Origin of the sequence: Vibrio sp. V15_P4S5T153, assembly GCF_963874485.1 — a bacterium.
GTDB lineage: Bacteria > Pseudomonadota > Gammaproteobacteria > Enterobacterales > Vibrionaceae > Vibrio > Vibrio anguillarum.
On the sequence record NZ_CAWNHR010000020.1, the window covers coordinates 230,686 to 288,356 of the forward strand.

General features: G+C 45.0%; 44 protein-coding genes and 2 tRNA genes (2 of these 46 only partly in view). 25 read left to right on the forward strand and 21 right to left on the reverse strand.

Translation table 11 applies throughout. The features are described from left to right. Nucleotides 1-148: the 3' portion of an ABC transporter permease gene (locus AACT42_RS22265; protein WP_094133028.1), read on the forward strand. The gene continues 1,478 nt to the left of window position 1, outside the view; the window shows 148 of its 1,626 coding nt (coding positions 1,479-1,626); its start codon lies beyond the left edge, outside the window; it ends in the stop codon at nt 146-148. Then, nucleotides 148-1,176: an ABC transporter ATP-binding protein gene (locus AACT42_RS22270; protein WP_047690073.1), complete on the forward strand. Its 1,029-nt coding sequence runs from the start codon at nt 148-150 to the stop codon at nt 1,174-1,176. The genes AACT42_RS22265 and AACT42_RS22270 overlap by 1 nt, the downstream gene beginning before the upstream one ends. A gap of 106 nt (nt 1,177-1,282) precedes the next feature. Here AACT42_RS22270 and AACT42_RS22275 read toward each other — a convergent pair whose 3' ends face one another. The 14 genes from AACT42_RS22275 to hemL form a co-directional block, all read right to left on the reverse strand. Next, nucleotides 1,283-2,695, reverse strand: a complete 1,413-nt coding sequence (locus AACT42_RS22275) for a phosphoglucomutase/phosphomannomutase family protein (RefSeq protein WP_013857648.1) — start codon at nt 2,693-2,695, stop codon at nt 1,283-1,285. 62 nt (nt 2,696-2,757) lie between these two features. Then, nucleotides 2,758-5,163 (reverse strand): GH36-type glycosyl hydrolase domain-containing protein, encoded by a 2,406-nt coding sequence (locus tag AACT42_RS22280; RefSeq protein ID WP_094133026.1) that lies wholly within the window; start codon nt 5,161-5,163, stop codon nt 2,758-2,760. A 93-nt stretch (nt 5,164-5,256) separates the two neighbouring features. After that, complete coding sequence (locus AACT42_RS22285; protein WP_094133024.1) at nt 5,257-7,170, reverse strand: beta-N-acetylhexosaminidase; 1,914 nt, start codon at nt 7,168-7,170, stop codon at nt 5,257-5,259. Nucleotides 7,171-7,179: 9 nt separating this feature from the next. Then, the gene (locus tag AACT42_RS22290; protein ID WP_064624438.1) at nt 7,180-8,055 is read right to left on the reverse strand and encodes an N-acetylglucosamine kinase; all 876 of its coding nucleotides are present in this window, start codon (nt 8,053-8,055) and stop codon (nt 7,180-7,182) included. Next, nucleotides 8,052-9,779 carry a glycoside hydrolase family 9 protein gene (locus AACT42_RS22295; protein ID WP_094133022.1) on the reverse strand — a complete coding sequence of 576 codons (1,728 nt, stop codon included), beginning with the start codon at nt 9,777-9,779 and terminating at the stop codon, nt 8,052-8,054. Before AACT42_RS22295 ends, AACT42_RS22290 begins: the two co-directional genes overlap by 4 nt. A 149-nt stretch (nt 9,780-9,928) precedes the next feature. Next, nucleotides 9,929-10,921 (reverse strand): ABC transporter ATP-binding protein, encoded by a 993-nt coding sequence (locus AACT42_RS22300; protein WP_013857643.1) that lies wholly within the window; start codon nt 10,919-10,921, stop codon nt 9,929-9,931. A gap of 37 nt (nt 10,922-10,958) precedes the next feature. Beyond that, on the reverse strand, nt 10,959-11,942 hold the full coding sequence (locus AACT42_RS22305) for an ABC transporter ATP-binding protein (RefSeq protein ID WP_013857642.1): 984 nt from the start codon (nt 11,940-11,942) through the stop codon (nt 10,959-10,961). 2 nt (nt 11,943-11,944) lie between these two features. Further along, entirely contained in the window at nt 11,945-12,970 is a 1,026-nt protein-coding gene (locus AACT42_RS22310; protein WP_013857641.1) for an ABC transporter permease, read from the reverse strand. Between the two features lie 2 nt (nt 12,971-12,972). Continuing rightward, complete coding sequence (locus tag AACT42_RS22315) at nt 12,973-13,959, reverse strand: ABC transporter permease (protein ID WP_013857640.1); 987 nt, start codon at nt 13,957-13,959, stop codon at nt 12,973-12,975. 166 nt (nt 13,960-14,125) lie between these two features. Then, nucleotides 14,126-15,796 (reverse strand): ABC transporter substrate-binding protein, encoded by a 1,671-nt coding sequence (locus AACT42_RS22320; protein ID WP_013857639.1) that lies wholly within the window; start codon nt 15,794-15,796, stop codon nt 14,126-14,128. Between the two features lie 744 nt (nt 15,797-16,540). Then, a complete protein-coding gene (locus tag AACT42_RS22325) occupies nt 16,541-19,933 on the reverse strand; it encodes a response regulator (protein WP_026028236.1) in 3,393 nt (1,130 codons plus the stop codon). A 199-nt stretch (nt 19,934-20,132) separates the two neighbouring features. Beyond that, the gene (gene rsmC / locus AACT42_RS22330) at nt 20,133-21,176 is read right to left on the reverse strand and encodes a 16S rRNA (guanine(1207)-N(2))-methyltransferase RsmC (RefSeq protein ID WP_094133702.1); all 1,044 of its coding nucleotides are present in this window, start codon (nt 21,174-21,176) and stop codon (nt 20,133-20,135) included. An 83-nt stretch (nt 21,177-21,259) separates the two neighbouring features. After that, nucleotides 21,260-22,345 carry an AI-2E family transporter gene (locus AACT42_RS22335; RefSeq protein ID WP_094133701.1) on the reverse strand — a complete coding sequence of 362 codons (1,086 nt, stop codon included), beginning with the start codon at nt 22,343-22,345 and terminating at the stop codon, nt 21,260-21,262. A gap of 277 nt (nt 22,346-22,622) precedes the next feature. Beyond that, nucleotides 22,623-23,918: a glutamate-1-semialdehyde 2,1-aminomutase gene (gene hemL, locus AACT42_RS22340; protein WP_026027519.1), complete on the reverse strand. Its 1,296-nt coding sequence runs from the start codon at nt 23,916-23,918 to the stop codon at nt 22,623-22,625. A 322-nt stretch (nt 23,919-24,240) separates the two neighbouring features. On the opposite strand from hemL, the gene erpA reads away from it, so the two are divergent. From erpA to AACT42_RS22355, 3 genes are all read left to right on the forward strand, one after another. Next, on the forward strand, nt 24,241-24,582 hold the full coding sequence (erpA, locus tag AACT42_RS22345; RefSeq protein ID WP_026027518.1) for an iron-sulfur cluster insertion protein ErpA: 342 nt from the start codon (nt 24,241-24,243) through the stop codon (nt 24,580-24,582). Nucleotides 24,583-24,708: 126 nt separating this feature from the next. Then, nucleotides 24,709-25,815: an efflux RND transporter periplasmic adaptor subunit gene (locus AACT42_RS22350; protein WP_094133700.1), complete on the forward strand. Its 1,107-nt coding sequence runs from the start codon at nt 24,709-24,711 to the stop codon at nt 25,813-25,815. Between the two features lie 8 nt (nt 25,816-25,823). Next, nucleotides 25,824-28,922, forward strand: a complete 3,099-nt coding sequence (locus tag AACT42_RS22355; RefSeq protein ID WP_094133699.1) for an efflux RND transporter permease subunit — start codon at nt 25,824-25,826, stop codon at nt 28,920-28,922. Between the two features lie 51 nt (nt 28,923-28,973). Here the strand turns inward: AACT42_RS22355 and AACT42_RS22360 are convergent, their stop codons facing one another. After that, nucleotides 28,974-30,266 (reverse strand): peptidoglycan DD-metalloendopeptidase family protein, encoded by a 1,293-nt coding sequence (locus AACT42_RS22360; protein WP_017048386.1) that lies wholly within the window; start codon nt 30,264-30,266, stop codon nt 28,974-28,976. 129 nt (nt 30,267-30,395) lie between these two features. Between AACT42_RS22360 and tyrS the strand changes: the two genes are divergently transcribed. Next, on the forward strand, nt 30,396-31,583 hold the full coding sequence (tyrS, locus tag AACT42_RS22365) for a tyrosine--tRNA ligase (protein WP_094133698.1): 1,188 nt from the start codon (nt 30,396-30,398) through the stop codon (nt 31,581-31,583). Between the two features lie 470 nt (nt 31,584-32,053). Then, nucleotides 32,054-32,899, forward strand: coding sequence for a magnesium transporter (locus AACT42_RS22370; protein WP_026027515.1), 846 nt, complete (start codon nt 32,054-32,056; stop codon nt 32,897-32,899). On the opposite strand, the gene dacB is transcribed toward AACT42_RS22370, so the two are convergent. Next, a complete protein-coding gene (gene dacB, locus AACT42_RS22375; RefSeq protein ID WP_094133697.1) occupies nt 32,878-34,320 on the reverse strand; it encodes a serine-type D-Ala-D-Ala carboxypeptidase in 1,443 nt (480 codons plus the stop codon). The genes AACT42_RS22370 and dacB overlap by 22 nt on opposite strands. A 99-nt stretch (nt 34,321-34,419) precedes the next feature. After that, nucleotides 34,420-35,385, reverse strand: coding sequence for a porin OmpU (gene ompU, locus AACT42_RS22380; RefSeq protein WP_094133696.1), 966 nt, complete (start codon nt 35,383-35,385; stop codon nt 34,420-34,422). 553 nt (nt 35,386-35,938) lie between these two features. Here ompU and greA point away from each other — a divergent pair. Continuing rightward, nucleotides 35,939-36,412 (forward strand): transcription elongation factor GreA, encoded by a 474-nt coding sequence (gene greA, locus AACT42_RS22385; RefSeq protein WP_013857625.1) that lies wholly within the window; start codon nt 35,939-35,941, stop codon nt 36,410-36,412. An 88-nt stretch (nt 36,413-36,500) separates the two neighbouring features. Here the strand turns inward: greA and yhbY are convergent, their stop codons facing one another. Beyond that, entirely contained in the window at nt 36,501-36,797 is a 297-nt protein-coding gene (yhbY, locus tag AACT42_RS22390) for a ribosome assembly RNA-binding protein YhbY (RefSeq protein WP_010318529.1), read from the reverse strand. A gap of 119 nt (nt 36,798-36,916) precedes the next feature. Here yhbY and rlmE point away from each other — a divergent pair, with 119 nt between their 5' ends. The 17 genes from rlmE (at nt 36,917) to AACT42_RS22475 (ending at nt 54,894) form a co-directional block, all read left to right on the forward strand. Further along, entirely contained in the window at nt 36,917-37,546 is a 630-nt protein-coding gene (gene rlmE, locus AACT42_RS22395) for a 23S rRNA (uridine(2552)-2'-O)-methyltransferase RlmE (protein ID WP_047690104.1), read from the forward strand. Nucleotides 37,547-37,644: 98 nt separating this feature from the next. Continuing rightward, nucleotides 37,645-39,594, forward strand: coding sequence for an ATP-dependent zinc metalloprotease FtsH (gene ftsH / locus AACT42_RS22400; protein ID WP_017049783.1), 1,950 nt, complete (start codon nt 37,645-37,647; stop codon nt 39,592-39,594). A 58-nt stretch (nt 39,595-39,652) separates the two neighbouring features. Beyond that, nucleotides 39,653-40,483 carry a dihydropteroate synthase gene (gene folP / locus AACT42_RS22405; RefSeq protein ID WP_094132026.1) on the forward strand — a complete coding sequence of 277 codons (831 nt, stop codon included), beginning with the start codon at nt 39,653-39,655 and terminating at the stop codon, nt 40,481-40,483. 22 nt (nt 40,484-40,505) lie between these two features. Further along, on the forward strand, nt 40,506-41,846 hold the full coding sequence (glmM, locus tag AACT42_RS22410; RefSeq protein WP_017045391.1) for a phosphoglucosamine mutase: 1,341 nt from the start codon (nt 40,506-40,508) through the stop codon (nt 41,844-41,846). Nucleotides 41,847-42,109: 263 nt separating this feature from the next. Next, the gene (secG, locus tag AACT42_RS22415; protein ID WP_010318534.1) at nt 42,110-42,445 is read left to right on the forward strand and encodes a preprotein translocase subunit SecG; all 336 of its coding nucleotides are present in this window, start codon (nt 42,110-42,112) and stop codon (nt 42,443-42,445) included. Nucleotides 42,446-42,471: 26 nt separating this feature from the next. Then, nucleotides 42,472-42,555 (forward strand) — tRNA-Leu (locus AACT42_RS22420). A gap of 54 nt (nt 42,556-42,609) precedes the next feature. Then, a tRNA-Met gene (locus AACT42_RS22425) sits at nt 42,610-42,686 on the forward strand. 210 nt (nt 42,687-42,896) lie between these two features. Beyond that, the gene (gene rimP, locus AACT42_RS22430) at nt 42,897-43,352 is read left to right on the forward strand and encodes a ribosome maturation factor RimP (protein ID WP_013857619.1); all 456 of its coding nucleotides are present in this window, start codon (nt 42,897-42,899) and stop codon (nt 43,350-43,352) included. A 36-nt stretch (nt 43,353-43,388) separates the two neighbouring features. Beyond that, a complete protein-coding gene (nusA, locus tag AACT42_RS22435) occupies nt 43,389-44,876 on the forward strand; it encodes a transcription termination factor NusA (protein WP_013857618.1) in 1,488 nt (495 codons plus the stop codon). 24 nt (nt 44,877-44,900) lie between these two features. Next, nucleotides 44,901-47,615 carry a translation initiation factor IF-2 gene (gene infB, locus AACT42_RS22440; RefSeq protein WP_047690112.1) on the forward strand — a complete coding sequence of 905 codons (2,715 nt, stop codon included), beginning with the start codon at nt 44,901-44,903 and terminating at the stop codon, nt 47,613-47,615. Between the two features lie 105 nt (nt 47,616-47,720). Next, the gene (rbfA, locus tag AACT42_RS22445; RefSeq protein ID WP_026028089.1) at nt 47,721-48,137 is read left to right on the forward strand and encodes a 30S ribosome-binding factor RbfA; all 417 of its coding nucleotides are present in this window, start codon (nt 47,721-47,723) and stop codon (nt 48,135-48,137) included. Beyond that, nucleotides 48,138-49,088 (forward strand): tRNA pseudouridine(55) synthase TruB, encoded by a 951-nt coding sequence (gene truB / locus AACT42_RS22450; protein WP_013857615.1) that lies wholly within the window; start codon nt 48,138-48,140, stop codon nt 49,086-49,088. 109 nt (nt 49,089-49,197) lie between these two features. Then, nucleotides 49,198-49,467 carry a 30S ribosomal protein S15 gene (gene rpsO / locus AACT42_RS22455; protein WP_010318921.1) on the forward strand — a complete coding sequence of 90 codons (270 nt, stop codon included), beginning with the start codon at nt 49,198-49,200 and terminating at the stop codon, nt 49,465-49,467. A gap of 316 nt (nt 49,468-49,783) precedes the next feature. Beyond that, entirely contained in the window at nt 49,784-51,910 is a 2,127-nt protein-coding gene (pnp, locus tag AACT42_RS22460) for a polyribonucleotide nucleotidyltransferase (RefSeq protein ID WP_017043251.1), read from the forward strand. Nucleotides 51,911-52,062: 152 nt separating this feature from the next. After that, nucleotides 52,063-52,983: a lipoprotein NlpI gene (gene nlpI / locus AACT42_RS22465; RefSeq protein ID WP_303396164.1), complete on the forward strand. Its 921-nt coding sequence runs from the start codon at nt 52,063-52,065 to the stop codon at nt 52,981-52,983. Nucleotides 52,984-53,102: 119 nt separating this feature from the next. Next, nucleotides 53,103-53,513: a MarR family winged helix-turn-helix transcriptional regulator gene (locus tag AACT42_RS22470; RefSeq protein WP_094132024.1), complete on the forward strand. Its 411-nt coding sequence runs from the start codon at nt 53,103-53,105 to the stop codon at nt 53,511-53,513. A 40-nt stretch (nt 53,514-53,553) separates the two neighbouring features. After that, complete coding sequence (locus tag AACT42_RS22475) at nt 53,554-54,894, forward strand: MATE family efflux transporter (RefSeq protein WP_141192820.1); 1,341 nt, start codon at nt 53,554-53,556, stop codon at nt 54,892-54,894. Between the two features lie 37 nt (nt 54,895-54,931). On the opposite strand, the gene AACT42_RS22480 is transcribed toward AACT42_RS22475, so the two are convergent. From AACT42_RS22480 to AACT42_RS22490, 3 genes are all read right to left on the reverse strand, one after another. Next, nucleotides 54,932-55,810, reverse strand: coding sequence for a U32 family peptidase (locus AACT42_RS22480; RefSeq protein WP_026028086.1), 879 nt, complete (start codon nt 55,808-55,810; stop codon nt 54,932-54,934). 16 nt (nt 55,811-55,826) lie between these two features. Then, nucleotides 55,827-56,840 carry a ubiquinone anaerobic biosynthesis protein UbiU gene (gene ubiU / locus AACT42_RS22485; protein ID WP_010318915.1) on the reverse strand — a complete coding sequence of 338 codons (1,014 nt, stop codon included), beginning with the start codon at nt 56,838-56,840 and terminating at the stop codon, nt 55,827-55,829. 101 nt (nt 56,841-56,941) lie between these two features. Further along, a protein-coding gene (locus tag AACT42_RS22490; protein WP_088728628.1) for a bifunctional diguanylate cyclase/phosphodiesterase crosses the window boundary here: on the reverse strand, nt 56,942-57,671 show its 3' portion. It continues 1,319 nt past the right edge of the window; the window shows 730 of its 2,049 coding nt (coding positions 1,320-2,049); the start codon falls outside the window, past its right edge — the gene reads right to left on this strand; it ends in the stop codon at nt 56,942-56,944.

Consider the following 57,671-nt stretch of genomic DNA (forward strand, 5'->3'; position numbering starts at 1 on the left):
GTTCAATTTCGAAACCTTGGCGACCTATGTTTATAACTACGCATCGGATGAACAATTAGAAGTGGCTGCTTTGCCTGCGATACTCTTGGTCGCGGTTGGTTTAATTCCGCTTATCGTCGTTAACCGTTCACTGGAGCAAAATCACTGATGAGTTGTGCGCTGTCTATCCATGATTTGACTTGCAAATATGAAAACCAAACGGTTTTACAATCACTGTCGCTGGAAGTCAAACAGGGAGAAATCGTCTGTTTATTAGGAGCAAGTGGTTGTGGGAAAACGACCTTATTGAAAGCTATTGCGGGTTTGCTGCCGCTTAGCTCTGGGGTGATGAGCCTTAATTGTGTAACGATTGATGATGGTCAACATTGGTTGCCACCGGAAGCGCGAAACATAGGGATGATTTTCCAAGATTATGCGCTATTTCCTCACTTAACTGTTGCGGAAAATATCGCGTTTGGATTGCGTCAACTCTCTCAAACCGAGTGTAAAGCGAAAGTCGGAGAGATGTTGGCATTAGTGCACTTAGCGGGGCTGGGGGATCGTTATCCTCATCAACTATCGGGTGGACAGCAGCAGCGAGTGGCGATTGCTCGCTCCTTGGCGTATAAACCGGATCTACTGCTGCTTGATGAGCCGTTTTCCAATATCGATACCCAAGTTCGCCATGAGTTGATCGGTGAAATTCGCAACATTTTTAAAAAGCAGGGTGTGACGGCTATTTTTGTGACCCATAGCCGCGAAGAAGCTTTTGCTTTTGCTGATAAAATGGCGGTAATGAACCACGGTGTGATTGAGCAATATGGCACCGCATCAGAGCTGTACTACCAACCGTCGAGTAAATTTGTGGCCGATTTCTTAGGTGGTGGAAGTTATTTAAGCGCCAAACGAATTTCAGAATGGCAATTTGAGACCGATTTAGGTGTGGTTGACGCCAAAGCTCAGCAACCCATTGAGCTTGAAGCCAAATGCGAATTACTACTGCGGCCACAACACATTCAAATTAGTGCGCAGCAAGAGAGCAAAGTCCGCGTGTTAGAGCAGCAATTTATGGGCGATCACTGCCGTTATGTGATTGATGCGTATGGCAGTAAGTTGCTGGCGAGTTCTTCACAGCCGTTGAGCGTTGGGCAAAATGTTGCAGTCAGCATTGATACGCAAGGTGTGTTGGCTTTTTAAAAAAAGCCCGGCATGACGCCGGGCAAGTGTTCTTCATCGATATACCTACAACCTCTTCATACTGTGCGGGTATAGCGACTCAAATTTGAGTCGAAGTGGGTAAAAGCTATAACGATAGAAAATCTTTCACCTGTTGAAGAACACGCTCTGCAGTGTCTTTATCCGCCATTTCGGCAAAAATGCGTAGCAATGGTTCAGTGCCAGAGAAACGAGCAATAACCCAGCCGCCGTTTTTAAAGTAGACTTTGGCTCCGTCTTCGTAACTGACTTTCTCAATCTCATACTCAAATTGAGGCAACTGTTTCTCAACGTAGATTTTGTTATACAACGACTCTTTTTGTGCGGCTTTAAATTTGCAGTCACCTTCTGCGGTGTAGGCGTAACCGTATTTCGCGTAAATTTCCCCCAGTAATTCGGAGAGTTTTTTACCTGTCACGCTGATCATTTCAACTAACAAACTCGATGCAAAAACCCCATCTTTACCTTTGATGTGTCCACGAATGGTTAAACCGCCGGAGCTTTCACCACCAATTAGTGAATCATCCGCTTCCATTTGTGAGCTGATGTGCTTAAAGCCAACCGGGACTTCAAAACTTTTCTCATCGTGGTCAGCGGCAATTTTATCCAGCAGGTGGGTGGTGGCGATGTTACGCACCACGGATCCTTTCCAACCCTTATATTCAAGCAGGTAGTAGTAAAGCAGGATCAGTACTTCATTAGGATGGATGAAGTTGCCTTTCTCATCAATAATACCAAGTCGGTCTGCATCGCCGTCGGTACCTATCCCAATATCGTAACCTTCTGCGGCCACTAAATGTTTGAGACGATAAAGCGTCGCTGCATTAGGGGAAGGCATTAAACCGCCAAAATCGGGGTTTTTGCCATCATTGATCACATCCACATCGCAGCGGCCATTGATCAGAACCGTCTGCAATGCATTTTTTGCGACGCCAAACATAGGGTCAATCAACACACGCAGGTTGGCTTTTTTGATCGCTTCAATATCGATAAAGTTGATGATTGAATCGACAAACTCATTCATTGGATTGATGATGACAATCGATTTATCTTGCAGCGCTTGTTCAAATTCGACATGTTTTACATCGGCAAGCGTCAGTGACGCGATTTGTTGTTCAATCTTTTGTGTGATCACCTCATCAGCGTCTCGTCCACCTTCAATGAACACTTTGATGCCGTTGTAGTCCGCAGGGTTGTGGGATGCCGTAATACACGCCGAATAGGCGCAATTCATCTCTTTAGCCTTGAACATCACAATAGGGGTAGGAACAAACTTATCGATAAAACTTACCACCACGCCATTCGCGGCTAAGACTTGCGCAAACCAACGTGCGGCTTTGTCAGAAAGAAAGCGGCGGTCGTAGCCGATAACGAACCCGTTGTTAGCCACATTTTCGTGGTTAATGATGTTGGCAAGTGATTGAGCCACTAGACAGACGTTGTCTTTGGTAAACTCTTCACCAATAAAGGCGCGCCAGCCACCTGTACCAAATTTGATCATAATAAAATCCTTGTGGGACGAATGTTGAGCCTCAGCTCCTTCGCGCTGAGGCTCAAATTGCGTTAACCGAGAATAACCACTACATCGTTGACACTGCCTTGTGCCATGACAGGAATCACGCTTTCTACTGCTTCGCCATTCACTGTGATTGTTTTCACCCCTTTACTGACGGAGTTCGGGTTTTGCACTGTGATGTTGTAAGTCGCGCCGCGCCATTGGCGAGTGACTTCAAAACCAGGCCAATTGGTAGGAATGCATGGGTCGACGACGAGGCCATCAAAACCGACACGAACACCCAAAATGAAGTTGGTGACGGCAAAGTAGGCCCAACCAGACGTACCTGTTAACCATGGATGGTTCGCACGGCCGTGATCTTGGTGATCTCGTCCCATAATGAACTGCACGTATGAGTAAGGTTCGGCAACGCGCTTTTCAATGATGTCGTTTTGGTTATAAGGGTTTAATGCGTCGTAGAACTTCATGGCTCGATCACCACGGCCAAGCTTCGTTTCTGCAACCCATGCCCAAGGGTTTGGATGTGAGAAAATAGCGCCATTTTCTTTAACACCTTGATAAACACGAGTAACGAAACCGATATCATCATTAGGGGTTGAGAAGGAAGGTGCGTTCAGATGTAAGCCGTATTCGGAGAATAGATTCTCATCAACGGCATCCATCGCTTTTTCACCACGCTCTTGCGACACTGCGCCCGATAAGACGGCGAGTGTGTTTGATTCAAGATGAACTCGACCTTCAGTTTGCTGAGCGGTTCCTATCTTGTCGCCATTTTTCGTCAGGCCACGGATATACCAGCCGCCTTCTTCATCCCAAAGGTGAGTTTCACAAGCTTCACGTACGTTCGCCGCCATTTCGGTATATTTCGCAACATCCTCTGCATTGTCACGGTATTTTGCAAGGTCGATAAACTCTTGCAGCGCCCAAAAGTGGAGGAAAGAAACCATAGATGATTCGCCACCACCTAAGTTCAAGCAGTCGTTCCAGTCAGCGCGTAAGCCTTTGCAGATACCTGTTTGCCCTACGTATTCTGCCGAGAAGTTAAGCGCCGCCTTCATGTGTTCGTAAACCGTTGCATTACCACCATCGGCGTAAGGGATCACTTCATCGAAGAAGGATGTTTCACCCGTTTCCATCACGTATTTACAGATGGTTGGAACGAGCCAGAGATGATCGTCAGAACAGGTATCTTCAATGCCGTGGATCTTATCTTCATCACTTGGCGTTGGTACAACGGTTGGCGATTTTGATGGTTTGACATCCGCTTTTTCTGGATCAAACCAGTCAGGATCAAATAGGTGTAGGCCATAGCCTGCTTTGACTTGACCACGAAGCAGATCAACCAAGCGTTTACGGGTCATCTTCGGGTTTGCGTGCGGTACTGAAATGGCATCTTGCGCCGTATCACGGTAACCAAGGCCAGTACGACCGCCCACTTCAATGAAAGAGGCAAAGCGAGACCACACCACACACGTTTCCGCTTGATAAAGCGTCCAAGTGTTGATCATGGTATCAAGGCCTTCATTCGGTGATTTTACTTGGAATTTCGCACAACGTTCATCCCAATGCGCTTTGATCCCAGCAAAAGCGGCATCGACATTAGCCAAGTCTTGGTACTTAGCACGCAAACGCGCGCCATTGCCTTTACCAATTCCCAAAATATAAGCAAAGCGAACTTCTTCACCCGGTTGGATCACAAATTGTTTGTGCAGCGAACCGCAATGGTTGTAGCAGGTTTGCGCGCTGTTCGAGCAGTGACCACGTTCTACTGCAATGGGATTGGCTTCGTCACGATACAAGCCGAGGAAGGTATCACGTTGTCCATCATAAGAATCTGGATCAAACGTCGAGGCTAAGTAGTAAAAGCCTTCGAAATCATTGGTGTTGTAGTAAAGATCGTACTCAATCACACCCGCGTGATAAGCGGTACCTGCAGAGTAAAGCGACATCTGATGGTTTTGGTTATCGGATTGAATGTGACTAAAAGAGAATTCAACAAACGAAAAAGCGCTGATAGTGCGAGTCTCAGTGGAATCGTTTTTAATGACGACATCCCAAATTTCAGCATCTTCGCCTTTCGGTACAAACAGAGTTTTAGTGGCAGTAATGCCGCTGTATTCACATTTGAATTTGGAGTAAGAGAGGCCGTGGCGGACTTCATACTTCGCTTCTTCTAAGCTTTTTGCTACGGGTTGCCAAGAAATAGACCAATAGTCGCCAGTTGCATCGTCACGTAAGTAAACATAGTGCCCCGGGCGATCAAAAGAAGCGTTCGGGCGAAATTTGGTAACACGGTTATATTCTGGTGAATTGTAAAAAGAGTAACCGCCCGCGTTATGAGAGATCACGGTGCAGAATTTTTCTGTCCCTAAGTAGTTGGTCCAAGGCGCTGGAACGTCAGGGCGTGTGATGACATATTCACGATTGTCGTTATCGAAATAGCCGTATTTCATTGTCATTTCCTTTTAAACAAACTGCGTCTTTTGCAGCCAAAAATTATGCTAGTGAAAACCAAGGAGAGGTAATGCCGACTCCAAGTGTTGTGTTTATTTCCATGGTGCTCGGTAACGGATGCCTTGCTTGTCCAACATAGGCAGATGTCCTTTGAGCCGTGACAGATAATCTTGCCAATCACGATGCACTTTATGGGTCCATCCTGCTTCGGCGAGTGCAGTTAAGCGTGGGTAAATCATGTATTCCATACGCTGTGGGTTATTGATTAATTCACACCATAAAGCGCACTGAATACCGAGAATTCGCTTACGGAGTGGATCGTTTTCGGGCACTTCGGCTAAGGGTTCATAGCGATAGGCTTTTTCTAATGGGGTGACACCAGCCCAGTCAACGCCCGGTTCTTCTGGTGCATAATCTTGAGCAATATCCAGATACGTGTACTGACCGGGTTGTAAAATCACATCAAACCCCTGTTTCGCGCAGTTCAATGCCGCCGCTTCAGAAAGCCAAGAGTAGATAACAGTATCTTTACTGACCTTATTGCCATGATGCGCTTCTTCCCAGCCGACCATGCGTTTGCCAAGCGTACGCAGTTTTTGTTCGGCATAACGTAGTAAGTGTCCTTGTAATTCTTTGGCCTCGGTATAGCCATTATCAGCCATCAGTTGTTGACATTTAGGGCTGTTAATCCAGACCCCATCGGGCACTTCGTCGGCACCAATATGGATAAAGGGGGATAGAAATAGCTCAGAGACTTCTTGCAAGACTATATCTAAGAACTCATACGTACCTTCAAGGGCGGGGGAGAGGACGTTATCGTTATAATATTGAATGCTGCGATAGTGTGATTGATCCTCTTTATCGGCCAGCAGATGAGGCAGAGATTTGATCGCGGCTCGGCAATGTCCGGGAACATCAATTTCAGGGATCACTGTGATACCACGCTCTTGAGCGTATGCGATAACCTCTTTGATCTCTTGTTGTGTATAGAAACCACCGTGGCGCTGCGTTAACAAGCTGTATTGAGGTTCGAGCACTTCATCAACCCCTCGCCATGCACCGATGTCGGTGAGTTGTGGCAGTGCTTTAATTTCGATACGCCATCCTTCGTCATCGGTCAAATGCCAATGGAACGTATTGAATTTGTAATGCGCTAATTGGTTAATAAGCCGCTTAACTGTCTCGATTCCATGAAAATGGCGCGCACAGTCGAGCATCATGCCTCGGTACTTAAAGCGTGGCGCATCACTGATTTTGACGCAGGGGACTAACCACGATTGATCTTGAACTTGAATCAACTGCAACAGGGTCGCGCTAGCATACATAAAGCCTTGATGACCACTCGCCTCTAAGCGAATGCCGGTACGATCGACGTTGAGTTGATACGCGCCCTCGTCAAAGGTCGGGTTAGTGCGGTAGATAATATCAGCGCTGCCAATGGGTTTGGGCTGAAAATCAAATATACGGTTGAGTTCCTGTTGTAACCAAGTCGCAGCTTGCTCAGCGCATGTGGATTGCAAGGTAATCTGGCTCGAAGTCGTTAAGGTGCAATGCCCTGTGCCGGATTCAATCTTGTTTGGTAATGGAATGAGGCTGAGGCTCGCGGCTTCTGTTGTGGGTATTTCACTGCGCTCACGATAAGGCGAGGCGAGAGCAATCGGAGTTACGATCACATCATGACGTTCGATCGGTTGCTCACCATTGCATTGAACAAAAGCGTGCTTTACGCCATCAGTGTAAAAATGGAAAGGGGCGGTTTTGATGCTAAATTCACAGTAAAAATGTGAGTTTGCAGCAAGCACGGTCATATCTGGCGTTAATGAGCAGAAACTGCCTATTTGCACTACGTTGCCATGGGTGATGCTGTCTGGCTGAATGAAGCGATCAATCACAAAATGTAACGACCAGTCTTTTAGGTCTTGATCGCTTAAGTTATGGAACGTTAAACCAAAACGGCAAAATTGCTTCTGTTCTGAGAGTACCGCAAAGTCAATTCGATAGCTCATAGTGATTCCTTAATACAAATTATGCTCGGCTTTGCCGGCAAACATAATCGCGCCTTCGATAGCGTCGAATTGAGGTTGAACAATCCACTGTTGTACTGGTGGAGAAAGCCAATACAAGATACGCTCTGCAATGCTACCCATGAGGCAGATCCGCTTGGCTCCTTTGTTATGAAGAGCGACAAGAAACATTTCGATGTCTGCCGCAGTTTGTTTGAGAAGCTCGATCGCCAGCGCATCACCTTGTTGCGCTAGAGAAAAAATAACGGGAGAGAACTGGCCATAGTCGCGTGGGAGTGCGGTTTTTGACCATTCGACAATCTGATCAACATCGTGGTTAAAATGTTGCATCACATGAGCGCTTAATAATGAAGGCTCGCCGATACCATCTGCAATGAGCAACACGCGCTGGATTAGGCGTAACCCCATGATGGCACCGCTGCCTTGATCGGATATGGGAAACTCACGTCCACCGACCACATGCTGCTGCCCTGCGTGTAAAAATAGGCCACAAGAGCCCGTTCCCGCGATCATAATTGCGCCATCGTCGCCATTATGAGCACCAATACAGGCACCGTAAGCATCTGTGTTGAGCGTTAGTGAAGCAAAAGGATGTGTCTGAGACATAAACGCATGCCATGCGGATTTTTGTTCTGCACCAGCCAGAGCAAGACCCACGTGCATCTGAGCAAAATTCTCTTTCGTCAGCCCGCTTTGGTGCGCCGCTTGAGTAATTGCATCAATGATTGCCTGCATGGCAAGTTCCACACCCAATAAAATATTGGCGCTACCGCTTTTCGCTTCACCTAACAGCGCGCCTTGCTCGTTGCGGATGCGTGCGCGACATGATGTGCCGCCTCCATCAATACCGACATAATAAAAAGTCATGATTGCCTCTCTAAGTCTGGTGTTGAGAAGTGGCAAAACTGGGTTGTGATGGCCAGCAGATACCAAGCACCATGAGGAATCCATTGCTCAGCCCAACGCCAGTTTTGCATCATGTCATCCTTCTGTTTCGCTGGGTTAAAAGCGATATCTTCTTCATCTTCAAAACCGCCTGTAATGCCATTACACACTCCCCCTTTGGCGTTAAAAAAGCCTAAATGGGGTAGGTAGTCTGGATTGTTGCGACCGTGCCCATCGAGCATGCACATATCGTATGGATTTAATCCGATAATCCAGTTCAATGCATTTTGTGCAAAGCGGGTTAAAGGGGCATGCAGATCTGCGTTGACGAAGGCTTGGGCGCGATAAGCCATACACGCGAGCGATCCTAAACGCGCATTTTCGCCTTGCCACCAGTAGCCGGATTCATTGTCGTGAGCGACAAAAAATGCGCAGCGTTTGTCGCCATTCACAGGTTTTACATATTGGCGTGGGTAGCCAAATGGGTTACTGACTTGATGAGTGATGGTGAGCTCAAAGCGGCAAGCATTCTCAATCACTTGAACGACCGATTGTTTGCGGTGTTCTTCTGTTTCAATCTCGAGATATTCGCACAGTGCAATCACTGGTAGCCCAGCTTCGGCGGCGTGATAATAAGGACGAGTGGCATCACTATTGGCTGCCCAATAATGAGCGATGTTAGTGTCGCTGTGTTGATAAGCGCATAACCTTTGTGCCCAAAGACGACACTCAAGTAGATAATTTGCTTGATGAGTTGAGCGATAGAGTTCAACCGATGCAAGCAGAGCGCAATAGGCATCAATGATGTTCTCTTGGCCATCGTCGAGATAGCGCGTGTTATTTTCTTTTAAATGCCAGTAACCATGCTCCGCCGCTGTTAAATAGTGTTCTGAGGTGAAATCACCGTGAACATCTAAACGTGCTGCCACCGCAAGAGCGGCAATCGCAACGCCACCTCCTTGGCGAAATCCGGCTTGATAATCGTCAGACTTGTGGCCGGATTGAGTGGCATAGGCGCAGATCTCTCGCTGCTTAATGTCTTTGCTCCATTTGTCAAAGACCGTTGTATAAAAGAACCCCTCGGGGTTTTGCATGCGGATCAGAAAATCAGCACCAAATAACGCCTCTTCCTTAAGGCGAGTGCGAGAAAATGCAGCAAAACTCGAGTGATGTTCTAGTTGTGCCAATCCCTTTAACATATTCCAAACCACCATTGGGGTTTGTTGAGGGTTTAAATAGTTGGCGTAAGAAAGGTGACTCAGATATTTACTGACGTCACCGGAAGCGTCGTACCAGCCACCGTGTACATCGGCAGTGGTTGATGTACCAAGCAGTGGTACGAGCTTATCTTGCTGGTCGAAAATGCCACCACACCGTTGTGATTTGAAGTAGTGCAATACATCAGAAAACGTTTTTTTCATCAGTATCCCTTCACCAATTTCAAAAATAGGGGAGTGGGTATTTTCAAAACGCAGGTAATACTGCCCTGAACTAGTGTATTGGGAAAAGTCGATCGTATAAAAGCTACCTAAATGCCAATGCGCGACTTTAGCTTGTGGTTCAACAACGAAAGTCGACACCGTTTGATGGCTGTTTGCACAAACAAGCAGGGCGATATCGGAAGAAACACGGAGCGTGTTACTCATTAGTATCGCCTGTTTGGGCCCTTGTGGCTCATAACCAATATGGTTAATCAGTAGCAGCATTAAACATCTCCAAGCCAGATCTTTGATTTCCCGCCAGCACTCAACCCGTCGGGGGCGTGTGCTGACTTTGTTTTATATTTTTTACCTAAGGTATTGAAGCCGATGAGGTTATGTCAGCGGCTTCAATCGCTTAAGGTGTGCGTTAGTGATTATTCAAATAAGTAACAACGAACAAAGTGGTTATCAGACAACTGAGTCACCGCTGGAAGTTGTTCACGACATTTGTCACTCGCCTGCATGCATCGACCAGCAAAAGGACAGCCTGTTGATACCGGGGTCCAAAGTGGAATTTCGCCTTTGTTCCCTTTGAGCTTCTCGTGTATCGATTTACTAGGATCGGGCACAGCGGAAACCAATAGTTGAGTATATGGGTGCTGAGGATCGTGAATGATCTCTTCGGTATCGCCCCATTCCACCATATGTCCGACGTACATGACGGCTAAGTCTTCGGCGATGTAGCGTGCGGTGGCGATGTCGTGTGTGATATAAAGCAGCGACATCTGCTTTTCAAACTTCATCTCTTCCATCAGGTTGAGAACACCCGCACGAATCGACACATCCAACATGGAGGTTGGTTCATCAGCCAGTACCACTTCGGCACCAACCGCGATATTACGCGCTAAGTTGACACGTTGGCGCTGTCCACCAGACAACTGGTGCGGATATTTCGCGGCTGTTTCTTTTGGTGGAATAAGGCCGACTTGTTCCAGTAAATCGTGAACGCGTTCTTCTAACTCTCTCTTATTACCTGACGTCACTTTTTTATGGATAAGCAGTGGACGAGCAATATGATGAAAAATGGTATGAGTTGGGTTGAGTGAGCCAAACGGATCTTGCCATACCATCTGGACGCCTTCGCGATAGTGCATCAGGTCACTGCGTGAAGTGATGTCTAAAATATCGCGCCCTTTGTATTCAATTACACCGGATGTTGGGGCGTACATTTTGGCAATCATTTTAGCGGTTGTTGATTTGCCAGAGCCTGATTCACCCACGACAGCCAAGCCGCGGCTTTTGAACATTTTGAACGATACGTCGTTTATCGCTCGCATCATAGGTTGTTTTAGGGTGTTACTGTTGATTGGAAAATCTTTAACTAGATTTTTCCCCTCAACCAGTAATTCACCGAAATTTTTGCTCATAATTGTCTCCAGAAATTTTTGTAATACAGCTTGTGCTCTACAGTTTCACTTGAGCAATTGGGTCACCGTAAAGGTGGCAACTGGAGAAGCGTCCAAGCTCTATTTGGCGCAAACTCGTTGGAATTTTGGTGCAAGCTTCATGTACGCGATCGCAACGAGCTTGGAAACGACAACCTTGAGGTATATCCAATAAGTTCAACGGGTTACCTGGTATTCCAGTTAACTTCGTTTTAGGGCCTGTCAGTGGAGGGAAAGAACTACCCAGCCCTTTGGTGTAAGGGTGGAAAGGGCTTTCCAGAATCTGTTTAGAAGGAGCCACTTCAATTAATTCACCGGAATACATGATGCCAATTCGATCGGAGAACTCGACCATCAACGACAAATCATGGGTAATGAACAAGATAGAGAAGCCAAACTCTTCTTTCAGCGCATAGATTTTTTGCAATATTTCACGCTGGACAACCACATCAAGTGCCGTAGTCGGCTCATCCATAATGATCATTTTAGGATTGAGCGCGAGAGCAATTGCAATCACCAAGCGCTGACGCATACCCCCAGAGAATTGGTGTGGGTAATCGTTTAAGCGACTTGGGTGAATATCGACAATTTCTAACAAACCTTCAGCGCGGCGTTTAGCTTGTTCACGAGTCATGTTGGTATGGCGCATGATCACGTCACAAAATTGCTCTTCCATCGTCAATACTGGGTTCAAAGCGTTCATCGCACTTTGAAACACCATCGACATTTGGCTCCAGCGAAAGGATTGCATGCGTTCATCGCTGTATTTAATGATATTTTCACCATTAAAAATCACTTCCCCGCCAGTAATAAACGCGGGCGGCTTATGCAGACGCATCAGTGAAAATGCGATAGTTGATTTACCACAGCCAGATTCACCAGCAAGGCCAAATACTTCGCCAGGTGCAATGTCAAAACTGACGTTGCTGCATGCTCGAACATCACCGGCGTCGGTAATGTAGTCAACGCATAGGTTACGGATTGAAATAAGTGGGTTTGTCATGATTATTTATCTCCGCTCCAAAGTGCATTTTGTGGTGGCAGGTCAGGCTGACGCTCTTTCTTATCTTGCTCTGCGAGTTTTTTCCAACGCTTCATTCCTTTGTGTGAACGCAGTTGTGGGTTGGCAATTTCATCGACCGCAAAGTTCAGTAAAGCCAGACCAGTAACGAGCAGAGTCAAAGCAATACAAGGCGCAAGCAGTTCCCACCAAGCGCCAATTAGCATAGAAGAGGACGTTTGAACGTTGTACAACATGATGCCCCAACTGATGGTGTTTGGATCGCCAAGACCAAGGAAGGAGATGGTCGCTTCCATCATGATGGCGTACATCACTGAACCGATGAAGCTAGCGCCAACGATGGAGATGAGGTTAGGTAGAATCTCAACGAAAATGATGCGCCATGATGATTCACCCAAGACTTCCGCCGCTCTGACAAATTCTTTTTCACGCAGTGCGAGGGTTTGTGAGCGTACGACCCTAGCGCCCCAAGCCCAGGAGGTGCAGCCAATGATGAGTGCAATGGTTAATGGGCCGGCCTCTCCAATAAATGCCGCGACCACGAATAAAAGAGGATATTGCGGTATCACCAGCATGATATTCATAGCGGCGGTTAGAATGTCATCGACCTTACCGCCAAAGTAACCGGCAGAAACACCAATCACAGTCGCAAGAAAACAGACGGTCATTCCTGCGCCAAAACCCACGGCGAGTGAGACTCGTGCGCCATACACCACTTGTGACCAAACATCGCGTCCCATACGAGAGGTGCCTAGCACATGGTCTTCACCTTTTGAGAGTAGTAAGGTGCGGCGGTCAGTCGCCAAGTTTTCAGCAATCCAGCCATTCGGATCTGCTTTAGCGGCTTTGACGACAAACGATGGGTACTCGTGTGGATTTCCGGTACGTTTATCTGGCGCATGTTTGGTGATCAGTGGCGCAGCAAGGGCGATGAATAAAAATAGGCCCAAAATAATGACACCGACCATGGCAACGGTATTGCCGCGAATGAGTTTAATGAGATCTTTCATGATTATTTACCTCCCTTGCGTAGGCGAGGGTCTAGTACGACATAAAGCATGTCCGCCAACAGGTTAAAGAACAGCATAAAGAGCGTCATAATCAGTAGCTGCCCTTGCAGAACTTGGTAATCACGAGCGTTGATCGCATTAAATAAAACGGTACCAAGGCCAGGATAGTTAAAGATAATTTCAATGATGAGCTGACCACCGATAGCCATACCCAAAGACATTGATAGAGCGGTGACACTTGGCAATAAAGCATTACGAGCGGCGTACTGGAAAACCACGCGGTTTTCGCTGAGCCCTTTCCCTTTCGCCATCGTGATGTAGTCTTCAGCGAGCAGGTTAATCATGTTGTTACGCATGTTGACGAGAAACCCACCGATTTGTACTAGAGATGCACAGACAAGAGGCAAGAAAGCGTGGTAAGCCACATCTTTAATAAATGTCCAACTTGTCCAATCTGGCATCGTACCAGCAGTGTAGGCATAACCCGTAGGGAACCATTGCAAGCCGATAGCAAAAGTAAACATAGCGATCATCGCAATAACCACTTGCGGAACGGCTTGTATAACCAACATCCCTGGGGTAATAAACGTATCGTAACGACTGCCTCGTTTCCATGCGGCAAAAATGCCCAGTAGAGAACCGATTGAGAACGAGATCACAACCGCAGTACCCGCTAGAAATAACGACCAACCAAATGCACTACCCAGTAATTCATTGACACTTAACGGATAGAACTTAATCGACGTGCCTAATTCCCAACTTAGAATGCTTTTTAAATAGGTCAAATACTGTACGGGTAACGGACCATCAACGAAACCGAGAAGCTGTTTCATCGCTTCGATTCGTTCTGGCGTTACTTGCGTTGTTGCGTTTGCGAACATCATGGTCACTGGGTCTCCAGGCATGGCTCGCGGAATAATGAAGTTCAATGTTGCTGCAACCAGCAACGCGATAAAATAAAATGACAAACGTCTTAAAAAATAACCCATAACTCACACCTTACTCACCCAGTTTTATCCTGTACCTGGTTTCAGGTCGCTCCTAGCGAAATTTAGAGCGAAAAATCCCCTAACGACGAGCGTTATACATTTGCTAGGTATTTAGGGGATTTTATTTAGCGGCGCACGAAGTACGCCGCAAGGAATGAACTTCTACTTACTTAACTGGTTTTAGGTCCAGTACGTGTAATAGACGCTCAGGGATACCAGCCCAAATGTTTGGACGACCCTTAGGATTTTCTTCGTTCCACCAGCCGCTAAAGCGTGCTGTGTTGTATTGGTACATGTAAGCACCTGACATTACAGGGATGGTCACTTGGTTTTCAGCAATGATTTTCTGAATTCCGTGAGCGATTTCTAGCTGCTCATTTTTATCCGCTGTTTTGTAGAAGCTGTCTAGCAAAGTATCTAGCTTATCGTTTTTGTAGAAGTGCATAGCAAAACGAGGCATACCTTCACCTTTCTGTAGTGCAGAGTTGTATGCACTGTTCCAGTATAGATGTGGGTCCGCACCGTGGAAGTAGTTGGTGTAAGCGACGTCATAAGTACCTTCAAGCATTGCTTGGTTATAAACCGCAAACTCTGGAGTACGAGCACGTGCTTTGATGCCTACTTCGGCAAGCTGTTCAACAGCAAGTTGTACTGTGTTGTTGAAGTCAGTCCAGCCATTTGGTGATTGAACAAGTAGCTCAAAAGATTTACCTGATGGAGTATCAACAAAACCGTCTTTGTTCACGTCTTTGAAGCCCGCTTTAGCAAGCAGTTTTTTCGCGCCTTCAACGTTGTACGTGTTGTAGCCTTTGTACTTATTGTGGATGTTTTCATCAGACCAAGCTTGGAATGCATAACCTAAGCCTGAAGCGAAGTCATTAACGGTACCGCCGCCATAGAAAGCGATATCGATAATAGTTTGACGGTCAAGAGCCATAGAGAATGCGCGACGGAAATCAACGTTGCTTAGCGCTTCATTTTTTACTGCATCTGGGTTTTTGAAGTTAACCATAAATGCTTGTGTGCCTGATGGCGGATACCAGTAGTGGTGGCTAGGGCTTGCAGCGGCATAAGTACGGTCAATATCTGGAACGAATGAAGAGGTCCAATCGAGTTCAGAGTTAACAATTTTACCTAGCAATTGGTCATTGTTTGCAATTTGAGGTACACGCAAACAGTCAACCTCAAGGTTTGCAGCATCCCAGTAATTCGGGTTACGGCATTGGATGTATAGCTGTGGAGTGAAGGTGTCGATTTCAGTAAACGGACCAGTACCTACAGGGTTCTCGTTGGTGAAAGTCGCTGGATCTTTCACATCTTTCCATACATGCTCAGCAACGATAGGAACTAACGAGATTTCATAAGGTACGTTTGAGTTAGCTTCACTTAAACGGAAACGGATTTGGTAGTCGTTCAGTTTTTCTACGCTCGTTACCCACTTGTTGATACCGCGTTGGTCGAGTTCAGGTTTATTTTTCAATAAGCCATAAGAGAACACGACATCATCCGCTGTAAATGCTTGACCATCTGACCATTTAACACCTTTACGGATATCAAAAGTAACACTCATTAGGTCATCAGACATTTTAAAGCCTTCAGCCAAACGCATAACGGGTGTATTACCATGCATTTCGTTGAAGATGACCAGTGGTTCATAGATGAAATCAGTGGTCGTACGTAGGTTTGTTGCTAGATACGGGTTAAAGTTACGTACCATTGTAGGGTAGAAATCAGGTACGATCGTTAGCTCACTGCGTGCGGCTGCTGGAGCTGAAAGGCTCGCTGCGGCGGCGATTACTGCAGCGGCTAGCGCTGTTTTTTTAATATTGGCAAGCATAGCTGTTCCTTACTATTTGCTTTCATTTCACTAATGGATATGAATGTCATCAATTGATAAACACTCTCCAAGGCCTACCTCATTGCGTGTTAACAAACCGGAGGAGTTGGTCAACATGAGTGGCCTGTAGACCTTTGGCAGGAGTAAGAAGACACCTTGGAGAGAAAATTATCAATTTGAATTCCCGTTAAAAACGTCAATTTGTAGAAAGTGATCGTTATAAACGTCAATTTACCATCTTTGGTTTGATTTTTACTCTCATTTAGGTCAGTGATCTGCCTCTCATACTCAATTCGATTAACTTATAGTTGTAAGCGCTCGCTATCTTTTTATCCCTTTATTTTTAATGTTTTTTTGTTTTTTTTGTATCATGAGATCTTGCTCACTTATAGTTTTATCGTTAATTTTTTTACTTAAATTAATTCTGCCGAATTGTTGTGATTCGGTTCGCAATCTGGATCTTTATTCATCTTCAATTGAAAATCTGCTGGTGAAATTGCCTAGAAATCAGTTTTTACTTCCAATTTTCATCATCATTTTGCCTCTTTTTTTCTATTGAGAAGTAAGGTTTGTAATATGCAGTGAATAAGGCGTACCAGAGTAATGGATGCTTGAGGTTAACATTGATTAAATTTAACTAGTCATAACTCTGGATGCATCAATGGGGTGGTTGTTCCGTTGATGGTCATGGAAATATAGTGATAAAAAAGCCTGCAGAGTGCAGGCTTAATGGTGTTGATGTACTTAGAGTGATGAGGTCAGTAGCTTTTGCAATTTATCGCGCTGCGCTTCGATGTGAGAGCGTTCAGGGCCGTGCTCCTGACAATGATCAAGAATGTAATCTAACGAATTAAGAACGGTACGCCAGCGAGGTGTTTTAGGCAGTGTCTCGATACGTAAGTACTTGTCTAGTGTCCGAGTCTGTAATGTGCTTCTATCGAGATACACTCGCCATAGCCCACTCTGCTCTGCAAAGGTAAACTTGCTTTGGTTACTGACCCGTTCCCAGTAATCTAAAGCACTGGTCATTGCTTCAACCAGTACTTCGCGCATTAAATCTTGCTTAGATTGACTCTCTCCCGATACTTTGTCGGCGATACGAGTGAACTCGCCACCGAGTTCTTTGAGCTGCTGCAGTTTTTCTTTATCGCCTTCAAATGCGTAACTGGATAGCGCTTCAATAGCGGTTTCAAGGTTATTGATGCGCGCTGCATTGATGTTTCCACCCACGTTAAAGATGTACATAGCCTGCAACCCAGAGCCATCCGGTAGTCGTAACACATCAGCAGACATATGTTGACGTGTATCTTCGACATAGATATCGATATTACCGCAGTAATGCTCTTGCTCGACGACTAAGTATTTGGGGGCGATGAGTTCTTCCGCATTTGAGCGCTTTAGTTGTTCTTGGCTACGCTTAAATAACCGAGCAGCTGCTTCATTTGCAAAGCGGATTTTATGATCGTCTCGAATGCAAATAATCGCCTCAGGAGCAGATTCAAGTTGCTCTAGTAGGCGGCCTTGGGTTTCCAATAAACTGGCCTCTACCATTGCTCTATGCTTCAGCTCTTGTTGCAGTTGGTTGTTCTCAATACGTCTTTGTTCAGCTTTGCTGGCCGTTAAATGCGCCGTAATACGTGCAGCGAGCTCTTGTTTATTAAAAGGTTTCGATAAGTAATCGTTCGCTCCCGCTGCAAAACCACGAACTCTATCGTCAGTTTGATTTAATGCCGTCAACATAATGATAGGTAGCTCGGCATGATCGTATGTTTCTCTTAACTTTTCACAGACTTGGTAGCCGCTTAATCCTGGCATCATAATGTCGAGCAGTAGAAGTTCCGGTTTTTCTTTTTCGACCGCGCTAATGACTTCATTGCCATCTTTAGCGGTGCGGACTTGATAGCCTTCTAAACGTAGGAAACTGTCTAGGACACGCAGATTGACGGGTTCATCATCTGCTATCAGTAGTACTGGGCCTTCTTTATTTTCAGGTAGTGAATGCATTTCAGGCAGTTCAATGTCTGAAATGGTCGGAGATTGGAAGTGGCCAGCTTCCATATAGCTTGTCGATTCAATTTCCGCTTTTGATGCTAATGGCAAGGTAAAGCTGAATGTCGTACCGACCATAGGTTGGCTACTGACATAAAGCGTTCCTTGCATTAATTCGATCAATTGACGGCTGATCGAAAGACCCAAGCCTGCGCCTTGTCGATAACGACTGGCATCTTGCCCTGCTTGAATCAGTGGTTCGAAGATGTGTTCAAGTTGTTCAGCAGGAATGCCTTGCCCCGTATCGACAACTTGGACACGAATCTTGTCATCAACCACATTGGCTGAAATGACAATTTTCCCTTCAGTCGTATATTTAATGGCGTTTCCTACAAGGTTATAAAGCACTTGCTCTAATCGTTGTGGATCGGCAGAGACCCAAATGCATTCATCAGGGATTTGGTTTATTACGCGAATGGGCTTTTTGTTGAGTAGATGGTTAGACAGCTCTAACACTAAGCGTGTTGCACCGGATAGATCAACAGCACACTGTTTGATATCCAAGCTGCCATAGCGCATCTTATGATAATCGAGTAAGTCATCGACCAAGTTTGTCAGCCGTTGTCCACTGCTGATGATTATGCCCAATTGATAACGATGATCGGCGGTGATAGTTCCACTTGACCCAGAGATCAGTGCTTCTGCAATACCGACCATACCGTGCAGCGGTGTTCTTAATTCATGTGATGTTGTGGCTAGGAATTCATCTTTTAGTTTGTTAGCGAGATGCAACTCATCGTTCTGTTTGCGAATTAATTGAATGTTGCTTTCGAGCTCTTTATTTTGCGCTTTAATCAGCTGCATTTTTTCTCGGATTGAACGCTGCATACGTTCAAAACTCACTGCGAGTCGACCAATCTCATCTTTACGATCGGTATTGATAACATTTTCATCTAAATCCCCAGCTGAGACTTTTTCTGCCGCCCAAGTGAGCTTCAGTAGGGGAGAGGTAATAAAATTAGAGAGATAATGTGAAGCGATGACGACTAAAATAATCGCGGTTAGCATGGCGAAAATAAATAACTTCTCAAGCTGATGAACTCGCGCATAAGCCTCTTTTTCTGGTATCTCTACAACCAAAGCCCAGTTGATATTTTTATTTGCAACAGGTGCATAGGCGGCAATGGTTTTCTCATTCAATGTATTGGTGTAAGTACCAACGGCACTCAACCCAGAAAGCGCAAGATTGATCACTTTTTGACTAGTCTCGATTTCTTGCTGCGTGTAAGAGAGTATTCGAGAATGATGATCTTGCCCGACGAGTAAAGTCCTTATTTGCGATGTCGCATTGGTGTCAGCAACGAGCTTTGTGATGCCATTGTTTGGTAGGCGGAACATGGCGTAGCTGTGCAGGTAGCCCTGTTGAATAATGGGCGCGCCAAGCCAAGCAACTGATTGCCCTTCTTGTTGTGAAAAGTCAGAAATAATGACTGGTGTATATTCTTCATTGATTTTTCGTTGTTCGCCAACTTGCTGCTCTAACTGGCGGAATGTTTTACCCAGATTGCTATCTTTGTATTTTCCGGTCAGTAAATTCGTCCCATAGTTGTCGTGCTTATAAACGGAATAAACGACATCACCATCGAGATCCACCAGTAAAATATCGTCAAAATCAGAACGTTTAAGCAGTTCTAAATACGCCCAATGATAGCGTTTGTGCAGTAGGCGATACCGTTCACTGCCTACATAGCTGCTCGATTGTGGCAATATTGACGTTTTTATCTGATCACCAGAACCAGGAATATAACGCTGCTGGGCATGCTCACGAGCTTGATCAATATCGAGACCAAGTCTTTGGAACGCATTGACTAAGCCGTAAAAGCGCCCTCCACTAGCATAAGCTAACTCTGAACGGACAAACCCCATCACTTCTGATTCTTTGGCCGTGAGGTAATCGAGAACTTGCTGTTGCTTAGTGTCTCTGACTGACAATAAGTGAGACGTGCTTTGTTCTTGAAGATCTTTAGTGTGTGATTGCAGAAAAAAAATGGCAGTCACAGTTAAAGGCGTGATGCTCAAAACGAGAAAAGCCAGCATAAGAGTATTTTGCAGGCGCTTAAATTTTTGCTTACGAGAGAACCTAAACATAGAAAAAGGCATTACTTTCCGTGAGGCTTTAACGGCATGAGGTAGTCGTTAAAGTGAATGAAAAAAACAAAGAAAACCTAAAGTGACGAAATTAACGAGTTTTTTTACTTTGACAAGTAAGTCCTGTGGAAAGCGTGGTCACTAACGCAAAATTCGTAAAAATCATCCAGTTTAATGACCAATTGAGAGTGGATTACACTTATTGTTGCGACTTTTGTAATGTTTTTTTTGCGTGGTAAATGATGAATTTGTTAGTCTTATTTAACACCTCGCAATGACCATAAGCCTGTTCAATCAGCGGGGTATATTTAAGAAAACTGTTGGCCACAATAAAAAGTTCGCCTTTTACTGTTTGATGGCTTGGTGCGTTAGCCAGTAAGGCTTCTGTCGCACTATAGCTGGTCTCTAATCCGGAGTGGAAAGGGGGGTTTGAGACGATAAATTGATAATCTTTAGCGGTATCTGAGTAGACATCAGAGGCAAATACATTCCCTGATATGTTATTTGCTATCAAGGTTGCTTTGGTTGATTCAATCGCAAGCGCGCTGATATCGCACAGTTCAATCTCGATATCTGGGTTTAATGTGGCCATTACAGTACCCAGTACACCAGCACCACAACCAAAGTCGAGAACTTTTCCTCTCAGTTTAGGTAGTGTATCGAGTAACAGTTGGCTGCCGAGGTCAAACTCGCCATGACTAAATACGCCAGGTAAACTTTTTACAATCAGTGAGTGTTGCTGATACTGCACCTGATAAGTTTTGAACCAGTCTGCAATTTGGAAGCTTGGTGGCTGCTGGGTGCATTGCCCCCAATAGAACGAACAGCGTCGAGCTGAATCATACTTTTTAACCACCCCATAAGCTGCAAACATTTTTTCAATGCTTTTTATGCCCGATCGGTTTTCACCCACGACCACAATCTCAGTCTCTTTGCCCAGTTTGGCCAACAGCATCGCAAGCAGATATTCAGCTTCCTGCTTCGCTTTGGGCCAGTAAAGCAGAATCATGTCAGCATCGGTTTTTTGCTCAAATTGAGCGCCAAAATGACATGTAATTTGCGAATAGGATTCGAGTTGGCGGTAGTAACCATAATGAGTGGTGAACACCGAAACAGAGCGACAATGATTAGCTAACTCTACAGGAAATAAATCCTCCGCTTCTCCAGCCACTAAAAGATGTTTTCCTTCGAAATAAGCAAGCTGACGCTGGGCAATTTGACTTGGTGCGGTGTAACTGGACATAGTGGGCTCTGCGCTAAAAAAGAGGGGCAGATTCTCGCACAGTCTGCCCCTTGCTTCTAGCTTGATCGTTAGTAAGTCAAAAGTTAGCTATTATCTTGTTGATTGAGAAAACCTTTAAACTCTTCCTCATAAATATTAAACAGCACCATAGTGATGGCAAAAATGAGTGGGCCGTAAATTAACCCAATCAGGCCAAACAGCTGAATACCACCGAGCAGAGAGAAGAAGATCATTAAGGTGTTCATGCCCGCGCTCCCTTGCATTAAAAAGGGCCGCAATAAATTATCAATTGAGCCAACAACGATAACGCTCCAGAGGGCCAAGAATATGCCCCATGTGCTATCTCCGGTTAGAAAGAGATAAACAGTGGCTGGAATCCATATCAGAGCAGTACCGACAACCGGAATAAACGAAGCAAACCCCATCATTGTCCCCCAAAATAACCCAGGGAAACCGGCGAGCCACATACCAAACCCGCCCGCAAAGCCTTGCGCTATTGCGGTTAAAAATGACCCCATGACAGCCGATTTGGAGACTTGCTCAATTTCGCAGAGCAACCGGTCTTCTTGACTACGCGACAACGGCAAGATGTGCCTAAGAGCGCTGATGAGCTTATCGTGATCACGGAGTAGGAAAAACAACACGAACAGCATTAAGAAGAAATCCATCAAAAAACTGGTCGCATCACCCAGCACTTTTGCGCTAATACTGACCAAGTTGGTGCCAAATGAACTGGCAAATTGCCCCACTTTTTGTGCGATTTGTTGTGGCTGAATTTCATCAAAGGGCAAATATTGATTCGCAATGGCGAGTCCTTTGACAATCCAAGGATGAGCAAAGGCGGTTTGAATGCCACCATGAGTGACCCATTGGTACATGTTCTGAGAAAATACCGACCCTTGCTGCACAATAGCAGCAAAGACAAACAGCAGTGGAATCACAATAATAAACGTCAAAATAATACACGAGAGAAACGAGGCGGTATTTTTGTATTTGGGGATTTTTCGTTCGAGCCACTCATGAATGGGAAACATCAATAACGAGATGATGAAAGCCATCACAATCGAGTTGATATAAGGTGCAATCAACAGATAACAAGCAATAGCCGCAGCGATAAGTGCCGCAATGAGCACCCAATGGCTAGAGGTGATTTTCACTTTTTCTGACACGTTGTTAATCCAACCTTGTAAAGTAATGGGGTTATAATGACTGCAAATCAGCGTGTTATCAATGAGGAACTGATGAGATGGGATGTTGTGATAATGATAAAGGGTGTCAAAACCAGCATAAAAAAAAGTTGAAGCTACCGTGGTTTGCCATCAGCATGATGGCGTTGGTCGTTTTAGTGATTTATTACTGGCAATGATAGCTTGCTTATTGAGTCTGAAATGAATAAAGGGCTGATTTACAGCCCTTTATAATTATGATGAGTCAGTCTAATGGTGCTTATTCCGCTTGAGCTGCCATCATCGCAAAACAGCGATCGGCCGCTTCTAATGTCGCTTCAATTTCTTTAGAGCCGTGCGCCAAAGAAGTAAAACTTGCTTCAAAAGCTGAAGGCGCTAAATAGACACCATGCTCGAGCATCAAATGGAAGAAGCGCTTGAAACGTTCAACATCACATTTTGCGACTTCTTCATAACAGGTGACGCGTTCTTGATCGGTAAAAAAGAAGCCGAACATGCCACCAACTTGGTTGACCAGCAAAGGAATACCGTGTTTGTCTGCGAGTTCTTTGAATCCATCAGCCAATTGCTTTGTTTTGGCTGCGAGACGTTTTTCATTGCCTTCTTCTTTTAGAAGCGTCAAGCAGGCATAACCCGCAGCCATAGCCACAGGGTTACCTGATAGCGTACCAGCTTGGTACACTGGACCCGTTGGAGCGATGTATTGCATCACATCACGGCGTCCACCAAAAGCGCCAACAGGCATACCACCGCCAATCACTTTCCCTAGCGTTGTTAAGTCTGGTTTGATGTTGTAGTAAGCCTGTGCACCACCTAGTGCAACACGAAAACCTGTCATTACTTCATCAAAGATCAGCAGAGCGCCTTCTTGGTCACAAATCTCACGTAAGCCTTCATGGAACCCTTCTACTGGTGGAATGCAGTTCATGTTGCCCGCGACTGGTTCGACGATAATGCAGGCTATTTGGTCTTTATTGGCCGCGAACAATTCACGTACAGATTCTAAATCATTAAAAGTGGCGGTCAGTGTATGTTTAGCAAAATCAGCAGGCACACCAGGAGAGCTTGGTTGGCCTAATGTTAAGGCGCCAGAGCCTGCTTTTACTAGCAAACTGTCCGCATGACCGTGATAGCAGCCTTCAAATTTTAAAATTTTATCGCGCCCAGTGAATCCACGAGCTAAACGAATGGCGCTCATCGTCGCTTCGGTACCGGAACTGACCATACGCAACTGTTCCATCGATGGAACCAGCTCAGAAACTAATTCTGCCATATCGATTTCCATCTCGGTCGGCGCACCAAAACTGAGACCGCGCTGCGCTGCGCCTATCACGGCTTCACGAATGACCGCGTGATTGTGGCCTAGTATCATTGGCCCCCAAGAGCCGACATAATCAATATAAGCTTTGCCATCAGCATCAAAAATCAACGGGCCGTCTGCGCGGTCGATAAAAATCGGCGAGCCACCAACTCCGTTAAAAGCACGTACAGGAGAGTTAACTCCACCGGGGATTGCACGTTGTGCCTTTTGATAAAGCTCTGCTGATTTGGTCATGGATTTATCCTCTTCTGCTTGTTCGGACCAGTTGGTGTCGCATTGTATACCCAAACTCACCAAAGACACTTTTTTTCACTCATTTTCTGAGCCCATTCACAGCCAAATAAGCGCCGTATAGTGTACAACTCACGCGACAGTGAGTGTTTTTTCAGTGCATAATGCCTCGATAGTTGGAGTTTTAGCTTAAGTGACGGTGAATACTTGAACGAATAGGTCAGGTATTAGATAATCATTGCATTATTAAAAAAGAATCACCTTTACAGGCATAAGTTAAGCATAATAAGTCTGACAGGTATTAACACGAGTGAGAGAGGCCATCGTGAGTGAAGTAAATGTACCATTGTCATTTTCTGATACTGCAGCACAACGCGTAAAAATGTTGATTGCTGAAGAAGAGAATCCAGCGCTAAAACTGCGCGTTTATATTACTGGTGGTGGTTGTAGCGGTTTTCAATATGGGTTTACCTTTGATGAAAATGTAAACGATGGCGATACCACAATAGTTAATAGTGGCGTGACATTAGTGGTTGACCCGATGAGCTTACAATATTTGATAGGTGGCATTGTCGATTACACAGAAGGCCTAGAAGGCTCTCGTTTTTTTGTCAATAATCCTAATGCAACAACAACATGCGGTTGTGGTGCATCATTTAGTGTTTAACTAAAAAAGGTTCGATGCACAATTAATCTACTGTAGCTAATTAAGCTTAATAGCCCTACGTATTTGGATGTTATGTAGGGCTTTGCCTTAACCTTAAGAAGGCAAGAACATAATAAAGGATTATTTATGCCTGATACCAAAATCAGCCGTTCATCTATTGGCCGCTTTTTTTCGCAACGACCTTGGCTACTCTCGACGATTTTTATCCTACTTCTCTGTTTTTGGTTAGGTTTTGGGGCATTGAAAGCGGAAGAGCCCCGGCAAACTGCCAATGACACCATTCCTCTTGCGAAAGTTATTTACCAATCTTTTGAGGCTGAATCGACCGATAAGCATATCGATCTTTACGGTCGGACCGCACCTAATCGTCAAGCTAAAATTGGTGCTGAAATCGCAGGGAAAATTACTCAAATATCGATAGCAAAAGGGCAGCCTGTCAATAAAGGACAACAGATCCTCTTAATTGATCAAGCTGATCTAGCGGCTCAATTAGAGAGTGCGCAAGCCTTGTTCAAACTCAAACAAAAAGAATTCAGTGCCGCTGAGTCGTTAAAAAATCGAGGTTTGCAAGGCGAAGTGGCCTTTGCTTCGGCGCAAGCCGCTTTAGCTGAAGCCAGCGCTGCGCAAAGTCGTGCCCAACTGGCTTTACGTAATACGTCAGTAGTGGCTCCCTTCGATGGCATTGTTCAAGACATATTGATAGAAAAAGGCGATTTTGTCGGAGTGGGTGACCCGATGATCACCTTTATTGATCTCAGTAAATTAGTGATAGAAGCGGATGTCAGCGAACGACACATCCAAAAAATCAAACAAGACCAAATTGCTCGTGTACGTTTTATCGATGGTTCTACTGTCGATGGCAAGGTTCGTTATATTTCTCGCGTCTCATCGCCTACCACCAACACGTTTGCTATCGAAGTGGAATTAGACAATCCCAATCAAACGATCCCCGCGGGTGTGAGCGCTGAAGTGGAGATGAGTTTGGAAACACAACTGGCGGTGAAAATCACGCCTGCCATGCTTGCGCTTGATGATCAAGGAAATTTAGGTGTTAAAACACTGCAGCAAGATCGTGTTCGCTTCATCCCCATTCAATTGGTAAAAGCGGAGCAAGATGGTGTGTGGCTAACTGGGCTAGGGGATACGGTGGATATTATCACCGTTGGGCAAGGTTTTGTTCGAGATGGTGATCAAGTGATTGCGGTCAAGAAACCTAACCACTCAGCGCAGTAGGGGGCGCCATGTTTTCTATTATTGATGCGGCGCTATCTCGCTCGCGCACTATGTTATCGCTGCTGATTTTTATCTTGATCGCTGGCGTGGCGACCTATTTTTCGATCCCTAAAGAATCGAGCCCTGACATTACTATTCCTATTATTTATGTCTCCGTAAGTCATCAAGGCATATCACCGAGTGATGCTGAGCGCCTTATCGTGCGCCCACTAGAGCAAGAGATGCGCTCTATTGAAGGCGTAAAAGAGATGACGTCGAATGCCTCCGAAGGCCATGCTTCGGTGGTCTTGGAATTTAACGTTGGCGTTAACCTTGATAAAGCGATGGCGGATGTGAGAGATGCGGTCAATTTGGCCGAGCCGAAGCTACCCGCAGACAGCGATGAGCCGACCGTGAATGAAGTAACATTGGCATCAGAGCAACCGGTATTATCAGTGGTGCTTTATGGCACTTTACCAGAGCGAGCTATCGTACAAATTGCAAGGCAGTTGAGAGACAAATTAGAAAGCTACCGACAAGTATTAGAAGTTGATATCGCTGGCGATCGCGAAGATATTGTTGAGATCATTGTCGATCCCCTATTGATGGAAAGTTACGGACTCGATCAAGGCGATATCTATAACTTAATCGCACTGAATAATAAAGTCGTTGCGGCGGGTTTCGTCGATACGGGCTACGGACGTTTTTCAGTAAAGGTTCCTTCAGTTTTTGAATCCTTGAAAGATGTTTTAGAGCTTCCGGTGAAGGTTGATGGTAAGCAAGTAATCACTTTTGGTGATATCGCGACCGTCAGACGGGCATTTCGAGACCCTGAAAGCTTTGCTCGTTTAGATGGCAAATCAGCGGTGGTGTTGGACGTTAAAAAGCGTGCTGGTGAAAATATCATCGAAACCGTTGAGCTGGTAAAAACGGTAATGGGAGAGGCACAAAAACGGGAAGATTGGCCAAGTAATTTGTTGGTGAAATACACGTGGGATGAGTCGAAAGACGTTGAAATCATGCTCAACGATCTACAAAACAATATTCTGTCCGCCATTATTTTAGTCGTGATCGTGATTATCGCTATTTTGGGAATGAGGACGGCGCTGCTGGTTGGTATCTCAATACCAGGCTCATTTTTGACCGGATTACTAGTCTTGTCGGTGTTTGGACTAACCGTCAATATTGTCGTGTTATTTGCATTAATCATGGCGGTTGGCATGCTGGTTGATGGAGCCATAGTGGTAACTGAGTTTGCTGATCGGCGTATGCAAGAAGGTGTGCCGCGTAAAGAAGCGTATCGAGATGCCGCAAAACGGATGGCATGGCCGATTACCGCATCAACCGCTACTACTTTAGCCGCTTTTGCCCCTCTGCTTTTTTGGCCGGATATCACGGGCGAGTTTATGAAATACTTGCCTCTCACGCTTATCGCTACACTGGCTGCTTCACTGATTATGGCACTGCTTTTCGTACCTGTGCTGGGAGGCTTAATTGGCCGACCACAATATGCTTCGGCTGCCAGTCAAGCACGGATGATTGCTTTACATGAAGGTGATTTTGCCCAAGCGACGGGCATCACCAAGCTCTATTATCACACGTTGGCCATTGCGATTCGTCACCCACTTAAAATATTGTTTAGTGCGATAGTGCTCGCGATTGTGATTGGTTTTGCTTATGCCAAAGCAGGGCTCGGTGCCGAATTCTTCCCAGAGGTGGATCCGCCTTATTTCACCGTTAAAGTTCGTTCTTATGGCGATCTTTCCATCCAAGAAAAAGACACCTTAATGCGAGAAATTGAGCAGGTGATGCTTGGTCATGAGGAATTTGAGAGCGTCTATACTCGAACGGGGGGAGAGGATGAAATTGGCCAGATTCAAATTACCCCTGTTGATTGGCAATATCGCCGCACCGTCAAAGCGATTATTGAAGAGCTTAAAAGCACTACGGATCAGTTTTCAGGGGTGGAAATCGAGTATAAATTTCCAGATGCAGGGCCACCGGTTGAGCATGATCTGGTGATTGAAATGTCGACGCGTACTCCTGAAAATCTTAATGAGGCTGCTAAAATGGTCAGAAAGTGGGCTGATAACAATCCCGCATTGACTAATGTCAGTGACACCTCAAATAAAGAAGGAATTGACTGGCGAATTGATATTCGACGTGATGATGCTTCTCGATTTTCAGCCGATGCGACATTGGTGGGTAACACAGTGCAATTTGTGACTAATGGACTAAAAATTGGTGACTACTTGCCTGATGATGCAAACGAAGAGGTCGATATTTTGGTGCGTTATCCAGAGGATAAACGAGATATTGGTCGATTTGATCAGTTACGGGTCAACACACCCGCAGGTCTGGTGCCGATAACCAATTTTGCGCAGATAAAACCGGATCACAAACAAGATACGATTAAACGGATTGATGGCCGACGGGTTATCGATATTATGGCGGATCTAAAGGAAGGGTATAATCTGGCCCTTGAATTGCCGAAAGTTACTCAAGCATTGTCGGAACTGAATTTACCTAATGGGGTGGAGTTTAAATTACGAGGACAAAATGAAGAGCAGGAACACTCCTCAGAATTTCTAAAAAATGCCTTTTTGATTGCGCTGGTGGTTATGGGGTTAATTCTGGTTACGCAATTTAATAGTTTTTACCAAGCATTCCTCATTTTAAGTGCAGTACTGTTTTCAACGGTCGGAGTATTTGCAGGTCTGCTGATTTTCCAAAAACCTTTCGGCATTATTATGTCAGGTATTGGGGTCATCGCCTTGGCCGGCATCGTGGTGAATAACAATATCGTATTGATAGATACTTATAACCAACTGATACGCAGAGGCTTGTCAAAACAAGAGGCCATCTTACGCACTGGTGTTCAGCGTTTAAGGCCCGTTTTATTGACCACAGTGACGACTATTTTAGGGTTATTGCCAATGGTACTGGAGATGAACATCGATTTGATTAACCAGAAAATTGAGTTTGGCGCTCCCAGCACGCAATGGTGGTCACAACTCGCCACGGCCGTTGCGGGAGGGCTTGCTTTTGCCACTGTCTTAACGTTAGTGCTGACGCCTTGCTTGTTGATGTTGGGGCGTAAGGAACCACCACCTACTCTCGAAGAGTAATCTGCTCAATCTTACACAATGAGGCCCACATTATTGGTGGGCCTTTTCTTATTATTTATTGGCATAGAGTAATTGGCTATAGCGTTCTAGCTTCCCAAGCCTAATTTGAGCATTGGCGATAAAGGTGGTTTTTGCTTGGCCCGTTAAGGATTTAGATTGCGGTAAAGAGACCGTTCTTGGGTTTTTGTGTACACCGTTGACCAAAAATTCATAGTGGAGATGAGGGCCAGTGACTCTTCCAGTCCCTCCTAAAGTACCAATCGTTTGTCCTTGCTTGACTCGTTGACCCGTTTTGACCATACGTCGTTGTAAGTGTAGGTATTTGGTAATGTAGGTGTTGCTGTGACGAATAAACACATAATTACCATTAAATTGGTTGTAACTTGATTTCTCAACCACACCATCGCCGGCGGCCCAAATTGGGGTACCTACTGGCGCGGCATAATCGGTTCCTCTGTGTGCGGTGACTTTTCCTGTGACGGGGTGGCGACGCACAGGATTGAAATTCGATGTCACGCGACGAAAATCGATCGGCGAGCGTAAAAAGGCCTTTTTCATGGCCCGGCCATTTTCGTCATAGTAATTGCCTGTTGCATCGTCCAATATTGCTGTGAACGTCGTACCTTGGTTGGTAAAGGCGGCGGCAATGATATTTCCGCGGCCAATTACCTCACCTTCCACCACCTTTTCTTGGAATAGCAGCTTAAATTGGTCACCTTCACGAATATCTAACGCAAAATCCACATCCCAACCAAATATACCCGCTAACTCCATGATTTGGTTTGCTGTTAAACCCGCGCTTATCCCCGCATTCCAAAAATTTGAAGTAATGATCGCTTCGGCATAGTTGTACTGGAACATCAGCTCTTTTTTATCAAACTCAGAAGTAAAGCCATCGCCCGATTTAGTGATACGAAAGGTTTCAAAGGCGCTAATAATGCGATTGAGTTGAACAAGTTCATTATTTTCATCAAAGCCAAATTGCAGCTCATCTCCTGGCTTAAGTCGTGAAAGCTGGCTGTCAATATCACGATTTGTTGCCGTGAGTTGATAGAGTAAGCGAGCCGAAAGCCCAATTCGCTGAAATAATACGGCGGCACTTTCCCCCGATTTAACTTGATAAGTTTCCCAACGCAGCATGGTGGAAGGCGAGATAGATATTCCCGGAGAGAGGGCTTCTGCGTTAATGGTTAATGGATAATGGCGACCAATTTCTAGACGATTCGGATCCTGAGCGAGATCTTCAGGGTTTGGTAGAAATAGCAGCGCGAAAACCATGAGTGCGCTTAAAAAGGCGATGAGGATTCGATGCACCCAAGGGAGACGAGCGAAAATTGAAAGCATATTTAGGTTCGTTTAGTAAATTATAAAGAAATTAGCCGGTTCGTTAGTCTAACTGGTTTCAAAAAGCATCGCTATTCAAGTAAGATGTTCAACTATTAAATTTTGCCAAATCTGTAGGAGTGAACAAGAATGGCGAGTATTGAAGCGGCTTTAGCTGAAATTAAACGCGGCGTTGAAGAGCTAATCCCAGAAGATGAATTGATCGCGAAACTGAAAGAAAACCGTCCATTGCGCATTAAATTAGGTGCTGATCCAACGGCTCCAGATATCCATCTTGGACATACGGTGATCCTCAATAAATTACGTGCATTTCAAGATTTGGGCCATGAAGTCACCTTTTTGATTGGTGATTTCACGGGTATGGTTGGTGACCCAAGCGGTAAAAATACCACGCGTCCACCGCTCACTCGTGACGATGTTTTGCGTAATGCTGAAACCTATAAGACACAAGTGTTTAAGATCCTCGATCCGGCTAAAACGAAAATTCAGTTTAACTCTGAATGGTTGTCTCTATTGGGTGCGGAAGGCATGATCCGTCTTGCATCGAACCAAACAGTGGCACGCATGCTAGAGCGCGATGATTTCAAAAAGCGCTACGCTAATGGTCAGCCTATTGCCATTCATGAATTCATGTATCCACTCCTACAGGGTTATGATTCAGTCGCAATGGAGACAGATGTTGAGCTTGGCGGTACTGACCAAAAATTCAACCTATTGATGGGCCGTGAACTACAAAAAGCACATGGTCAAAAACCACAAGTTGTCTTGATGATGCCACTGCTTGTTGGTTTGGATGGCGAGAAAAAAATGTCCAAATCAGCGCACAACTACATTGGTGTCAGTGAATCGCCAAGTGAAATGTTTGGCAAAATCATGTCGATCTCTGACACATTAATGTGGAGCTACTACGAGCTGCTTTCTTTCCGTCCATTGGAAGAAGTCGCACAGTTCAAAGCTGATGTTCAAAATGGCACGAACCCACGCGATCTCAAAATCTTACTGGCGAAAGAGATCATTGCACGTTTTCACTCTAAAGAAGAGGCGGATGCGGCTGAGCAAGAGTTCATCAACCGCTTCCAAAAAGGTGCGATGCCAGAAGAGATGCCAGAATTTGAATTTGCAGCGGGTATTGCTATCACTAACCTGCTCAAAGAGGCGGGTTTAGTGGCTTCAACGTCTGATGCGATGCGAATGATCAAGCAAGGCGGTGCCAAACAAGATGGCGAAAAAATCGACGACAGCAAAAATGTACCAGCCGCGGGGACTTATGTTTACCAAGTCGGCAAGCGTAAGTTCGCACGAGTTACTGTAAAGTAAAAATCACAGTAAAGTGAACCGTCTATTCATTAAAGCGCCTAAGGGCGCTTTTTTACTGGGCCAGCCATTAAATATCCAATCTGAATGGTGGTTTTTTGTGATTGAGTATGGTTGAAATTGAAACGCATTGGATGCAAAGATCAGAGTGTATTTCGCCAAAGGCTTTGGTACAATTTGCGCACTGCTAATTGAGCAGTACTTTCGGAGATTTTTATGAACAATACCGACCATCCCCCTAGTATGAAGGGAGAAAAATAACCGCTTTCGGTATTGGCGATCTTCGCTCCTACCTTCAGTGGTAGGGCTTATCTTTTCTGATTTACTCCTCTCGATTTTTCTCCTGCTCTCTAGTTTGAGATGAAAACTTATCTGTGAATTACATTGATGAACAATGACGTCATTGCTCATCAATATATTACATTTGGGTATCATTTCGATGGTCGTTACCTTTGCCAATCGGGAGATTCGCCATGACGGTAATGAGCAACATTTATATTGAAAATTCACCTAACTTTTCTTTGGAAGAGATTGGTGCGGCTCGTAATGCATTTTTGCAGTACGAACAGCAAAAACAGGTACATTTATTGGCAGTGATGCCTATCGAAGAGGCAGTGGCGATTTTACGTCACTGTACTATTGGTTATGTTCAGCAGCTACTCAGTGAATTAGATAAAGGGGGCTATGACATTCGCGCTCGCCATTACGCTAACCAATTGGGGTTTATTTACTCAGAAGTTGAAACGGCACAAAGCTATTTAACCACTAGCGTGATTGAACATGTGAAGCAGCGTATTGGCTGGATTATTGTATTGGCACTACTTGGTATCGTATCCGGGCTGATTATTACCCAGTACGAAGATACATTGAGCCAGCTTGTGCTCTTGGCTGTGTATATGCCTGTTATTGCCGCTGCAGGTGGGAATACTGGCTCGCAAGCTGCGACGTTAGTCGTGCGCGCGTTGGCGGTTGGTGAATTACGCAAACGTCAATGGTTGCGTGTATTATGGAAGGAGTGCCGTGTTGCGGTTTGTCTTGCGTTGGCTATCTCTGCGGTGATGGTGGCTCGCATTATGTTGTTTAGTGATGCCAACTCAACCGGAGGCTTTCCACTAGAAAACATTGCGTTTGCAATTGCGGTTGCGCTCTTTATCCAAGTCACCATTTCAACGACAATTGGCGGCTTATTACCCATTGCTGCGCGCGTTTTTAACTTAGATCCTGCGGTATTAGTTAGCCCTGTACTGGCTTCTATCGTCGATATTTCGGGTATGTGGATCTACTTTAACGTGGTGAACTATTCATTAGGACTGAGCTGACTGAACTTAACGACATCTTCAAAGAAGAGCGTCTCAAATTGAGCAATTGGGGCGGTAACACTAGTGTTATCGCCTTGATCTTGCGGATAATAATCAGTGATGAATTGAACAAATAATGTACTCGGTTTTCCTTGTTTATCTAAACCGAAGCCCGCCATGTTATGCGTTCCATAAAGCGAACCACTTTTGGCTATCAGCTGCCCTTGTATAGCTTGGCCACGCATACTACGTCGGTACTGTAAGGTACCGGATTCACCTGCTTTAGGCATGATATCAATAAGCTTAAGGGTTTGATTATTAATCCAAATGTAATTCAGCACATCCACCATATTTTGTACTGAAAGGCGGTTGTTACGTGATAAACCCGAACCATCAGCCAACTGAGCTTGTGCCAAGTTGATGCCTGTTCGAGAAAAAAGGATCTGCTTGATCGCCTCGGTGCCATTACTAAAACTGCCGGGTTGAATAAAAAAATGCTGGCCAAGTGTTTTGGTTAAACTGTCAGCAATCAAATTGTCAGACTCTTTAAGCATCATTTCTAACAACGGGTACAGTGGCATAGATTGATGTGTTGCTATCAATGAACCCTTTTCTATGCTCAGTTCATCTTGTTTTACACCCAGCTTAACCTCGCCTAGCAATTCAATACCCACTTGTTTGAGTTGCTTATAAATCATACGCGTGGCGTATAAGTTTGGGTCTTGCACGGCAAACTTTAGTGGCAGAGGTTGTGTTCGCTCGGCCAAACAGCCGTCGAGCTGGTAATGGTTCTGCTCTGAAGTGCGCAGTTCTAAATCACAGCGAGCACTCTCTTGTTCAGTCTTAGTAACACTTCTTGCGTAGCTGGTCACGTGAATGGGATAGTGCTCAGGCACATAAACCCGAGTTTTCCCGTTCGGCTGCGTATGAATAGAGGCTTGCACGCAATTACCATCCAGAGTGATTGCACTTGATGGGGCGCTATAGCATACCCCCAGAATATCCCAAGGTGATCCAACCGCGCGGTCGTAACCTGAAAAGGCTGAATTATCTAACCAAAGGTTGCCTTTTATTTGTGAGATGCCCTGTTTTTTTAGCTCGCTGAGTAGCTGCTTCATATCTTGGCTGGTTAACGTAGGGTCGCCAGAGAAGTGAATAACAATGTCATCGCCATGTTGAGTTAGCTGAGTCGTGAAGCGAAATTGTTCGCCAAGCTCTAGCGTGGCGGCAAGCGCGGTGAGCATTTTTAAAGTGCTGGCAGGAGGGAAAAGCGCTTGTATGTTATTAGTATCTTGAAAAACCTGTTCAGTGGCTAAAGAGTGAACGAATAAACCCACCCGAGTACCTTGTGGCAGTGTTTGCAAAGGCGTATACGCCAAAGTCGATAAAGGAAAGAAGAACGAGAGGATGAATAAAAAAGCACTGCGGTTTAATAAGAGCATAACACGGCATTTCAGGGCGGAGTGTGCATACAGTATAGCGAGATAAAAAAACGCCTGCTAGCAAGCAGGCGTTTTAAATCTATGACATTAAGCCAAGAATTAGAAGTCGTAACGTAGACCTAGTGCTAGTTCGTCTTCAGATGCAGCTTTACCTACTTTGTCTGAATCAAGTAGGTTGAAGTTGTAAGAGATGTACGAACGGAAGTTAGGTTTGAAGAAGTAAGTTGCATCAACTGCAAAGTTATCTTTTGAAGTTACATCACTTGTTTCAGCGTTGTTGTAAGTTGTTGTGAATACTGCTTGACCCATTGTGTAGGCTGCAGCTAGTTCATAACCAGTGTAATCAACGTTAGTGTCTTTTTCGCCGTCAGTGAATACACCTGCGAAGTAGAAATCAGAGATAGCGTAAGATGCAGCAAGCATGTACTCGTTTTGAGTATCTTGATCAGCATAACCTGCACCTAGCTTAACGCCAGTGTCGCCGATTGCATAGATAGCCGATAGAGAGTAGCCGTCTTGACCGTTATCCACATATTTATCGTTGGTAGTATCAACTGAAGCATCAGCAAAACGATAGCTTGCTTTAACGCCTAGGTTTTCGAATTGGCCTTTATAAGCCACCATGTTGTCTACGCGGTCCGCTACAGCAATTTTGTCTGCTGCAGAGTTACCGTGGTAAGCCATGATATCCGTAAAGTCAGTGATAACACCTAGCGCGCCGTCGTTTTTACCGTAAGTCACTTCACCGAAGTTACCGCCGATACCTGCATAAGTGTAACGGTTGTCTAGGTTGTTGTTAGTTTTGTTTGTACCTTGGTCGTTAGTAGTGAATTCACCTTCGTAGAAACCAACACCGTATAGGCTGTCGTTGATTGCTACTTTACCTAGGAAGTTTAGACGTACGCGTGATGCATCGTCCGCTTTGCCATCTTTAAGAGAAAGACGTGCTTCTGCGCGGCCGCCCATTTCTAGAGATGTACCGTCTTGGTTGTATAGCTCACCAGCATTTACACCAGTTACTACTGCAGCAGCTGATACTGCTAAAGCAATCAGAGTTTTGTTCATCTTATTAGTCCTAATTTACTGTCCATAAATATTTTTATTTGCGACGTCTATATCGTCCTTCGAGTGCTTTTGAACATTGAGTTGCATAGGTTGGGTTTTGTGAACCTTCACTAACGTACAACCAAACGTTACTAGCATTTCGTGTTCTACTTTTTACTCTTAAGTTCCGAAATTAGTTAGTAAAATGATATAAAACAGGTTTATGAACACCGTTTTATTTAGTGTAAATAAATATCAAGTCTTTGTTTTTTATTTGGTTTGTTGGTTTTTATCAACTGGTCTGAATAGTTTGTTTTTTATTTTTTTTTAGTGAGGTGGGTCGGTTTTTTGTGCGAAAATATTCGTGAAAATGAGCTTTGTGTCTGTTTTTTATCACTTTCCCCCAAACTCATTCACAGAAATCTGACAGGGGTCACGTGTGATTTAAGATGATTTAGTCACGAAGTTTGATTACACTGATTAGCAACTATGTTAATCCATGTACTACCTAACCTTTGTTGTGTTGGGTAGTTTTGTTTTGCCCAAATACGAATTTTGGCATTAGAGGTATAAAATGGAAAAAGTTCCAATGACAGTTCGTGGTGAACAATTGCTGCGCGAAGAGTTAGATAGGCTGCTAAAATTACGTCCACAAATTACCCAAGCTATTGCAACCGCACGTGAACTTGGCGACCTAAAAGAAAATGCGGAATATCACGCTGCTCGAGAAGAGCAAGGTATTTGTGAGGCTCAAATTCGTGATATTGAATATAAGCTATCTGTTGCTCAGGTGATCGATATCACTAAAATGGAAAATACAGGCAAAGTGATTTTTGGTTCAACAGTGACATTGATTGACAGTGATACTGATGAAGTGAAACGCTACCAGATTGTGGGTGAAGATGAAGCTGAGATTAAATCTGGGCGCATTTCTGTCAGCTCACCGATTGCCCGCGGTTTGATCGGTAAAATGGAAGGTGATGAGGTGATTATCGCCACTCCTGGTGGTGATAAAGATTTCGAAATCGATAAAGTTGAATACCTCTAATTCATTTCAACAACAATCAAAAAGGTCGCAGTGTGCGACCTTTTTTTGTCTGTATCCATCAGAGTCAGAGCGTCGATAACGCGACTGATTACTTACGAGGGATCTCGATTTTACGTTGCTCGGTTTGACGAAATAGTACGAGAATCTTACCAATGGTTTGTACTTTTTCTGCGCCAGTCTCACGCACGATAGCATCGATAATCAACTGCTTAGTTTCGCGATCTTCGGATGCTACTTTCACTTTGATCAGTTCGTGGTGGTTGAGGGCAATCTCGATTTCCGCTAGAACAGCCTCAGTGAGTCCATTCGCGCCCATCAGTACAACAGGTTTCAAACTGTGTGCTAGGCCTTTAAGGTGCTGCTTTTGTTTGGTGCTTAGGTTCATTATGCGGCCAATTTTATTTAATATAAGGGTTGAAAAAAGCTATTTTAACGCCATCTATCCCTGAAGACTATATTTTCTACCATACTTTCTTGGATGGAAACATTTCAGTTAGGAATCGAATGAGTAAACAGAAGCATTCGGCCAGCTCTAGTCGCTGGTTGAAAGAACATTTTGATGATAAATACGTGAATGAAGCCAAAAAGAGAGGTTATCGTTCGCGTGCTATTTTCAAAATAGAAGAGATTCAAAATAAAGATAAACTGCTTAGGCCAGGAATGACTGTTGTGGATTTAGGGGCGGCTCCCGGCGGGTGGTCTCAATATTCAGCGGGTATCGTCGGTGATAAAGGCCGAGTGATCGCGTGTGATATTTTGCCGATGGATCCTATTGTTGGCGTTGCTTTCTTACAAGGCGATTTTCGTGAAGAGGCCGTGCTGGACGCACTATTAGATCGTATACAGCCTGATATGGTTGATGTGGTGATGTCAGACATGGCACCTAACATCGCCGGAAATAATTCTGTTGATCAGCCAAGGGCAATGTATTTGGTTGAACTAGCTCTAGATATGTGTCGACAAGTTCTTACTCCAAATGGTAGTTTTGTGGTCAAGGTTTTTCAGGGAGAAGGCTTTGATGATTATGTCAAAGAAGTTCGAAACCTGTTTAAAGTCGTGAAAATAAGAAAACCAGACTCTTCGCGAGCTCGCTCAAGAGAAGTCTTTGTTGTAGCCACTGGTTACAAAGGTTAACGTTTTTGCTGTACAAGGCATAAGTTAACATATGGCTACAGGTTACAAACTGTAGTACCCTACCTTTAATTACAATTAGTTATCGCGAGGCTTACACCTTGAGTGATATGGCAAAAAATTTAATTCTGTGGCTAGTTATAGCTGTCGTTTTAATGTCGGTATTCCAGAGCTTTGGCCCTGGTGATAGTAACGGCAAAGCAGTGGATTACACCACGTTCGTACAGGAAGTTGGCCAAGGCCAGATTCAAGAAGCTCAATTTAACAATAGTGAAATTTCCTTTACTCGTAGAGGCGGTGGTACTCGCTATGTAACTTACATGCCCGTGTACGATCAAAAACTGCTTGATGATTTGATTAATCAAAACGTTAAAGTACAAGGTACACCACCAGAAGAGCAAAGTTTGCTCGGGACCATTTTTATCTCTTGGTTCCCAATGATCCTACTGATCGGTGTTTGGATATTCTTCATGCGTCAAATGCAAGGTGGCGGTGGCAAAGGTGCCATGTCATTTGGTAAGAGCAAAGCTCGTATGATGAGTGAAGAGCAAATCAAAACCACGTTCGGTGATGTGGCTGGTTGTGACGAAGCGAAAGAAGATGTGAAAGAGCTTGTGGATTACTTGCGTGATCCGAGTCGCTTCCAAAAACTGGGTGGGAAAATTCCAACCGGTGTTTTGATGGTTGGTCCTCCTGGTACAGGTAAAACATTACTGGCAAAAGCAATTGCTGGTGAGGCGAAAGTACCGTTCTTCACTATATCTGGTTCTGATTTCGTTGAAATGTTTGTTGGTGTTGGTGCATCTCGTGTACGTGACATGTTCGAGCAAGCGAAAAAGGCTTCACCTTGTATCATCTTTATTGATGAGATTGATGCGGTAGGTCGTCAACGTGGTGCTGGTGTCGGCGGCGGTCACGATGAGCGTGAGCAGACTTTAAACCAAATGTTGGTTGAAATGGATGGTTTTGAAGGCAATGAAGGCGTTATCGTCATTGCGGCAACTAACCGTCCAGATGTTTTAGACCCAGCATTGCTGCGTCCGGGGCGTTTTGACCGTCAAGTGGTGGTCGGTTTACCTGATGTTCGCGGTCGTGAACAGATCTTGAAAGTTCATATGCGCAAAGTACCTTTAGCTGGTGATGTTGAACCTTCATTGATTGCTCGCGGAACACCGGGTTTCTCTGGTGCCGATTTGGCGAACTTAGTGAACGAGGCGGCGTTATTCTCTGCTCGCGGTAACAAACGCAATGTTTCAATGGTTGAGTTTGAGTTAGCAAAAGACAAAATCATGATGGGTGCTGAACGTCGTTCGATGGTGATGTCTGAAGAAACTAAAGCATCGACAGCTTATCATGAAGCAGGACACGCCATTGTTGGTCGTTTGGTACCTGAACATGACCCTGTTTATAAAGTATCGATTATTCCACGTGGTCGAGCTTTAGGTGTAACGATGTACTTGCCTGAACAAGACAGAGTTAGCATGTCGAAGCTGCATCTTGAGTCTATGATTTCAAGCTTGTATGGCGGTCGTTTAGCGGAAGAGTTAATTTACGGCCCAGAAAACGTTTCAACTGGTGCATCAAACGATATCGAACGCGCGACAGCCATTGCTCGTAAAATGGTTACGCAATGGGGCTTTTCGGAAAAACTTGGCCCATTGTTGTATGCAGAAGATGAAGGTGAAGTCTTCTTAGGGCGCAGCGTGACTCAAACTAAGCATGTGTCTGAAGATACTGCTAAGTTGATTGATGACGAAGTTCGTAAAATTATTGACCGCAACTATGATCGTGCGCGTAAAATCCTTGAAGAGAACATGGATATTATGCATGCAATGAAAGATGCGTTGATGAAATACGAAACGATTGATGCAGGCCAAATTGATGACTTAATGGAGCGTAAAACCGAGATTCGCGAACCTGCAGGTTGGGCTGATCAAGCCAAAGCTCAAGCAGAGAAAGCGGAAGCGGAAAAAGCTCAAGAGCCAAAAGTAGAGCCAGCAGCAGAAGACGAAGTAGCCACTGAGTCCTCAGAAAAGAAAGATGCTGAGTAATCGTTAATATTCAAATTAAACCCCGAGCTTTCTCGGGGTTTTTGTGTTTTAGAGCAAAATGAAGATTCAAACCCCAACAAAGACACTTATCCTCGATTGTCCTCATGTCATGGGTATCTTGAACATGACTCCGGATTCATTTTCCGATGGTGGAAAATTTAACGCGCTAGATTTGGCACTAGAGCATGCCGATAAAATGATTGCCGCAGGTGTCAGCATTATTGATATTGGAGGGGAGTCAACTCGGCCGGGTGCTCCAGAAGTGACTCTCGATGACGAATTATCTCGTGTTATTCCTATTATTAAAGCTATTCGTGCAAAATATGACGTCTGGATTTCAATTGACACCAGTAAAGCTGAAGTGATGCGTCAGGCGGTTGAGGCTGGTGCTGACTTGATTAATGATGTTCGTGCACTGCAAGAGCCGGGGGCATTAGAGGTTGCGGCTAAAGCACAAGTGCCTGTCTGTATCATGCATATGCAAGGCCAGCCACGAACGATGCAAACCAGCCCACATTATCAAGATGTGTTAGCGGATGTTAAGCTCTTTCTAGAAGATCGAGTCGCAGCGTGCGAGCGCGCGGGGATCGCGCGTGCAAATATTATCCTCGACCCCGGTTTTGGATTTGGCAAAACCATTGAGCATAATTATTATCTGCTTGCACATCTAGACGCATTTCATCAGCTAGGTTTGCCGATATTGGCTGGGATGTCTCGTAAGTCAATGATTTTTAAACTACTCAATAAAAAACCAGCTGAATGTATGGTGGCGAGCGTTACCTGCGCGGCTGTAGCGGCAATGAAAGGTGCACAGATTATTCGTGTCCATGATGTGAACGAAACCATTGAAGCAATGAAAATAGTACAAACCATTATTCAAAATAGTTAACAATAATAATTAAGGAAAAATCATGTCTGACAAAAGACGTTACTTTGGTACAGATGGTGTCCGCGGTAAAGTTGGACAGTATCCTATCACTCCCGATTTCGTATTAAAACTTGGCTGGGCGGCTGGACGTGTATTGGCAAAACAAGGCACGAAAAAAGTCATTATTGGTAAAGATACGCGTATTTCAGGTTATATGCTTGAGTCGGCTCTAGAAGCGGGCTTAGCCGCTGCAGGATTAAAGGCGATTTTTACCGGACCTATGCCGACGCCAGCTGTTGCTTACCTGACTCAAACCTTTCGTGCCGAAGCGGGGATCGTTATCTCAGCGTCGCATAACCCTTATTACGATAACGGCATCAAATTCTTCTCATCCGAAGGGACTAAATTACCTGATGAAATTGAATTGGAGATCGAAGCTGAATTGGATAAACCGATTGAGTGTGTCGAGTCTGCCGAACTTGGTAAGGCTTCACGTATGGTCGACGCTGCAGGGCGGTATATCGAGTTTTGTAAAAGTACCTTTCCATCGCAATGGAATTTATCAAAGCTGAAAATCGTCGTTGACTGTGCTCATGGTGCCACCTATCACATCGCGCCTAATGTCTTTAAGGAACTTGGCGCTGAAGTGATAGCAATGGGGGTTGAGCCAGATGGTCTGAATATTAATGACGAAGTTGGAGCAACGGATGTCCGTGCGTTGCAACAGCGCGTTGTGGCAGAAAAAGCAGATTTAGGACTGGCATTTGATGGTGATGGCGATCGCTTAATTATGGTTGATGAGCTTGGCAATAAAGTGGATGGAGATCAAATTGCCTATATCATCGCCCGTGATGCCCTGAGACGTGGAGAATTAAAAGGTGGTGTTGTTGGAACGCTAATGACAAACCTTGGTATGGAAAACGGCTTAAAGCAGTTAGGTATCCCTTTTGTGCGAGCGGCGGTTGGTGACCGTTATGTGATGGAAAAATTGCTGGCAAAAGGTTGGAAAATTGGCGCAGAAAATTCAGGGCACATCATACTGCTAGACAAAGTGACTACGGGTGATGCGATTGTTGCGGCGTTGCAAGTTCTTGCTTCCGTTGTGGGCAGTGAAATGTCGCTCAATGAACTGGCTAAAGGCATGACGCTTTACCCGCAGGTTTTAGAAAACGTACGTTTTAGTGGTGATTCCAACCCATTAGAAGCCGAAGCGGTAAAAGCGGCAGTAGCTGCCGTAGAAGCGGAACTTGGTAGCCAAGGTCGAGTGCTCTTGCGTAAATCAGGTACTGAACCTTTATTGCGCGTGATGGTGGAAGGGGAAGATGCTGAGCTAGTAAAAAATTCAGCATTAAAGATAGCGCAAGCGGTTAAAGATAATTGCTAACCAGACAAATAATATGAGTTAACCTAGGATTTCATGACCGTAATTTGGCTTGAAATCTTATGGTTAGCTATACACATAGGGTGTTGTTGCCCTTTTTTTAACCGCTTGAAGCATAAACTCCATTTTTTTATAAAATACTCCTTGTCAGCATGGGATGCATTCGTTAGTATTGCGTCCGCCTTCGTTGAGGAGGTCGCTAGCCTTGTTCAAGTCAGTTGATAAGAACGGCGCTGGCTCAACTATTTGGAACATAGGTGGAAGTAATGTTTACAGTTCTACTTGTGATTTACCTGTTGGCAGCGCTTGGTATCATTGGCCTAGTGTTAATTCAACAAGGTAAAGGCGCAGATATGGGGGCCTCTTTCGGTGCTGGCGCGTCAAACACTGTGTTTGGTGCTAGTGGCTCAGGAAATTTCCTAACCCGAATGACTGCAATTTTTGCAACCGTATTCTTCATTCTTAGTTTGGCATTGGGCAATTTGTCTACGCATAAAACTGAATCACAATGGATTGACCCAACTAAAGGTCAAGTGATTGAGCAAACTACGGATACAGCGAGTGACGTTCCAGTAAAATCTGGTGACGAAATCCCGCAATAACTTATCTTAGATAAGTACAAATAATTGCCGAGATGGTGAAATTGGTAGACACACTAGCATGAGGTGCTAGCGCCTTAGGTGTGAGGGTTCGAGTCCCTCTCTCGGCACCATTATTTACAAACTTGTAAATCACTTGATAGAGCGTATAATGCTCGCAAGTCGGACGCGGGGTGGAGCAGCTTGGTAGCTCGTCGGGCTCATAACCCGAAGGTCGTCGGTTCAAATCCGGCCCCCGCAACCAATTCTTTTTGGGTTTTGGATGCAAGTTTGTGCAGTGTCAACCTCACTGCAATTGAGAATTTAGATTCTCAATCATCAGGGTCCAGCAACAAAAAACCCCGACTAATCGGGGTTTTTTGTTATCTGAGTTTCTCAAGTATGAGATTTTCAGATAGTTGCTTGGAATTTAAATTGGGCTCTGTGCCCTTTTTTTGTTTCTGGAGTGGTTTAAATGACTGGTTTAGAAAGACAACTTACTGAAATGCTTGACGCTCCAGTAGCGGCATCAGGTTATGAGTTAGTTGGATTAGAATTTATTCGTGCCGGAGAGCACTCAACATTACGCATCTATATTGATCATGAAAACGGTATTAACGTTGATGATTGCGCAGAAGTGAGCCATCAAGTGAGTGCTGTGCTCGATGTTGAAGATCCAATTTCTGTGGCTTACAACCTAGAAGTTTCTTCACCAGGTTTAGAGAGACCACTTTTTAAAGCAGCGCATTATGAACAGTTTATTGGTCACGAAGTCAGCATCGTTTTGAAAATGGGTGTCGGCAACCGTCGCAAATGGAAAGGAATTATCCATTCTATTGATGGCGAAACCGTTGCAATTAGCGTTGATGGGAAAGAAGAACTATTTGCGCTAAGCAATATTTCTAAAGCTAACCTGATCCCTAAATTTTAGTTCTCCTAGAGAAAAGAGCTTAAGAGGCTAGATTAAATGAGTAAAGAAATTTTAGCGGTAGTTGAGGCGGTTTCGAACGAGAAGGCCGTACCTCGTGAGCGTATTTTTGAGGCGCTTGAAACTGCGCTTGCCACATCAACAAAGAAGAAACATGAAATTGAAGTCGATGTACGTGTTGCTATCGACCGTAAAACGGGTGAGTTTGAAACTTTTCGCCGTTGGTTAATCGTTGAAAATGTTGAACATCCAACAAAAGAAATTTCATACGATGCAGCTAAATACGACGACGAAACAGCTGAACTTGGTCAATATATTGAAGATCAAATTGAATCAGTGACCTTTGACCGTATTACAACACAAACAGCAAAACAAGTTATCGTACAAAAAGTGCGTGAAGCTGAACGTGCGCAAATCGTCGAACAGTTTATTGATAACGAAGGTGAGTTGGTTACTGGCGTTGTTAAGAAAGTAAACCGTGATTCGGTTATTCTGGATTTAGGTAATAACGCTGAAGCGGTTATTTTACGTGATGACCAGCTACCGCGTGAAAACTTTCGCCCAGGTGACCGAGTTCGTGGTCTGCTATATGCGGTACGTCCTGAAGCGCGCGGATTCCAACTCTTCATTACTCGTTCAAAACCAGAAATGCTCGCTGAGCTATTCCGTGTAGAAGTGCCAGAAATCGGTGAAGAGCTGATTGAATTGAAAGCCGCGGCTCGTGATCCGGGTTCGCGTGCGAAAATTGCAGTCAAAACCAATGACAAACGCATTGACCCTGTGGGCGCGTGTGTCGGTATGCGTGGAGCACGTGTTCAAGCCGTATCGAGTGAACTTGGCGGTGAGCGCATTGATATCGTTCTTTGGGATGATAACCCAGCCCAATTTGTTATCAATGCAATGGCACCAGCAGATGTTGCATCGATCATCATGGATGAAGATACGCACTCAATTGATATTGCTGTTGAAGCGGATAACCTAGCGCAAGCAATCGGTCGTAATGGTCAAAACGTACGTCTCGCTTCTCAACTGACCGGTTGGGAATTGAATGTTATGACGGTTGCTGATCTACAGAAAAAACATCAAGAAGAGTCGATGGCTTCTATTGAAAACTTCATGAAGTATCTTGATATTGAGCAAGACTTCGCTGAGTTATTGGTTGAAGAAGGCTTCTCAACGCTTGAAGAAGTGGCTTATGTACCAGTTGCAGAGCTACTTGAAGTTGACGGCCTAGATGAAGATATCATCGAAGCATTGCGTACTCGCGCGAAGAATGCGTTGACCACGATTGCGCTAGCACAAGAAGAGTCTTTTGAAGGGCTAGAGCCAGCAGAAGATCTGCTCGCACTAGAAGGTTTAGAGCGTGAAATGGCCTTTAAACTCGCAGCGAAAGGCATAGTCACATTAGAAGATCTTGCTGACCAAGGTATTGATGACCTCGAAAATATTGAAGGTCTAACAGAAGAACGCGCAGGTCAACTGATCATGGCAGCGCGCAATATTTGTTGGTTTAGCGAAGAAGAATAATTCTCAGCAAGAGGAGAGAGCGGCATGACACAACTTACAGTTAAAGCACTGAGTGAAGAAATTGGTACGCCAGTTGACCGCTTGTTAGAACAACTTGCTGATGCAGGCATGAACAAAACGAGTTCTGATAACGTTTCTGATGATGAAAAGCATAAGCTACTGTCACATCTTAGAAAAGAGCACGGTGATACCACTGGTGACTCAGAGCCGACTCGTTTGACGTTGCAGCGAAAAACACGCAGCACATTGAGCGTCAATGCCGGCGGCGGCAAAAGTAAGAATGTTCAAGTTGAAGTGCGTAAAAAACGTACCTACGTTAAGCGCAGTGCAGTAGACGATGAAGCAACACGTGAAGCGGAAGAAGCCGCGCAACGTGAAGCACAAGAATTAGCAGCGCGTGAAGCACAAGCAAAAGCAGAGCGCGAAGCCGAAGAAAAAGCAAAGCGTGAAGCCGAAGAAAAAGCGAAGCGTGAGGCACAAGAGAAAGCGAAGGTTGAAGCACAAACGAATGCAACAGCTAACGCGGATGAGAAAGCAAAACGTTCTGCAGTGAAACCAGAACTTTCTGCTGAAAATAAAATGAAGCAAGAAGCAGCGCGAAAAGAAGCCGAAGAGCTTAAACGTCGTCAAGAAGCCGAAGCATTACGTAAAGCTGAAGAGGAAAGTCAGCGCCAGCTAGAAATAGCACGTGAATTGGCTGAGAAGAATAAAGAGCGTTGGTCTGCTGAAGAAGAGAAAAAGGGTAGTATGGAAGAAAATACAGATTACCATGTTACGACTTCAACGTATGCACGTGAAGCCGAAGATGAAGCAGATCGCCGTGAAGAAGGTGCTAGCCGTAAATCTACGAAAGCTAATAAGAGCAAAATCTCATCTCAGGATGATAAGCAAGAGCGCGGTACGCGCCGAGGCAAAGCTCGTAAAGGTCGTATGGCTAAACCTGCATCGATGCAACATGGTTTTGATAAAACAGCGGTTGTCGCTAAGCAAGATGTTGTGATCGGTGAAACGATTGTTCTTTCTGAACTGGCAAATAAAATGTCAGTGAAAGCAACTGAAGTTATCAAAGTGATGATGAAGATGGGCGCAATGGCAACCATCAACCAAGTGATCGACCAAGAAACCGCGCAATTAGTCGCTGAAGAAATGGGTCATAAAGTTCTCATCCGCAAAGAGAATGAACTGGAAGAAGCGATCCTTTCTGACCGTGATAACAAGTTTGAAGCAGTGCCTCGTGCGCCAGTTGTGACTATCATGGGCCACGTTGACCACGGTAAGACATCAACACTTGATTACATCCGTCGCACACACGTTGCATCAGGCGAGGCCGGTGGTATTACTCAGCACATTGGTGCTTACCACGTTGAAACACCAAACGGTATGATCACCTTCCTTGATACTCCTGGACACGCTGCGTTTACTTCAATGCGTGCTCGTGGTGCTCAAGCGACAGATATCGTTGTATTGGTTGTTGCAGCAGATGATGGCGTAATGCCACAAACGGTTGAAGCGATTCAACATGCGAAAGCGGCGAATGTGCCACTTATCGTTGCAGTAAACAAAATCGATAAAGATGGCGCGAACCCAGATGGCGTGAAAAATGAGCTTGCTCAACACAACATCATTCCTGAAGAGTGGGGCGGTGAGAACATGTTTGTTCACATCTCTGCGAAACAGGGAACCAATATTGAAGGCCTACTAGAAGCTATCCTACTTCAAGCTGAAGTTCTTGAGCTTCATGCTGTTAAAGATGGTATGGCGTCTGGTGTGGTAGTTGAGTCTCGTCTTGATAAAGGCCGTGGTCCTGTGGCAACCGTTCTGGTTCAATCAGGAACACTACGCAAAGGCGACATCGTACTGTGTGGTCAAGAATATGGCCGTGTTCGTGCGATGCGCGACGAAACTGGTAACGAAGTTACGGAAGCGGGCCCATCAATTCCTGTTGAAATTCTAGGTTTGTCTGGTGTTCCAGCTGCCGGTGATGAAGCAACAGTAGTTCGTGATGAGCGTAAAGCACGTGAAGTGGCAAATTATCGTCAAGGTAAATTCCGTGATGTGAAGCTTGCACGTCAGCAGAAATCTAAGCTCGAAAACATGTTCTCTAACATGACAGCGGGCGAAGTGGCTGAACTGAACGTGGTACTAAAAGCAGACGTTCAAGGTTCGGTTGAAGCCATTGCTGATTCACTGCGTAACCTTTCAACTGATGAAGTGAAAGTGAACATCGTGGGTTCTGGTGTGGGTGGTATCACAGAAACTGACGCAGTACTTGCAGCAGCTTCTAACGCTATCGTACTTGGCTTTAACGTTCGTGCTGATGCATCAGCTCGTCGTACTATCGAATCTGAAAACTTAGACCTACGTTACTACTCAATCATTTATCAATTGATTGACGAAGTAAAAGCGGCCATGAGCGGCATGCTAGCACCAGAGTTTAAGCAAGAGATCATTGGTCTTGCTCAGGTTCGTGAAGTATTTAAATCACCTAAACTAGGCGCAGTTGCTGGTTGTATGGTGACTGAAGGCGTTATCAAACGTAATAGCCCTATCCGTGTTCTACGTGATAACGTGGTTATCTACGAAGGTGAGCTTGAGTCGCTACGTCGCTTTAAAGATGACGTGCAAGAAGTGAAGAATGGCTACGAATGTGGTATCGGCGTTAAGAACTACAATGATGTTCGCGTTGGTGACCAAATCGAAGTCTTCGAAACAGTGGAAATTAAACGTACACTGGATTAATTGACTGACGTTGCTGTATTGAAATAGACAGTAATCGGTTGTTGAATACACCATGGGGGGCTGGGTTGAACCATCCCCCCATTCTTTCTATATGTGAGAAAAGATATGTCAAAAGAATTTAGCCGCACGCAGCGCGTATCCCAACAGCTGCAAAAAGAACTCGCCATGATCATACAACGTGAAGTCCGTGACTCACGCTTAGGTATGGTGACTATTTCAGAAGTCGAAGTGTCACGTGACCTTGCTTATGCAAAAGTGTTTGTGACGTTTCTATGCGTTGGTGAGCAGACCCCAGAAAGCTGCTTAGCTGCGTTAAAAGAGCATGAAGTTCATATCCGCATGATGCTTGGCAAACGTATTCGCTTACGTTTGACACCAGAAATTCGCTTCACTTATGACAATACTTTGGTTGAAGGTATGCGCATGTCCAACTTGGTGACTGAAGTGGTCAGCAATGATAAGCGCAGACAGAAAGATGCAGGGCGTGAAGATGAAGCGTCTGCAGAAGAAGGGAATGAATAGATGGCTCGTCGTCGTAAAGGTCGCCCAATCAACGGGGTAATTTTACTGGATAAGCCAACGGGTATCTCCTCGAATGATGCCTTACAAAAAGTAAAACGTATTTATTTTGCAGAAAAAGCCGGACACACTGGCGCGCTCGATCCTTTGGCAACAGGAATGTTGCCTATTTGCCTTGGTGAAGCGACAAAATTCTCTCAGTTTTTACTTGATTCAGATAAGCGTTATCGAGTCATTGCAAAACTGGGTGAGCGAACCAATACCTCTGATTCAGACGGAGAGGTAGTGGAAACACGCCCTGTCAATGTGCAATTAAATACCCTGCGAGAGTGCATCGAGCGTTTTCGTGGTGAAACCGACCAAATTCCGTCAATGTTTTCTGCACTGAAATATCAAGGCCGTCCTCTATATGAATACGCTCGTGAAGGCATTGATATTCCGCGCGAATCTCGAAAAATCACTGTCTATGATATTGAATTGATTCGTTTCGAAGGTGATGAAGTTGAAATGGATGTGCACTGTTCGAAAGGCACGTATATCCGCACTATCGTGGATGACTTAGGTGAAATGCTTGGTTGTGGCGCACATGTGACTATGCTGCGTCGTACTGCGGTCGCGAAGTACCCATATGAGAAGATGGTGACTTTAGAGCAACTTGATGCATTGCTGCAACAGGCGCTGCGTGATGATGTCGCACCGAAAAATGTGTTGGACTCGTTATTGATGCCAATGGACAGTGCGGTGCAAGATTTGCCGGAAGTTAACCTTATTCCTGAGTTGGCAGACATGGTACAACATGGCCAACCAGTGCAAGTGTTGGGTGTGCCACTTGATGGCACAGTGCGCATGACCATGGGTGAAGAGAAACTCTTTATCGGTGTGGGTGAAATTGACCAAGATGGTCGTGTTGCGCCTAAGCGATTGGTCGTTTTTAGAGACGAAGAGTCGCTTTAAATAGCTATTGCTTAACGTTGGGGATTTCCCTATAATCCCGGCTTCGCGTAGCGGCTGAATCAGAGATTGGCTGCTACACCTTTAAACTTACTCTTATTAGGAGAGCATTATGTCTCTGAATGCAGAAACTAAAGCGGCAATCGTTGCTGAATACGCACGTGGCGAAGGCGACACTGGTTCACCAGAAGTACAAGTAGCACTACTAACTGCTTCTATCAACCACCTACAAGGTCACTTCAAAACTCACAAAGGCGATCACCACAGCCGTCGTGGTCTACTACGCATGGTTTCAAGCCGTCGTAAGCTTCTAGACTACCTAAAAGGTAAAGATTTAGGTCGTTACCAAGACCTAATCAAACGTCTTGAGCTACGTCGCTAAGATCAGTTTGTTCAGAAAAGGGGCTTTTAGCCCCTTTTTTGTTATCTAAATTTGGCACAATCTCTCCTAAGTCGCTATACTACCCGCCGTTAAAGTGTGTTGTATGTACTTTAACGCTTCATACTCATAGCATTACAGTCACCGAAGTCGGCCAGCAGGTCGCGGCTATTAAAAGTAGCGTTCAGATACCAGTGGGAGCGGCAAGCCCAACGCTTTGTTTCCCGTGATATAGAGCCTATTTTTACTAGTCGCGATTCGTAATGTCTTGAGTGTTATTTCATTCAATCTAGAGGCAACTCTAGAGCAAGGATAAACAATGTTTGATAAACCAGTAGTGAAATCATTCCAATACGGTAATCATACCGTCACTCTAGAAACCGGCGTTATCGCACGCCAAGCTACATCGGCTGTTATGGTCACTATGAACGATACTGCGGTATTCGTTTCTGTTGTTGGTAAAAAAGAAGCAGTAGAAGGTCAAGACTTCTTCCCTCTTACTGTTAACTACCAAGAGCGTACTTACGCAGCGGGTAAAATTCCAGGTGGCTTCTTCAAGCGTGAAGGTCGTCCATCAGAAGGCGAAACTTTGACTGCGCGTCTGATTGACCGCCCAATTCGTCCTCTTTTCCCTAATGCATTTAAAAATGAAGTTCAAGTCATCGCGACAGTGATGTCTGTAAACCCAGACGTTCAACCTGACATCGTAACTATGATTGGTACTTCAGCAGCACTTGCTATCTCTGGTATTCCATTCAATGGTCCTATTGGCGCGGCGCGCGTGGGTCACATTGATGGTCAATTAGTGCTTAACCCAAGCATGACCGAGCTTGCTGTATCTCGTCTTGATCTTGTAGTTGCAGGTACAGACAACGCGGTACTGATGGTTGAGTCAGAAGCGGATAACCTAACTGAAGAAGAAATGCTAGCAGCGGTTGTTTACGGCCACGACCAACAACAAGCTGTGATTAAAGCGATCAATGAATTTGCTGCTGAAGTTGCCACTCCAGCTTGGGATTGGGTTGCTCCTCAAGAGAACACAGTACTTAACAGCAAGATCGCTGAACTAGCAGAAGCTAAGCTTGTTGAAGCTTACAAAATCACTGAAAAAATGGCTCGTTACGACCGTATTCATGAAATTGCTGCTGAAGTAAACCAAGTGATTCTTGCTGAAGATCCTGAAGCAAATGCGAAAGAAATCCACACTATCTTCCACGATCTAGAGAAGACGGTTGTACGTCGCAGTATTATTGCTGGCAACCCACGTATTGACGGTCGTGAAAAAGACATGGTTCGTGCGCTAGACGTACGCACTGGTATTCTTCCTCGTACTCACGGTTCTGCACTATTTACTCGTGGTGAAACTCAGGCAATCGTAACCGCTACTCTTGGTACTCAGCGTGATGCTCAAATCATCGATGAGCTAACAGGTGAGCGTAAAGATAACTTCCTACTACACTACAACTTCCCTCCATACTGTGTGGGCGAAACTGGTTTTGTAGGCTCTCCTAAGCGTCGTGAAATCGGCCACGGTAAACTGGCTAAGCGTGGTATCGCTGCCGTTATGCCTTCAGTGGAAGAGTTCCCATACACAGTTCGTGTAGTATCAGAAATCACAGAATCTAACGGTTCATCTTCAATGGCTTCGGTATGTGGTACTTCTCTTGCTCTGATGGATGCAGGTGTACCTATCAAGTCTTCAGTTGCAGGTATTGCAATGGGTCTTGTTAAAGAAGGCGATGATTTCGTTGTTCTTTCTGACATTCTTGGTGATGAAGATCACCTAGGTGACATGGACTTTAAAGTAGCGGGTACTAACCAAGGTATCACTGCACTGCAAATGGACATTAAGATCGAAGGTATCACCAAAGAGATCATGCAAATTGCACTAAACCAAGCACAAGGTGCACGTAAGCATATCCTTTCTGTGATGGATCAAGCGATCTCTGGTGCTCGTGCTGAGATTTCTGAATTTGCACCACGCATTTACACCATGAAGATCAGCTCTGAGAAAATCAAAGACGTGATCGGTAAAGGTGGTGCTGTGATCCGTGCTCTAACTGAAGAGACGGGCACAACCATCGAAATCGAAGATGACGGTACAATCAAGATTGCGGCAACCGATAGCGCTCAAGCTAAAGAAGCGATTCGTCGCATTGAAGAGATCACGGCTGAAGTTGAAGTCGGCGCTATCTATACTGGTAAGGTCGCTCGTCTGGCTGATTTTGGCGCGTTCGTTAACATTCTTCCTGGTAAAGATGGTCTGGTACACATTTCTCAAATCGCGGATCAACGCATCGAGAAAGTCTCTGATTACTTGAAAGAAGGCCAAGAAGTTCAAGTTAAAGTACTTGAAATCGACCGCCAAGGCCGTGTTCGTCTAAGCATGAAAGAAGCGGTAGAGAAACCAGCTGAAGAAGTTGTTGCAGCACCAACGGCTGAATAAGGCCACTTTAAGCTTGAGAAGCACGGCGCTTTAGTCGCCTTTTCAACATAAAGCATGATATAAAGGGAGCGTTATTCGCTCCCTTTTTCATGCCTAGATTAATGCGATACACCCACTTATCTTGGGCTTTGGGGTACACAGGAGTTTTATTTGTGAAATGGTTTCCAACGGCCGTATTGAGTGCTTTGATACTGATAATGTCGGGCTGCGCGTCAACTCAACATGGCAATCAAAGTCAATGGGTATACCCTCCGATGGCAGTGCCATTGCAGTCTTCATTACAGCAACAAGTTCAGATAGCGCGTTTGACGCAACTGCTACAACGTACTGATCTACCTGATGATGTGCGGGCTAAAATGTTTTATGAGCGTGGTAACAACTACGACAGTGTTGGGCTACGCACTTTAGCACGTTTAGATTTTGAGCAGTCACTCGCGCTTAACCCGGCGCAGCCTGATATCTTTAATTTATTAGGCGTGTATTACACGCAAGTCGCAGAGTTTGATGCCGCTTATGAGGCGTTTGATTCGACATTAGAACTTGAACCTGAGAATTTTTACGCTGAGCGTAACAGAGCCATCGCACTTTATTACGGCGACCGTACAGAACTTGCGCTGGAAGAGATTCGCGCACATTATCAACATGACCCTAGCGATCCCTTTCGTGCATTGTGGCTATATATTATTCAAAGTGAAAGCGAGCCTTTGCAGGCACGTGTGGATCTCTTCAATCGCTATCAAGTTCGAGATGATCAATGGGGATGGCTCTTGGTTGCGTTAACGCTTAAAGAGATATCGGAAGAGCAAGCTTTTAAGATGATCTTAGAAGAAGGCAGCGGTAATGCGATACAAGCACAGCGTTTAACTGAAGTCTATTTTTATCTCGCTAAGCGTTACCAACAAGAGGGAAATTACGCGCACGCGATCGCCTTGTACAAGCTTGCGTTGTCATTTAACGTCTACGAATATGTTGAGCATCGATACGCTTATCTTGAATTGGGGAAAATTTTCCAGCAAGTAAGAGCCGACTATTTAGCTAAGGCGAAAGCTGAGCAGCCAGAGTCTCAGCAATAAGTACCTTATTATATCCTTTTCCTTAAAGCCGCTGACTTTTTCAGCGGCTTTTTTGTTGCTTAACGATCTAAAGATCCATAAAATAGTTAGCCTTGATAACCATTTTAATTTGAAAAGCAGTGAAACTAGAAGCTAACTTAGAAAAATTAGAGCGTTTTAGTGCCAAAATCTGGCGTCGGTATAGCAAAGCTGATCCCATTTCACAATTGAGCTTTAATGAATATGATTACCTTAAAGTGATTCAAAGCTCTTCTTTGCCACTGCGCTTAACTGATTTAGCCAATGAGATGGAAGTGAGTAAACCATCGGTATCAAATATGGTTAAAAGGCTTAAAAATAAAGGGTTGGCTCAGACGGCACAATGCCAAGATGATGCGCGTTCTTACCGAGTTTCTCTCACCGATACTGCGCGTGAGCATTTAGCGGATGAAGCGAAAGTGTACGCTGTTGTCGCAGAGCAAGTGACTAAGCATCTCTCGGAAGAAGAAGCACTGTGTTTTAATATGTTGTTATCCAAAGTATTACTTTAATTTACTTATATAGTTAGCTTTGCTAACTATGGTGTCTGTTATGAAAAATTCAATTTACCGCCAATTTTGGCGCTATACCATTCCGACCGTGGCAGCTATGTTAGTCAATGGCTTGTATCAAGTGGTGGATGGTATTTTTATTGGTCATTATGTTGGTGCTGAGGGATTGGCGGGCATTAACGTTGCGTGGCCTATTATTGGCTTTATTTTAGGGCTTGGCATGTTGGTGGGCGTTGGAACCGGTGCTCTGGCTTCGATAAAGCAAGGTGAAGGGAACATAGCTGCAGCTAAGCAAGTGCTTGCTACTGGTCTATTGTTGCTTGTGATGCTAGCTCCCGTGGTGGCGACAATTCTATGGTTTCTTGCGGACGATTTCATTGCGTGGCAAGGCGTTGAAGGACGAGTCTACGAACTTGGCTTGCAATATTTGCAGGTATTAGTGATCGCTTGTGTCTTTACGCTTGGCTCTATTGCGATGCCTTTCTTGTTACGAAACGACGACAGCCCTAATTTAGCCACATTACTGATGGTGAGTGGTGCGATAATCAATATTCTCTTTGATTATCTGTTTATTGCCGTTTTACATTGGGAACTTACTGGTGCCGCCATAGCAACGGCACTCGCACAATTAAGTGTGACTGTATTGGGCATAGGCTATTTCTTTTCGACGCGAGCCAAGTTGCAGCTGTCACTCTCGGTGATGAGGGTGCAATGGTCGTTGTTACCTAAGATTGTTGCGATTGGTACTTCAAGCTTTTTTATGTATGCCTACGGTTCGATGATGGTAGCGGTGCACAACAGTCTATTTGCTCACTATGGCAGCGCAGTACTTGTTGGGGCATACGCGATATTAGGCTATATCGTCACGGTTTATTACTTAACGGCAGAGGGCATCGCGAATGGTATGCAGCCGTTAGTTAGCTTCAATTATGGTGCTAAAAACTATCTTCATATTAGAAAACTGCTCAAAATTGCAATGAGCATTGCCGTGCTTGGCGGGCTGGGTTTTGTGGTGCTGCTGAACTTGTTTTCCACTCAGGTTGTTGCGGTCTTCAATTCAACTGACCCGCAATTGATGGCAAGCGCTGTGCTGGGCTTAAAACTGCATATGTTCGCGCTGTTTTTGGATGGATTTTTAGTTGTCGCCGCCGCCTTTTATCAAGCGACCAATCGCGGCAGTAAGGCGATGTTTGTCACCATTGGTAATATGGCGATCCAACTACCGTTCTTGTATTTGTTACCTAAGTTATATGGTGTGACTGGTGTGTGGATTGCCTTCCCCATTTCCAATATTGCGTTAAGTTTGGTGGTGGGTTTGATGTTGTGGCGAGATTTGCGTGCACTACCTTGTGATAACGCGAAGCAAACCGTGTTCGCTTAACAAGAGCCTCCCCCTTGTCTATAGGGGGAGGCTACGCTCAGCTTTGTTGAATCGCTAGGCCCGGTAATTGGTGCCAATAGCCGTTACACTGGTGATTGGTTAAAGGGGAGGGATGCTCTCCTTTTTCATTGGCCTTGAACTGCGACAGATGCTCGAATGTCTCAAGACCTAGTGGGCTTAAACGAACGACATCGACTAATCCCGCCATACTTGGTAAATCATTAGCAAGGTTATAGCAATAGCCCGACTGGGTTTGGATACCGTTGAGGTTAAATACCGCTTGGCCTTCTTGGCTGTGAACCTGAATTCCGGTTGGATACTTGATACAGCAAGTCTCACATTCATCCTTCGCGCGATTTTCAGCCCGTGCGGTAAAGCAGCGTGCGGAGTAAGCCAGTGGCAGGTATCCGTGGCTAAAAACTTCTACTTCAAACTGGTTTTTGATACCAAGCTCATCACATTGTTGCAATACATTGATTAGCCAATCACGGGAGAGTTCAACAGGCATGCACCAACGGATCATCCCTTGCTTTAGGAACAGTTGCAGTGTGCGCGCGTTGTAAGCATTCACGGCGGGCCCAACCACAAAAGGAAGGCGTTTTTCACTGGCGAGTTGAATCGCCGAAACGTCATTTGCTTCAATCGCAAAATCGCCATTCTCAATATACTTTTTCATCACATTGATTTCGCTCGGCGCTTCCAGTAGCGCCATGGTTGAGATCACAACCTGTTTACCCGCTTGTGAAAGCGCTTTGGCGATCTCAAACCAGTGTTGTGGTTTTATCTCACGTCGCTTGGAGCAGACCGATTCACCCAAATAGATCACATCAGCAGGGCTATTGATTGCCTGTTGATAAAAACTTTCTACCTCTTGTTTGGGCCAGAAATAGAGTAAAGGACCCAGCGCATATTTCATTCTCTTCTCCATTCTCTTATTGCCATTGGCGATGGTACGCGCCGAGTGTCGTTTGCGTGCCTTCAGAAACGTTGGCTAAGGCGGTATTCCAAGCCGTTTCTACTTGGTAGGCTTGTGGATTTGCTTGGTAGCGATCAATCGCCGCTCGCCAGGTTTTAGTCACTTGCTCCACATATGCAGGGCTACGTTGGCGACCTTCAATTTTGACGGAAGCAACGTTGGCTGCAAACAGTTCTGGTAATAGTGATAACGTATTTAAACTGGTTGGTTCTTCCAGTGCGTGGTAGCGTTTAGGTTGCCCATCGATCTGCGCTTCAAAACGACCTTTGCACAAGGTTGGGTAGCCTGCATTTTCTCCGGCTGCGTATTTATCAATCAAAATTTCGTTTAAGCGAGATTCCAAACCTGAGTCCGTTTCTTGCCAGCGGACGTACTTCGCGGGCGAACAGGCTCCGACAGTATTGGGTGATTCTCCCGTCATATAGGAAGAGAGATAACAGCGCCCTTCAGACATAATACATAAGCTGCCAAAGGCAAATACTTCAAGCTCGACGTCACTCATCATATTACGTGAGAGCTGTTTGACTTGATGGATTGATAGCACTCGCGGTAACACCACTCGCTTAATATTGAAATTCTGCTTATAAAACTCGATAGCGGCGACGTTGGTGGCGGAGGCTTGTACAGAAAGATGCAGTTCCAGATCTGGATATCGGTTAGCGGCATAATCCAATACCGCGATATCGGCGATGATCAACGCATCCACGCCTAAACTGGCGGCATTATCGACGGCGTGAGTCCAACGCTCGAAGCCATTAGGGTGGGCGAAGGTATTTAACGCGACATGAATTTTTTTATGGTGATCATGAACATATTGCACCGCTTTATCTAACTTCTTACCTGCAAAATTAAGGCCAGCAAAGTGGCGAGCATTGGTATCATCTTTGAAGCCGATATAAACCGCATCTGCACCACAATCGATCGCTGTTTTTAGAGCAGGCAGGTTACCTGCAGGACATAAAAGTTCCATTGATCCGTACGATATCTAAGGGAAAGTAGTGGTATTTTATGAAGCATTATGAATAGCAAATTTGATGTAAGGCAGGTTTGGGGCGAATAAACGAGATTTACTTATTTGGGAGTAGAACGATGACGACGATTTTGAACGAATAACTCTTCTACTTCCTGCCTTGGTTGTGGCCGATAAAAATGGAAGCCTTGAATTGAGTTACAGTTGAGATTAGAGAGTAGCGTGGCTTGTTGTTGGGTTTCCACACCTTCGGCAACGACCGTTAAGTTGAGTGATTTACCTAAATTGATGATGTTTTCAATGACGGTGATTTGTTTAGGAAGTGTATCGATATCCGTTATAAAAGCGCGGTCAATTTTAAGTTCATCAATCGGGAAGCGAGCGAGGTAAGAGAGCGAGGAATACCCCGTACCAAAGTCGTCAATGGACAGAGAAAAGCCCAGTTTTTTGATCGCGTTCAACATTTGCAAGGTGTGTTCGCTGTCGCTCATGACGGCACTTTCGGTCAGTTCAAATGTGATGCAGTTTGGATCAAGCTCCGTGGTGCGAAGCAGTTTTTCCATATAATCAATCAACTTCGGGTTACAAAACTGTTCTGGCGATAAATTGATCGCCACGCGACCTGGTAAAATGCCTTGCAGCTTCCAGCGTTTTACGGTCGAGAAGACATCACGCATCACCACTCGGCCTAAATGTTCAATCAGCCCAGCTTTTTCCGCGACAGGGATAAAAGCGCCCGGGTTGATATACCCTTCCACAGGGTGTTTCCAGCGCACCAAAGCTTCCGCACCATTGATGCTGAAGTCGCGAGCATTTACTTTCGGTTGATAC

Excerpts from the sequence above, each read along its gene's own strand:
- AACT42_RS22270 (WP_047690073.1), top strand. The coding sequence starts at position 148 with ATGAGTTGTGCGCTGTCTATCCATGATTTGACTTGCAAATATGAAAAC.
- AACT42_RS22275 (WP_013857648.1), bottom strand. The coding sequence starts at position 2,695 with ATGATCAAATTTGGTACAGGTGGCTGGCGCGCCTTTATTGGTGAAGAG.
- AACT42_RS22280 (WP_094133026.1), bottom strand. The coding sequence starts at position 5,163 with ATGAAATACGGCTATTTCGATAACGACAATCGTGAATATGTCATCACA.
- AACT42_RS22285 (WP_094133024.1), bottom strand. The coding sequence starts at position 7,170 with ATGAGCTATCGAATTGACTTTGCGGTACTCTCAGAACAGAAGCAATTT.
- AACT42_RS22290 (WP_064624438.1), bottom strand. The coding sequence starts at position 8,055 with ATGACTTTTTATTATGTCGGTATTGATGGAGGCGGCACATCATGTCGC.
- AACT42_RS22295 (WP_094133022.1), bottom strand. The coding sequence starts at position 9,779 with ATGCTGCTACTGATTAACCATATTGGTTATGAGCCACAAGGGCCCAAA.
- AACT42_RS22300 (WP_013857643.1), bottom strand. The coding sequence starts at position 10,921 with ATGAGCAAAAATTTCGGTGAATTACTGGTTGAGGGGAAAAATCTAGTT.
- AACT42_RS22305 (WP_013857642.1), bottom strand. The coding sequence starts at position 11,942 with ATGACAAACCCACTTATTTCAATCCGTAACCTATGCGTTGACTACATT.
- AACT42_RS22310 (WP_013857641.1), bottom strand. The coding sequence starts at position 12,970 with ATGAAAGATCTCATTAAACTCATTCGCGGCAATACCGTTGCCATGGTC.
- AACT42_RS22315 (WP_013857640.1), bottom strand. The coding sequence starts at position 13,959 with ATGGGTTATTTTTTAAGACGTTTGTCATTTTATTTTATCGCGTTGCTG.
- AACT42_RS22320 (WP_013857639.1), bottom strand. The coding sequence starts at position 15,796 with ATGCTTGCCAATATTAAAAAAACAGCGCTAGCCGCTGCAGTAATCGCC.
- AACT42_RS22325 (WP_026028236.1), bottom strand. The coding sequence starts at position 19,933 with ATGTTTAGGTTCTCTCGTAAGCAAAAATTTAAGCGCCTGCAAAATACT.
- rsmC (WP_094133702.1), bottom strand. The coding sequence starts at position 21,176 with ATGTCCAGTTACACCGCACCAAGTCAAATTGCCCAGCGTCAGCTTGCT.
- hemL (WP_026027519.1), bottom strand. The coding sequence starts at position 23,918 with ATGACCAAATCAGCAGAGCTTTATCAAAAGGCACAACGTGCAATCCCC.
- AACT42_RS22350 (WP_094133700.1), top strand. The coding sequence starts at position 24,709 with ATGCCTGATACCAAAATCAGCCGTTCATCTATTGGCCGCTTTTTTTCG.
- AACT42_RS22355 (WP_094133699.1), top strand. The coding sequence starts at position 25,824 with ATGTTTTCTATTATTGATGCGGCGCTATCTCGCTCGCGCACTATGTTA.
- AACT42_RS22360 (WP_017048386.1), bottom strand. The coding sequence starts at position 30,266 with ATGCTTTCAATTTTCGCTCGTCTCCCTTGGGTGCATCGAATCCTCATC.
- tyrS (WP_094133698.1), top strand. The coding sequence starts at position 30,396 with ATGGCGAGTATTGAAGCGGCTTTAGCTGAAATTAAACGCGGCGTTGAA.
- AACT42_RS22370 (WP_026027515.1), top strand. The coding sequence starts at position 32,054 with ATGACGGTAATGAGCAACATTTATATTGAAAATTCACCTAACTTTTCT.
- dacB (WP_094133697.1), bottom strand. The coding sequence starts at position 34,320 with ATGCTCTTATTAAACCGCAGTGCTTTTTTATTCATCCTCTCGTTCTTC.
- ompU (WP_094133696.1), bottom strand. The coding sequence starts at position 35,385 with ATGAACAAAACTCTGATTGCTTTAGCAGTATCAGCTGCTGCAGTAGTA.
- greA (WP_013857625.1), top strand. The coding sequence starts at position 35,939 with ATGGAAAAAGTTCCAATGACAGTTCGTGGTGAACAATTGCTGCGCGAA.
- yhbY (WP_010318529.1), bottom strand. The coding sequence starts at position 36,797 with ATGAACCTAAGCACCAAACAAAAGCAGCACCTTAAAGGCCTAGCACAC.
- rlmE (WP_047690104.1), top strand. The coding sequence starts at position 36,917 with ATGAGTAAACAGAAGCATTCGGCCAGCTCTAGTCGCTGGTTGAAAGAA.
- folP (WP_094132026.1), top strand. The coding sequence starts at position 39,653 with ATGAAGATTCAAACCCCAACAAAGACACTTATCCTCGATTGTCCTCAT.
- glmM (WP_017045391.1), top strand. The coding sequence starts at position 40,506 with ATGTCTGACAAAAGACGTTACTTTGGTACAGATGGTGTCCGCGGTAAA.
- secG (WP_010318534.1), top strand. The coding sequence starts at position 42,110 with ATGTTTACAGTTCTACTTGTGATTTACCTGTTGGCAGCGCTTGGTATC.
- rimP (WP_013857619.1), top strand. The coding sequence starts at position 42,897 with ATGACTGGTTTAGAAAGACAACTTACTGAAATGCTTGACGCTCCAGTA.
- nusA (WP_013857618.1), top strand. The coding sequence starts at position 43,389 with ATGAGTAAAGAAATTTTAGCGGTAGTTGAGGCGGTTTCGAACGAGAAG.
- infB (WP_047690112.1), top strand. The coding sequence starts at position 44,901 with ATGACACAACTTACAGTTAAAGCACTGAGTGAAGAAATTGGTACGCCA.
- rbfA (WP_026028089.1), top strand. The coding sequence starts at position 47,721 with ATGTCAAAAGAATTTAGCCGCACGCAGCGCGTATCCCAACAGCTGCAA.
- truB (WP_013857615.1), top strand. The coding sequence starts at position 48,138 with ATGGCTCGTCGTCGTAAAGGTCGCCCAATCAACGGGGTAATTTTACTG.
- rpsO (WP_010318921.1), top strand. The coding sequence starts at position 49,198 with ATGTCTCTGAATGCAGAAACTAAAGCGGCAATCGTTGCTGAATACGCA.
- pnp (WP_017043251.1), top strand. The coding sequence starts at position 49,784 with ATGTTTGATAAACCAGTAGTGAAATCATTCCAATACGGTAATCATACC.
- AACT42_RS22475 (WP_141192820.1), top strand. The coding sequence starts at position 53,554 with ATGAAAAATTCAATTTACCGCCAATTTTGGCGCTATACCATTCCGACC.
- AACT42_RS22480 (WP_026028086.1), bottom strand. The coding sequence starts at position 55,810 with ATGAAATATGCGCTGGGTCCTTTACTCTATTTCTGGCCCAAACAAGAG.
- ubiU (WP_010318915.1), bottom strand. The coding sequence starts at position 56,840 with ATGGAACTTTTATGTCCTGCAGGTAACCTGCCTGCTCTAAAAACAGCG.